The sequence below is a fragment of the Pseudomonas sp. 1928-m genome (assembly GCF_029269135.1).
Classification (GTDB): Bacteria; Pseudomonadota; Gammaproteobacteria; order Pseudomonadales; family Pseudomonadaceae; genus Aquipseudomonas.
On sequence record NZ_JARIXO010000001.1, the window covers coordinates 1,083,021 to 1,137,056 of the forward strand.

The window sequence follows — 54,036 nt, forward strand, 5'->3', positions numbered from 1 at the left end:
CGCTGCGCCGCCACCACTGGCGCATGTCTTTGAGCCACTTCTCGCCTTCCTTGTCCTTGAGCTTCTGGTCGTACCACACCGCCAGGTTGGCGACGTGCTGCTGGTCCGGTTGCTCCAGCCAGATGGCGACATAGGGGCGGTGGTACTCGGCCACCTGCAGGCGTGGAATTTCCACCTCAAGCTGCAACTCGGCAGCCAGAACGGGCGCGCTCAACAGGGCGCAGAGGGGCAGCAGCAAGCGTTTCGGCATCAGGATGTCCTTAGTGAATAAACAGCAGAGCCAGCAGAACGGGGAGCACCAGGCCAAGACCGAGCATCGGCCAGGTGCTGGGGCGGTTGCCGGCGTAGCGTTGCAGCAACAGCAGGCCGCTGAGGCAGAACACCACGCTCAGTACGGCGAATGCATCGATAAACCAGGACCAGGCCGTACCGGTGTTGCGGCCCTTGTGCAGGTCATTCAGGTAGGCGACCCAGCCCCGGTCGGTGGACTCGAACTCCAGCGCGCCGGACTCGATATCCAGGCTCAGCCAGGCATCGCCGCCAGGGCGCGGCAGACCGATATACAACTCGCCATCCGACCATTCGGCGTCGCGGCCATCCAGGCGAATCGCCAGCTCGGCCTCCAGCCACTGGCGCAGCTCTAGCGGTAAGCCCTGGCTTGGTTGTTTGTTTTGCAGTGCAGTCTGCAGCGCCTCGGGCAACTGCGCCTGATGGCTGACAACCTGCGGTTTGGCCTCGATCTGCGCGGCATGGTTGAGGGTGATGCCGGTCACGGCAAACAACAGCATGCCGGCCAGGCACAACGCCGAGCTGATCCAGTGCCATTGCCGCAGGGTGCCGAGCCAGGGGAAGCCGTTCATGGAATTCGCGTGATAAGAAAACAGGAGGGCGATTCTATATAAGGCCTTTATACAAATGCTAAACATTTACAAAGGCTATACATTCTCGAAAAGTGACCGCGCCTGCAGTGTTCGGCATTCGTCTCAACTGGCTCGGGCGAGTTTTCTGACGCTTTTGTCATGGGCGTTGGTGTCCGGCGGCGTGTTGCCGAGCACGGCTCGGCAGAGTCGCAATCAACACGCTGCGCGAAGAGGGTCCCTATCGCCGCGACGTTTACTGAACCGGGAGCTTGAGGGTTTTTACGCATTGCCAAATGTATTTCAAATTCATTTGGCAATGCGGTTGATTGGCAATTAGAGTCGCGCCTCATTTTCCGGGGGAGGTTCGTATGCAGCAGCAATGGCCGTTCAGTCTCAAGGCGCAGCCGCGTCTGTTGTCATTGCTGGCGCTGGCGACATTCTCCCCACTGGCCGCTCAGGCGGCCGATAGCGGCGTCACGGCACTGCCGACGATGCGCGTGGATGGCGTACGGATTGCCACGGAAGAGCGCCGCCAGTCGGTTGCCCCCAAGGTGGTGATCGATGGCGAGGAGCTGCGCCGTTCCGGCAACGGCAGCCTCGGCGATGCTCTGCGTCGCAAGACCGGCATGTATTTCGGCGGTGCTCCTGGCGATAACAAGGACCTGCGTCTGCGCGGCCTGGACAAGGAGTACACCCAGGTTCTGCTGGATGGTCGGCGCATGCCCGACAGCGGCGAGAAGCGCGAAGTGCAGCTCGACCAGATCCCCATGGCAATGATCGACCGTATCGAGATCCTCCGTTCGCCCACCGCACAGATGGACGCCCAGGGCATCGGTGGCACTCTCAATATCATCCTGAAGAAGCGCAGCACGGCGCAGCGCAAGGTGATTCTCGGTGCAGCCAGTGGCGATCAGCGGCCGATGGATGGCAGCGCGCAGTTCAGCTGGGGCGAGGCGGACTTGCGTCAGCAATGGCTGATCAGCGGCGGCCGGCAGACCCGCAGCCTGCCCAAGCTCAAGGACAAAGTGACCTACAACGCCGCAGGCGTTGCCGGCGCGCGTGAGCAGGAGCGTGAGAACAAGCGCTTCTTCGAGAACTTCCTGACCCCGCATTGGGGCTGGCAGAGCGAGGGCGGCGACATGCTCAATGTCGACCTGCTGCTGCTCGACAGCGAAATGCATCGCGACAAGGACAAGCTCAAGTTCAAAGCTGACGGCACCGGCAACGGCTCGGAGTACGAGAAAGAGCTGATGAACAGCCGTAACCTCGGCATCAGTCTGGGCTGGGAGCGGCCGCTGGCTGAGGATCTGCAGCTCGACAGCCATTTCAGCGTGCGCGACCTGGACGACCAGAAACGCAAATCCAAGCTGATCTACAAGGCCAATGGCGCGCTGGACAAGCGTGAGACCGAAGACGAAGACAAGAATGACCGCGAGTGGCAGTTCGGCCAGAGCCTGACCCACTGGCGTGGCGACCATGAGCTGCTGGCCGGTTACGACTACAGCGAAAAGAACCGTGACCGCGACAAGATCCGGGTCAGCAATGGCGTAACTCAGGCTGAAGCCAACGGCCAGTACGAGCTGGAAGAGAAGCGCTTCGACCTGTACGTCACCGACACCTGGCGCATCAACGACAAGCACCACCTGCAGCCTGGCCTGCGCTGGGAAAGCTCCGAGCTGGCAAGCTCGATCCCGGGCAGCGAAGCCGATGGCCGTGAAGAGCACTTTGCCCCGTCCCTGCATTACCGCTGGGACCTGGCCGAGGCCTGGGCACTGCGCAGCAGCGTGGCACGCACCGTGCGCCGGCCGAAGTTCGATGACATCACGCCGATGGTCGACAGCAAGAGCGGCACCATCTCGGACCCGAACAAGATCGGTAATCCGACGCTGGAACCGGAGGAGTCCCTGGGCTACGACCTGGGGCTGGAACACTACCTGAGTGACAATGCCGGGCTGATCGGCCTCAACCTGTTCCGCCGCGACATCAAGCACCTGATGGAGGAAGTGACCTACCTCGACAGTGGTGATGGCGAGTACTACAAGCAGACCCGCAACACCGGCGACGGCAAGCTGTGGGGCGCCGAGCTGGAGTTTTCCAGCGACCTCGCCTGGCTGGGCATCGACGGCCTGAGCAGCGCGGCCGGTTACAGCTGGCTGGATTCTGAAGTGAAAGACCAGGCCACGGGGGAGAAGCGCCGCTTCAAACAGCAGCCTGGCTACCTGGCCAACATCGGTCTGGAGTACCGCATTCCGGCCACGGTGCTGACGGTGGGCGGCAGCTGGAACAAGGCCGGTGATTTCGACGATGAAATCGGCAATAGCAACGAGAGCACCAGTACTACCGAGGTCGAGTTCTTCGACCTGTTCGTCAACGCCAACCTGACGGACAACATGACCTTGCGCCTGGCTGCCGAGAACATCGGCCAGGCACAAAAAGACCAGGAAAAGCGTGCATACAACGCTGACGGGTCGCTGAAAAACCGTGAAGTCACCCAAGAATATTCCGAGCCGCTGTACAGCATGAGCCTGGAAATCCGCTGGTAACCCTGAGGAGTCACCGCTATGTCGAGCCGTCAAATTCACCTGTGGAGCGGGGTGCTACTGGCCCTGCCGATGTTTATTGTCGGCGTCACGGCCATCTTCCTGGCGCATGAGAAGAGCCTGGGCATCAAGGATATGCCGATCAGCTGGCTGTCCATGCCCATGGAAAAGGAGCTTGAGCTGCGCAGCGTGGCCCAGGCCGCCGATGGCCGTTTGTGGCTGGGCAGCCAGCAGGGTTTGTTCGTGCAGCAGGCGGATGAGGCGCCGCAACGCCAGGCTGATGTCGAAGTGCGTCAGTTGCTGAGTGAAGGCGACAACCTGTGGGTTGCCAGCAAGATGGGTCTGTATCAGCTGCAGGGCGATGACCTTACCCTGCGTCTTGAAGGCGATGTGCACGGTATTACTCGCCTGGCCGACGGCCAGCTGATGGCCAGCGTTAAAGATATCGGTGCGCTGCAAAGCCGCGATGGTCTGAGCTGGAACGTCTGGGCGGGTAATGCAGCGCTGCTGGCCGCCCAGGGTGAAGTGGCCAAGCCCTACACCATCGGCAAGTTGGTGATGGATATGCACACCGGCAAGGCGTTTTTCGGCAAAAGCGGCGAGTGGGTGTGGATCGATGTGCTCGGCTTCACCCTGGCCCTGCTCGGTCTGACCGGCGTCTGGGTTTGGTGGCAATCGCGCCGCCGCGCCGCCATCTAACAGACCGTTGAAAAACTACCTGCGTTGCCGATACGGCGTTAAAAACAGGCTCAAAATGCTCATGTACAGCTCGTACACTCCGCTTTTTCGCCTGTTTTTGCCTTGTCTCGGCTGCCTCGCCTACGTTTTTCAACGGCCTGCTAAATGATCTACCTCGCCGCGCTGCTGATCGGCCTGAGCCTGCTCGGTGCGCTGGCGACTGTGGCGATCAGCCTGCACGGCCTCTGGCTCTGGTGGCAGGGTCGCCAGCAGCGCTTGGGCCGGCGTCTGCGCATTCGCCGCAGCCAATGGCTGAGCGAGGACCTGCTGCACCTGGAGCTGGTGCATCCCTGGCGCTTGCCGCTGCCGCGTTTCGCGCCGGGGCAGTTCCTCACCATTCTCGCCCAGCCGCCCGGTTCGCGGCCCATGCGCCGCTGCTATTCCCTGGCGGCCTGGCACTCACGGCCTTGGCAGTATCAGCTGTGTATCAAGCGCGAAGCGTTGGGGCGGATGAGCCAGTGGCTGGCCGAGCAGGCGCAGCCGGGGCGTTCGCTGCGCATTCTGCCGCCGGCCGGGCACTTCACCCTGGAGCCGCAACACGGCCCGCACCTGGTACTGATTGCTGGCGGCGTTGGCATCACGCCGATGCGCGCCATGCTGCATGCCTGGCTCAAGCGGCCGGGTGTTCGGCGCCTGACCTTGCTCTATGGCGGGCGTGACCAGGCGGCTCTGGCCTATCACCAGGAGCTGCTGGCGCTGGCCGCTGCACATCCTGAGTTCGATTACCGCCCTGCGCTTAGCCGCGACAGTCAGGCTCCCTTGGCTTGGCAGGGGCGGCTGGATCGGCAGCGCTTGAGCGAGATCGTCACGGCCGACAGTGAGGTGTTTATCTGCGCCGGTGACGCCTTGCTCAAGGCTTGTTTAGCGCATCTGAGCGACCTGGGTTTGCCTGATTCACGGGTGCATTGGGAGGCTTTCGGCGCGGGCGCCCTGGGTGCGGGTGCCGGGCAGTTCGCTCTGGATTGGCAAGGTGAGGCGCTGGACTACAACGGCCAGCCGAGCCTGTTGCATGCCCTGCACGAACAGGGCGTGGAGCTGGCGGCGGATTGCTGGGGCGGGCATTGCGGCAGCTGCCGGCTGGCTTGCAAGGGCGAAGTGGAGTGGCGCCAGCAGCCGGCTCTCGCGCTGCCGGCCGGGCAGATTCTGGCCTGCTGCTGCATTCCCAAGGAGCCGCTGCAACTGCTGCAGCTTTGACTATCAACTGTATCGCGACAGTCAATTTCCCAAACGCAGCGCTGTTCGCTAGAAAGCAGCCTGGTTACCCGCCGAGAAAGCCCCGTGAAGCTGAAATCATTCCTGTTTGTCGCCGTTCTGGCGGCCCCCTTGGCTCAGGCCGAGAGCGTCACCTATAGCCAACAGATCCAGCCGCTTTGGCAGGCACGCTGCGCCGCGTGTCATGGCAGCACCTCGGTGTATTGGGGGCAGTGGCAGCAGAATAAAGACGCCTACAAGAAGCAGAACAAAGGGCCGCGCATGGACAGCTATGCCGAGCTTCTGCACTTTATCGGCTGGCCGCAAACCGGCTCGCTGATGCGCCAGCTGGATGATGGTCAGCGCAACGGCAAGGGCAAGCCCGGCGGCATGTACCAGCACCTGGGTAATGATGAAGCCGAACGCCAGGCCAATCTGCAGCTGTTCAAAGCCTGGGTCGGTGAAGATGCCTGGAACGGCAAGCACTGGCAGCCGAAGAAGGATCAACCCGCGATCAGCAAGCAGGAGCTGGAGCGCCTCAAGCTGGCTTATTGATCCGGCCCAGGCTTCCCGCCACGGCAATGCGCCACTAAGCTTGTGGGCATGAAAACAATCCTGCTGAACTGCGACATGGGTGAAAGCTTCGGCGTATGGCGCATGGGCGATGACGTGCATGCCATGCCGCTGATTGATCAGGCCAACCTGGCGTGCGGCTTTCATGCGTCCGACCCGCTGACCATGCAACGCACCGTCGCCCTGGCGGTGCAGCATGGGGTGAGCATTGGTGCGCACCCGGCTTATCCGGATTTGCTCGGTTTCGGCCGTCGGCATATCGCCTGCTCGCCAGAGGAGGTCACCGCGCTGGTGTTGTATCAGCTCGGCGCTCTGGATGCCTTCTGTCGCGCGGTCGGCACTCAGTTGGCCTACGTCAAACCGCATGGCGCGCTGTACAACGACCTGGTGCGTGACGATGCGCTGTTCAACGCGGTGCTTGAGGCCTGCGCCAGTTACCGCAAGGGCTTGCCGCTGATGGTGCTGGCGCTGGCCGACAACAGCCGTGAGCTGCGCCTGGCCGATGCCGCCGATGTGCCGTTGATGTTCGAGGCCTTTGCTGACCGCGCTTACCTGGCCGACGGGCAGTTGGTTCCCCGGCGTTTGAGCGGTGCAGTGCACCATGATCCGCAGCGGATTTTTCAGCAGGCCCTGGCGATTGCTCAAGGCGAGCCGTTTGCCGATATCGATGGCAAGCCGTTGCAGCTGCGCGCCGACAGCCTCTGCGTGCATGGCGATAACGCCGATTCGTTGGCCGTGCTGCGGCGTTTGCGGGCCAGCCTGGACGCCCTATGATCCGCCTCGAACCGGCCGGTGCCGAAGCCCTGCTGCTGGTGCTGGCCGAGCAGCCGGATGCGCAGCTGCCGCAACGGATCGCCCTGTTGGCCGAGCGTATCCGTGGCGAGTTGGGTGAAGTGCTTACCGATCTGGTGCCGGGTTGGACCAGCCTGCTACTGCACTACGACCTGATGCGCACCGATCATCTCGAACTGGCCGAGCGGCTCAAACCCCTGCTGGAGCGCTGGCTGGCCGAGCCTTTTGTTGCGCAGGCCGGGCGGCTGCATGAAATCCCCATTTGGTATAGCGGTGAAGACCTCGCCGAGGTCGCGCGACTGTGCCAGCTGAGCGGCGCTCAGGTGATCGAACTGCATGCCGCGAGCGAGTACCGCGTTGGCGCGATTGGTTTTGCTCCGGGCTTTGCCTACCTCGGTGAGCTGGATGCGCGCCTGGCCTTGCCGCGCCGCGCCACCCCGCGCATTGCCGTACCGGCCGGGAGTCTGGCGATTGCCGAGCGGCAAACGGCGATCTATCCACACAGCTCGCCCGGCGGCTGGCACCTGATTGGCCGTTGCCCCTGGTCGTTGTTCGACGCGGCGCGCACGCCGCCATGCCCGCTGACGTTGGGTGACCGGGTGCGTTTTCGCAGCATTGATGAGCGTGACTTTATCCGCGAAGGCGGTCAGCTATGAGCGGCCTAAGGGTGCTCAAACCAGGGCCGCAGAGCCTGCTGCAGGATGCTGGGCGGCGCGGTTGGCAGCATCTGGGCGTATCGCCCGCCGGGCCTCTGGATTGGCACGGTGCGGACTGGGCCAATCATCTGCTGAACAATCCCTGGGGCACGCCGCTGCTGGAAATCGCCCTGGGCGGCGTCGAGCTGCAGGCCGAGGTCGACACCTGGGTGGCGGTGTGCGGCGCCCAGGTGCCGTTGAGCCTGGATGATCAGCCGCAGCCCTTGTGGACGCGCTTGCCGCTGCGCAAAGGCCAGCTGCTGCGTTTGGGCTTTGCCCGCAGTGGTCAGCGCGCCTATCTGGCGGTCGCCGGCGGCTTTATCGCCGCACCGATGTTGGGCAGCGTCAGCGTGCAGCTGCGCGAAGGCCTGGGTCAGGCGTTGCAGGCAGGGGATCTGCTGGCCTGTCGGCCTGCGCATTTCATCCGCGGCGTCAGCGTGCCCTGGCCCTATCTGCCGGATTACGCCTGCAAACCCTTGCTGCGGGTGATCACCGGCGGCGATGCGGCGAGTTTCGAGGAAGACCAGTTGCAGGGCTTTTTCGCTCAGACCTGGCAGCTCAGTCCGCACTCCGACCGCATGGGTGCGCGGCTGCTCGGTGAGGCTGTGCAACCGCCCGTGCGGCAGTGGTCATTGGGGGTTGGCCGTGGGGCGATTCAGGTGCCGCCGGATGGCCAGCCGATCATCCTCCAGGCCGATCACCAGAGCATGGGCGGTTACCCGCTGCTCGGTTGGCTGCACCCGCTCGATCAGGGCCGCCTGGCGCAATGCCCGGCGCACCATCCGCTGCGCTTCACCCCGGTCAGCATCGGCGACGCGCAGGCTGAGCTGCGCGAGTTTTACCGCTTTTTTCGTCGTTAAAGCGTCTTCGCCATGCGGGTGTAGGAGGTAGGGTGGATGACGCTTTTTTCATCCACCATCAGGCCGCAATGGTGGATGGGTGAAGCGTCATCCACCCTACGTGTTACCGCCTTAAGCGAGTTCGGTCAGGTTCTACAGCGTTTTGGCCATACGGCTGGCCAACAGCGCCCAGGCAAATAGCAGCAGGCAGATAATCAGCATGGGCCAACCACGCCACTGCAGATAAGGCGTGAGCCCCTGCATCGGTTGTACCTGACCATAGAGCACTGCCTGTTCGAATTGCGGCAGTTGCGTGGTGATCTGGCCTTGCGGGTCGATCAGCGCGGTGACGCCGTTGTTGGTCGCGCGGATCATCCAGCGACCGGCTTCCAGGGCGCGCATCTGCGCCATCTGCAGGTGCTGCAGCGGGCCGATGGAGCGGCCGAACCAGGTGTCGTTGCTGATGGTCAGCAGCAGGTCGCTCTGCGCTGCCAGGCCGGCGGAAAATTCCGGGTAGACCACTTCGTAGCAGATAAACGCGGCAATCGCATGGCCTTTAGCCTGCAGCAGGCTCTGCTCGGCGGAGCCACGGGCGAAGTCGGACATCGGCAGGTCGAAGAAGGCGATCAGCCCGCGCAGCACTTCCTGCAGCGGCACGTATTCACCAAACGGCACCAGTTTCTGCTTGAGGTAATCGCCGCTGCCCTGGCCGACCACGCTGATGCCGTTGTAGTAGCGCTGCTCGCCGCGCTCGTTGCTTTGGCGGATAGGCACGCCGGTAATCAGCGCGGCATTTCGCTCATTGGCGAAGCGATTGATCATACCCAGGTAGCCCTGAGCGCGGTCCTTGAGCACCGGGATGGCGGTTTCCGGCCAGACGATCAGATCGGTCTGCTTGGCGCTGAAGGTCATGTCGCGGTATAGCGCGAGCTGCGCGTTGAGCTGCTCGGGGTCCCACTTCATGTTCTGTTCGATATTGCCCTGCATGGCCGACACGCTCAGCGGTTCGCCTAGCGGTTGGGTCCAGGCGTGGTTCTTGAGGGCGAGGCCGGCAATCCACGGGGCGACTAACAGCACCACGCCGATGGCGAGAAACGCCTTGCGCGTGCGCAGTTGCGCCAGATTCACCAGCAGCGCGGCGCTTAGCGCCAAGGCAAAGGACAGCAGCCATACACCACCGACTGGGGCCAAGCCGGCCAGCGGACCGTCGAGCTGGCTGTAGCCGGCGTATAGCCAGGGGAAGCCGGTGAGAAACCAGCTGCGGAAGGCTTCCTGCGCCAGCCACAGGGCAGCGAAGGCCAAGGCATCGGCCAGCGGCGCTTCGACCCGGCGCAGCCAGCGCGTCCAGACCCAGGCGCTGAGGGCGAACAGCAGACCGAGGCCGCCGACAAACAGCAGGGTCAGAAACACCGCCAGGGGCGGCGAGGCCGCACCGTAATCGTGGATGCTGACGTACACCCAGCTGGTGCCGGCAGCGAACAGGCCAAAGCCATAACTCCAGCCGCGCAGCACCGCCTGACGCGGCGTGAGGTCACGCAGGCCGAGGTAGAACAGGGCGATGGAGAGGATGGCCAGCGGCCACAGGTCATAAGGCGCCAGCGCCAGGGGCGTGATAGCGCCAGCGAGCAGCGCGATCAGGTTGCCGGGCCAGCCAGGTCGGGTTATCCAGTGCATTGCATGCAGGTCCTTGGATTGAGGTGGCGCAAGGGTAAAGCGGCGGAGCAGGCGGGGGAAGTGTTGCGAGCTGGCCACCGTTTCAGGTGGCCAGCGTATGTCAGTTACTAACCGGGCTCAGGCGCAGCAGGTGGATGCGGCGGCTGTCGGCGTTGAGTACGCGGAAGCGGAACTCGCCGATCTGGGTGACTTCGTTGCGCTTGGGCAGATGGCCGAAGGCGCTCATCACCAGGCCGCCGACGGTGTCGAATTCGTCATCGGAGAATTCGGTGTCGAAGGCTTCGTTGAAGCTTTCAATCGGCGTCAGCGCCTTGACCAGGAAGTCGCCGGAAGGCAGTGGTTTGACGTAGCTGTCTTCCTCCACGTCGTGCTCGTCTTCGATATCGCCGACGATCTGCTCCAGCACGTCCTCAATGGTCACCAGGCCGGCAACGCCGCCGTACTCATCGATGACCACGGCCATATGGTTGTGGTTGGCGCGGAACTCTCGCAGCAGCACGTTGAGGCGCTTGGACTCGGGTACGAAGGTGGCCGGACGCAGCAGGTCCTTGATATTGAAGTTGGGCTGTTCGCCCGAGAGGATCAGCGGCAGCAGATCCTTGGCCAGGAGGATACCGACCACATCGTCGAGGCTCTCGCCCACCACGGGATAGCGCGAGTGCGCGGCTTCGATGATCGAGGGCAGGAATTCCTTGGGCGTCTGGTTGGCCTTGATGCTCATCATCTGTGAGCGCGGCACCATAATGTCGCGAACCTGCAGGTCGGCGACCTGAATTGCACCTTCAACGATGGCCAGTGCTTCGCTGTCGAGCAGCTTGTTCTGATGCGCTTCGCGCAGCACTTCCAGCAATTCCTTGCGGTTTTTCGGCTCATGAGCAAAAGCCTGGGTCAGTCTGTTAAACCAGGACTTCTGCTCGTTGCTCGATCGGTCTTCGCTCATGGTGGTTACTCAGGAACCTTTTGTAATTTCAGTTGGGTTTCTATTTAGAGGGTACTTACAAACGTAGCGAGCGATGGCCAGGCAAGGCGCGCTCAGTCGAAAAGCGGAGTGTACGAGTTGTACATGAGCATTTGAGACTGAGTGCAACGCAGTATGGCCGAGCGCAGTAGTTTGTAGGTGCCCTCTTATTCGTGGTCGGCGTAGGGGTCGGGGTGACCCAACTCAGCCAGCAATTCTCGTTCCAGCGCTTCCATCTCTTCGGCTTCCTCATCCTCGATGTGGTCGTAGCCGAGCAAATGTAGGCAGCCGTGGATCACCAGGTGCGCCCAATGCGCTTCGCTGGTTTTCGCTTGTTCCTGGGCTTCGCGCTCAACCACCGGCACGCAGATCACCAGATCGCCGAGCAGCGGGATATCCAGCATTTCGTCTGGTACATCGGCAGGGAAGGATAGTACGTTGGTGGCGTAATCCTTATGCCGCCAGGTGTGATTGAGTTCGCGGCCTTCGGCTTCGTCGACCAGGCGAATGGTCAGCTCGGAATCCGCTGTACGCTGGCGCAGGGCAATCTCGCACCAGGCGCGAAACTGCGCCTCGCTCGGCAGGGCGGCGGCGTCGCTGGCAATCTGCAGGTCAAGCTCAAGCATTGCGCTCATCCTGCTCGTCATCCAGCTTGCCGTGCATGCGGTTGTCGTAGCGCTCGTAGGCTTCGACGATGCGCTGCACCAGTGGGTGGCGCACCACGTCCTTGGGCTTGAAGTGGGTAAAGCTGATGCCCGGTACGTCACGCAGCACGTCGATGACGTGGGTCAGGCCGCTTTTGGTGCCGCGCGGCAGATCGACCTGGGTAATATCACCGGTAATCACTGCGGTAGAACCGAAGCCGATGCGGGTAAGGAACATCTTCATCTGTTCCAGCGTGGTGTTCTGGCTTTCGTCGAGGATGATAAAGCTGTTGTTCAGCGTGCGGCCGCGCATATAGGCCAGCGGTGCGACTTCAATCACCTGCTTTTCGATCAGCTTGGCCACCTGCTCGAAGCCGAGCATCTCATACAGTGCGTCGTACAGCGGGCGCAGGTAGGGGTCGATCTTCTGCGACAGGTCGCCGGGGAGGAAACCGAGCTTCTCGCCAGCTTCTACCGCCGGGCGTACCAGCAGGATACGGCGAATTTGCTCGCGCTCCAGGGCGTCCACGGCGCAGGCCACCGCCAGGTAGGTTTTACCCGTGCCGGCTGGGCCGATGCCGAAGTTAATGTCGTGGTCGAGGATGGCTTTGACGTAGCGCTGCTGATTGGCCCCGCGCGGGCGAATCATGCCCTTGCGGGTGCGCAGGGCGACGCTGGCTTCGACGGTCGGGTTGCTCATTTCCTCGATGCCGGATTCCTGCAGAAACAGGTGCACCAGGTCGGGCGACAGTTCGGTGTTTTCGGCTTCGCGGTAGAGGCGGCGCAGTAGCTGCTCGGCAGCGCGGGTCTGACCGGCGGTGCCGACCAGTTCGAACTGGTTGCCGCGGTTGCGCAATTCGATGCTCAGGCGCTGTTCGATCAGGCGCAAGTGCTCATCAAATTGGCCGCACAGGTTAGCGAAGCGGCGAGCCTCAAAGGGTTCAAGGATAAAGCGGAGTGGTTCTATGGGTGCGTTCAAGGTCGTGTGATGGCCGCCAGTCGGCTGGGGTAGTGAAACGAAGAATAGCGCTAGCGGCCGCGAGGGGGAAGCTCGGGCCGCTGCGGCTTTAGTCGGTTAACAGGGTGCCGCGCAGCGAGTTGGGCATGGCTTCGTCGATATGCACGTCGACAAACTGGCCGATCAGGCGCGGGTTGTCGCTGCGGAAGTTGACCACCCGATTGCTCTCGGTACGGCCCTGGAGCATGCCGGGGTCCTTCTTCGAGTAATCGTTGACCAGGATGCGCTGCACGGTGCCGGCCATGCGTCGGCTGTTCTCAAAACCCTGCTGGGTGATGCGGTGCTGCAGCAGCGCCAAGCGCTGTTTTTTCAGCTCCAGCGGGGTGTCATCGGGCAGGTCGGCCGCCGGGGTGCCGGGGCGCGCGCTGTAGACGAAGGAGTAGCAAAAGTCGAAACCGACATCCTCGACCAGCTTCATGGTCTGCTCGAAGTCCTTCTCGGTTTCCCCGGGGAAGCCGACGATAAAGTCCGAGCTGATCAGAATGTCCGGCACGGCGGCGCGCAGCTTGCGGATGCGCGACTTGTATTCCAGTGCGGTGTGGTTGCGCTTCATCGCCGCGAGAATGCGGTCGGAGCCCGATTGCACCGGCAGGTGCAGGTATTTCACCAGCTCGGGGATCTCGGCGTGGGCCTGGATCAGCGCGTCGGAGAACTCCAGCGGGTGGCTGGTGGTGTAGCGAATGCGGTCGATGCCATCGATGGCGGCCACGGCATACAGCAGCTCGGCAAAATCGGCGATCTGCCCGTTCTGGGTCGCGCCACGGTAGCCGTTGACGTTCTGCCCGAGCAGGGTGATCTCACGCACGCCGTGTTCGGCCAGGTGGATGATCTCGCCGAGCACATCGGCCATGGGCCTGCTGACTTCTTCGCCACGGGTGTAGGGCACCACGCAGAAGGTGCAGTACTTGCTGCAGCCTTCCATCACCGAAACGTAGGCGCTGGGGCCATCGACGCGCGGTTCGGGCAGGCGATCGAATTTCTCGATCTCGGGGAAGCTGATGTCGACCTGGGCGATCTTGGTGGTGCGCGCGGCGTCGATCATTTCCGGTAGACGGTGCAGGGTCTGCGGGCCGAAGACCACGTCGACGTAGGGCGCGCGATCACGAATCGCCGCGCCTTCCTGGCTGGCCACACAGCCGCCGACGCCGATCACCAGGTCGGGGTTGGCAATCTTCAGCTTTTGCCAGCGGCCGAGTTGCGAGAACACCTTGTCCTGGGCTTTTTCACGGATCGAGCAGGTGTTGAGCAGGATGATGTCAGCGTCTGCGGCCTTCTCGGTGACTTCCAGGGCTTGATGTTCGCCCAGCAGGTCGATCATGCGCGAGCTGTCGTACTCGTTCATCTGGCAACCGTGGGTTTCGATATAAAGCTTCTTGGTCATGCGCGCTCAAAAAGGGTGATTCGAAGAACCGCGCATTATAGGGAGCTAGTGCCAGGGTTCCTAGGGTCTGCTGTCGCTTCGTCGCGAGCCGCGTTGCCGCGAAAAATCTCGCCAGGCTAGGCGGAGGACGCAGGTAATGGTTGTTCCCTTGCCAAGTCCTCCAACACCGTGTGGCGAGATTTTGCGCGCAACCCGAAGGGCCGGGCCTGTTTTAGCGCGATGCTGCGTTTCTCGACACTCATTTGGAACAACCAAACTTCGTGTCTCGTGCCTTGCCTCGCGCTAAAACAGGCTCCGGCGCGGCCGCGAACGAAGCGGCAACAGACCCTGGCGTTGGCTGCTAGGCGGCTATGCTATGATCCGCGCCCTTTCAATTAACCCCTCGGTACGAACTGCATAGCCATGAGCAAGCGCGAACCCATCTACAAGGTGATTTTCCTCAACCAGGGTCAGGTGTACGAGATGTACGCCAAGCAGATCTTTCAAAGCGATCTGTGGGGCTTTCTGGAAGTGGAGGAGTTCGTCTTCGGCGAGCGCACCCAGGTGGTCGTCGACCCCAGCGAGGAAAAGCTCAAGGCGCAGTTCGATGGCGTGGTGCGCAGCTTTATCCCCATGCACGCGATCATCCGCATCGACGAAGTCGAGCGCCTGGGTACGCCGAAGATCAGCGAAGCCAAGGGTGGCGGTAATGTGATGCCGTTCCCCATGCCGATGCCTGACAAGTGAAGCTACTGCGCTCGATCATGCGGCGTTAAAAACTGGCTCGGCATGCTCATTTACACCAGTAAACTCCGCTGCCTCGCCAGTTTTTGCCTTGCCTGCTCTTCGCTCGCTACGCTTCACGCCAAAACGGTTTGACTACGGCAGCGGGGCGAACGGCGAGGTAAAGGTGTCGGCGTTCTGCAGTTCCAGCAGGTAGTTGCGGAATATCTGCCCGAGCACCTGGCTGGCGATTTCCAGTTCGTTGCGCGGCATCTGTGCGGCGATCAGGTCGGCGCTGTCCATGGCTTCGTCCGAGCCGTTCACCGCCGCCATTTTTAGCACGATATAGGCCTGCACCGCGTTCGCCGGTACGCCTTCGCCACGGAAGAACATCATGCCCAGGCGGTACTGCGATTGCGCATGGCCTTGCAGCGAGGCCTGCTCGAACCATTTCAGCGCCAGGCTGAGGTCGCGTTCGACGCGCTTGCCGTCGTAATAGAACTCGCCCAGCTCAAACTCCGCCTGTAAGTCGCCATTGCGGGCAGCTTGCTCGCACGCTTCGACAGCCGCGGGCAGTTCTTCAGGGGCGGTGTTGAGTGAGCAGCTGCCAAGCGCGGGGATCAGCAAGGAGTTGCCGCTCGCCGAGGCAAGCAGTGGCAGCAGGAGCAACAGGCAGCCCAGGGACAGGGTGCGGCCGGTGCGTTTCATGAAAATCCGTTTACCTCGGGATGCACAACAGGCGATGTGCCTGGCCGCCGGAACGCGGCAGCCATCACATTATGAAATAAGCAGCGACGTTCTTACAAAGTCTTTACCGGGTTTTCTTCCGTGCGGCCATTTTTTGCGCTGCCAGGCAGGCTCAACAGTAGCCAGGCCAGCAGTGGGTAGGCGGGTGTCAGTAGGGCGTGGAACAAGTCGACTCGGCGTAAAGAACCGATAAAGCCCTCGGTGCCAACCGCCAAACCGGCCAGCAGAAACAACCCGACCACCGCAATCGCCGCCGCCAGGGGCGCGCGCTTGGGCCACTGTACGGCGCCGGCGTAGAGAATCAGCAGCAGGGTCGCCAGGTTGAGCAGTAGGCGGTAATCCTCCAGCAGGTTCATCTGGCGGAACAGTTCGAAGAACGCGCACAGACCCAGCAGGATGCGTCCCCAGTTGGCACGGCTCCACTTCCAGCCGCGACCCAGGGCGAGTGCGGCGGCGCCGAGCAACGGCAGGCCGAGAAAGCTGCTGGCCTGGCTTAGCCACAGATGCGCGGCCTGCGCGCTGGGGTCGATGCCAAAGCGAATCACCCCAACGGCCGCTGCAGCCGCAGGCAGAAGAAACCCCAGCAAGGCGCAGAACAGCCCGGGCTGATCGGCCTCGCCGTAGTGCTTGCGGGCTTTGCCGATGGCGATTGCACAGGCCAGACAGGCCAGGGCCAGGATCGCGTCGCTAAAGGCGGTGCTGTACTGCATCAGGCTTTCTTCAGCTCGGCAAAGGCGCGCTCGGCGGCGTCCAGGGTGATCTTCAGCTCGGCATCGCCATGGGCAATGGAGGTAAAACCGGCCTCGAAGGCGCTTGGTGCCAGGTACACGCCGCCGGCCAGCATCAGGTGGAAGAAGCGCTTGAAGCGCTCGGCATCGCTGGCCATCACATCATCAAAGGTGACGATATCGTCGGCGCCGCTGAAATACAGGCCGAACATGCCGCCCGCTTGAGTGGTGACGAACGGGATGCCGGCCGCATCGGCGCGGTCCTGCAGGCCTTGCAGCATGCGGCTTGTGTAGTCGCTCAGTTCGGCATGAAAGCCCGGGCGCTTGATCAGGCGCAGGGTGGTCAGGCCAGCGGCCATGGCCAGCGGGTTACCCGACAGGGTGCCGGCCTGGTAGACCGGGCCGAGCGGGGCGATGCAATGCATGATTTCGCGTTTGCCGCCGAAGCAGCCGACTGGCATACCGCCGCCGATGATCTTGCCGAAAGTGGTCAGATCCGGGGTGACGCCGTAATACGCCTGAGCACCGCCGAGGGCGACGCGGAAGCCGGTCATCACTTCATCGAAGATCAGCACCACGCCGTGTTTGTCGCACTGTTCGCGCAGGCCTTGCAGGTAGCCCGGTGCCGGCGGCACGCAGTTCATATTGCCGGCCACCGGCTCGACGATGATGCAGGCCACCGTCGAGCCGACTTCGCTGAGCATCTGCTCGACCGCCGCCAGGTCGTTGAATGGCAGGGTCAGGGTGTGTTTGGCGAAGTCCGCCGGCACACCGGCGGAGCTCGGCACGCCCTGGGTCAGCAGCCCGGAGCCGGCTTTTACCAGCAGACTGTCGGAATGGCCGTGGTAGCAGCCTTCGAATTTGATGATGTTGTCGCGGCCGGTGTAGCCACGGGCCAGGCGGATGGCGCTCATGGTTGCTTCGGTGCCGGAGCTGACCATACGCACCATTTCCATTGACGGCACCAGGCTGCATACCAGGTCTGCCATCTCGGTTTCCATGGCGGTCGGCGCGCCGTATGACAGGCCGTGCTGCAGCTGATTGCGCACCGCGTCGAGGACTTCAGGGTGACTGTGGCCGAGGATCATCGGGCCCCAGGAACCGACGTAATCGACATAACGCTTGTCGTCTTCATCGGTGACGTAGGCGCCTTCGGCGTGTTTGAAGAACAGCGGCGTGCCGCCGACGCTTTTGAAGGCGCGCACGGGCGAGTTGACGCCGCCGGGGATGTGCTTTTGCGCGTTAGCGAAGAGGGTTTCGGAGCGGGACATGGCAGGGCCTCTCAAACTGGGAGTTGGGGCGAGCCGGGCTGCCCCTGACAAGGATTAATTATGGCCTGCCATCCCTGGCGGCCACCCTTCGGGTCGTCGCTGTGCGACGTTAATAATGGCTCCAGGCCGTTATTTCGGGGTAAACAGGGCGCTAAAGGCGCGGGCGCGGCGCTCGACTTCAGCCGCCGAGTCGGCGCCGAACAGGCCGTGTACCACCGCGACCATGCTGGCGCCGTGGGCGATCAGCTCAGGTGCGTTATCCAGGGTCACGCCGCCGATGGCGACAATTGGCAGATTGACCTTGGCTTTCGCTGCCGCCAGCAACGCGACGTCGGCTGCCGGTGCGCCGGGCTTGGTGTTGGAATTGAAGAAGCGGCCGAAGGCGACATAGCTGGCGCCTTCCTTGGCGGCGGCCTCGGCCAGCTCCAGTTGGGCATGGCAGGTGCCGCCGATAATCGCTTTGCGCCCGAGCAGCGCACGGGCGGCGGACAGTGAACCGTCGCCTTGGCCCAGGTGCAGGCCCACGCCGAGGCGCGCGGCCAATTCGGCGTCGTCATTGATGATCAGCGCGGCGCCGTAGCGGTTGCACAGCTCGCGCAGGGCTTCGGCTTCGCGCAGGCGGCGGGCGTCATCGCTGGATTTGTCGCGGTATTGCAGCAGCGTCGCGCCGCCTTTGAGCGCAGCTTCGACGTAAGGCAGCAGTTTGCCCTTGAGCAATTCGCTGTCGGTGATGGCATACAGGCCACGCAGTTTCATTGGAAGCGCTCCATCAGCTGCTTTCTATTAATAAGCATCCAGCGGCAGGCGACGCGGGATGTACTGGCCGTGGCCCGGTTGTTCGGCGTCGCGCAGGGTGCGCCAGGTGTAGTCGAGGGCAAATTGCACGGCGCTGACCAGTTCCTGACCCAGTGCCAGGCGACCGGCCAGGGTGCTGGCCAGGGTGCAGCCGGAACCATGGTAGCTGCCGGGCAGGCGCTGGCAGGTAAAGGTGTGGCGGCTGCCGTCGCGGCTATAGAGGCGGTTGTGCACTTCGTGCTCATCGCCATGGCCACCAGTGATCAGCAGGTGCTGGATATACGGCAGCAGCTTCTCTGCACATTCATCGGCCGTGCCATCCGGCAGTTCGGCGAGGATGCGCGCTTCTGGCAGGTTCGGCGTGGCGATGGTGGCGACGGGCAGTAGGCGCTCACGCATGGCGTAGCCGACTTCATCCTTGCCCAGCGCGCCACCGCCGCCGGCGCGCAGCACCGGGTCGCAGACCAGCGGGATGCCCGGCAGGCGTTGCATGATTTCCAGCACGGTTTCGACCATCTCGACCGAGCCGAGCATGCCGAGCTTGACTGCTTCGACTGGCAGGTCGTTGATCACCGCATTGGCCTGGGCCAATACCCACTCGCGGTCGAGTACGCGAAAATCATGGACGTTGACGGTGTCCTGCACGGTCAGCGCGGTCACGGTTGGAGCAGCGTGACAACCTTGGGCGAGCAGGGCTTCGATATCGGCTTGCAGGCCGGCACCACCACTGGGGTCATGACCGGACAGGCACAGCACTACGGGGCGAGAGGTAGGCGTTTTCATGGTGCGCGAGCTTACCACCAAACCACGGCTTGCAGACCCCGCCGTGGCAGGAAAGCCAGCCAAGCGGACGATCTGTCGCATGCCCGTAGCCCGGATATAATCCGGGACGTTTTTCGGAATTCAGAAGGTTCCCGGATTGCATCCGGGCTACACGTAAATGCCGTTAACGTGGTTTAAGTGAGCGGCATTATGCGCGTCCAGCTTTTTCCTGGGGCTCTGGCGCAAGGGCCTATGTTAGGGGCTGTTACCGTTTCATCGCGACCGCGCCGGAGCCAGTTTTAGCGCGAGGCCAGGCACGAGACACGAAGTTTGGTTGTTCCACATGAGTGTCGAGAAACGCAGCATCGCGCTAAAACTGGCCCGGCCCTGCGGGTTGCGCGAAAAATCTCGCCATGCGGTGTTGTGGAACTTGGCAAGGGAACATTACCTGCGTCCCACGCCTAGCCTGGCGAGATTTTGCGCAGCAACGCGGCTTGCGCTGAAACGGCAACAGCCCCTAGAGTGCCAGCATCCAACTACACCGCTTCCAGCGGCGCTACCTAAGGCGCTGCTGGCTTACTCTGGCTGAGCTGCATGCACTACATCCTTCTCTGTTTCTTCATGCTGGTGCCAGGGTTGGCCGGGGCATTGGTTTTTGACGAAAACACCCGCAGCCTGCCGCTCGGCAAGGCCATGTCGGTATTTGAGGATGTACGCGGTGATGCCAGCATCGAGGACATCACCTCGCCGGCCCTGCAGGCCAGTTTCCGCCAGCACGACAAGGGTGTGCTGAACGCCGGCTATTCGCGCTCGGTGTTCTGGCTGCGTCTGGATCTGGAATACCGCCCGCAGCAGGCGACAGGCGTGCAGCCCTGGTTGCTGGAGCTGGCCTATCCGCCGCTTGATCATGTGCAGCTGTACCTGCCCGATGCGCAGGGGCGTTATCAGCTGAGCCAGCACACCGGTGATGCCTTGCCGTTCTCCAGCCGTGAGATCAAACAGCACAACTATGTATTCGAACTGAAGTTGCCGCCGGGGCAACGGCAGAGTGTTTATCTGCGCCTGGAAAGCCAGGGCTCGATCCAGGCGCCGCTGACTCTCTGGGCACCGAATGCCTACTTGGAAGAACAGCCGGCGCGCATCTATGTGCTGGGCATCATCTACGGCGTGTTGCTGGTGATGCTGATCTACAACCTGTTTATCTTCCTCAGCGTGCGCGACACCAGCTACCTGTATTACATCCTCTATATCGCCTCGTTCGGCTTTTATCAGCTATCGGTCAACGGCGCGGCCATCGAATACTTCTGGCCCAACAGCCCCTGGTGGGCGAACGCCGCCACGCCCTTCCTGATTGGCGCGGCGGCGCTGTTCGGTTGTCAGTTTGCCCGCAGTTTTCTGCATACCGCCGAGCACAGCCCCTGGGTCGACCGCGCCCTGTTGCTGATGATGGCCTGCGGCGTATTGGTGATGACCCTGGCGCTGACGGCCAGCTACGCCCTGTCGCTGCGCCTGGCTACCTACCTGGCGCTGGGCTTTACCGTGGTGATCTTCAGTGCCGGCATCCTCGCCTGGATGCGCGGCATGCGTGTGGCGCGTTATTTCATCATCGCCTGGACGGCCTTTCTCGCCGGCGGAATGATCAACACTCTGATGGTGCTGGGCTACCTGCCGAATATGTTCCTCACCATGTACGCCAGCCAGATCGGCTCGGCGCTGGAAGTCGGCCTGCTCTCGCTGGCGCTGGCCGACCGCATCAACGCGATGAAGGAAGAGCGCACGCGCATCCTCCAGGAGGCCGGGCTCAAGCTCGAAGCCTTCAACCAGGAACTGGCCAACAGCAACCGCTTGAAGGATGAATTCCTCGCCACCGTCACCCACGAACTGCGCACGCCGATGAACGGGGTGATTGGTTCGCTGGAACTGATGCAGATGCTCGAACTCGACGGCGAGCTGGCGCACTACCAGCGTACGGCCGCCAGTTCCGCCCGCGACATGATGCGCATGGTCAATGACATCCTCGCTCTGACCGAACTGCAGGCCGGGCGGCTGTACCCACGGCGCGAGCCGTTCAGCCTGCGCGGGCTGTTTGACGGTTTGCGTGCGCAGTACGCGCCACGCGCCGAAGACAAGGGTCTGCGCTTTGTGCTGGAGCTGGATGACAGCCTGCCCGACACCCTTGAGGGTGACGCCAGCAAACTGGTGCAAAGCCTTAACTGCCTGCTGGATAACGCCATCAAGTTCACCTTGCATGGCGAGGTGCGTGTAAGGGTCAGCCGTGGCGGTTCGGCCAGCGATATTCTGCCGCTGCGCATCGAGGTGATTGATACCGGTGTGGGCTTTGCCGTACCGGCTGACGGCAAGCTGTATCAGCGCTTTCAGCAGTTGGATGGTTCGATGACCCGCGAGTACGGCGGTCTGGGCATTGGTCTGGCGATCTGCCGGCAGCTGGTCGATCTGCTCGGCGGTGATCTCAGTCATGAATCGCAGCCCGGTCAGGGTAGCTGTTTCCGCCTGGAGCTGCCGTTGGCCTTGCCGGTGCAAATGACCTCCCCAGCTGCCGTCGTGCTGCGCGCCACCGGCCCGGCGCTGCGCGCGCCTGAGCAGTGCACGGTATTAATCGTCGAAGACAACGCGATCAATCAGCTGGTAACCCGCGGCATGCTGCTCAAGCTGGGGTATCAGGTACGCACGGCCGACAATGGCGCTGAAGCCCTTGAGCTCTTGCGTAGCGAGACCATCGACGCCGTGCTGCTGGACTGCCAGATGCCGGTGATGGACGGTTTTGCCACCTGCCGGGCGCTGCGTAACCTGCCGGGCTGTCAGTTGCTGCCAGTGCTGGCGATCACCGCCCACAGCCACAGCGGCGACCGCGAGCGCTGTCTTGCTGCTGGCATGAGCGACTACCTGGCCAAGCCAGTTAAGTTCGAACAGCTGCGCAATCTATTGCACGACTGGGTGCTCTGCCGCGAGTCCTGATCGCATGAGTTGTACACGCCAACAGCTGGCCAATATGCCCGCTGTTGTGCCCGGAATCGCCCTTTAGCCAAACTCTGAATCCTGATTCACTTGAGCGATAGTGAATCAGGATTCAGATCATGGCCTATCGCACTACTGCCCTGCGTATCGACCGCGACCAGGCGCTGCGTGAGCGCATCATCAGCGCCGCGCTGGTGCGGGTTGCTGAGGGCGGTTTTGCTGCCTTGACCATGCAGGCGCTGGCTGAGGATGTCGGCATCGCCACCGGCAGCCTGTACCGCCATTTCAGCAGCAAAGGCAGCCTGGCGGCCGAGGTGTTTGCGGTGGCCAGCCAGCGTGAGGTGGATGCGTTGGCGGTCAGCGTGCGTGGCCCTGGCAGCCCGGTGCAGCGTCTGGCCGCAGGGCTTGAGCGTTTTGCCGCGCGTGCCTGGGACAGCCGCCGTTTGGCCTTCGCCCTGATCGCCGAACCGGTCGATCCGGAAGTTGACGAGCAGCGCCTGTTTTACCGCGAAGCCTATGCCGACCTGTTCGTCGAATTGCTGCAGGAAGGCGCTACACAAGGCGTGTTCCGTGTGCAGCAGATCAATCTGGTCGCCGCCTGCCTGGTCGGCGCCATCGCCGAAGCCCTGGTCGGCCCACTGTCGCCGCCCGCCCGTGCGGCCCGCGAAGCCGGTTATCCCGCCCCCAGCCTGGCTGAAGTCAGCCAGGCCTTGGTCACCTTTTGCCTGCGCGCCGTGGGCGCCAATTTGCCCGAAGAGGAGCCTCAGCCATGAATGCCAGCCAACACGCCGAAACCCATGAAGTGTTCAACCAGGTGCCGCCGCTGGATGGCGCCAACCTGTACCGCGTTGACCTGCCGCTGCAGGAGTGGAGCAAGCGCTTCGGCGGCGGCTGGGCCGAGCCGCGCCTGGATGTGTATGGCGCGCTGGCCGGTGGTGAGCTGATGGCCGCAGGCTTTCTCGCCAATGAAAATAAACCGGTGTTCAAGAGCCACGACCGCTACGGTCACCGCGCCGATCTGGTGGAGTTTCACCCGGCCTATCACCAGTTGATGAGCGCAGCCATCGAGCATGGTCTGCCGTCCATGCCCTGGACCGACCCGCGTGCCGGCGCTCAGGTGGCGCGCGCCGCCATGAGTTACCTGCACAGCCAGGCCGAAGCCGGCAGCGGTTGCCCGCTGACCATGACCTTCGCCAGCGTGCCGGCGCTCAAGCTGCAGGCCGATGTGGCCGAGAAGTGGCTGCCGAAAATCCTCTCGACTCAGTACGATCCGCGCAACCTGCCAATCGAGCAGAAAACCGGCGCGACCATCGGCATGGCCATGACCGAAAAGCAGGGCGGCACCGATGTGCGCGCCAACACCACGCGCGCCTACCCGGTGGGCCTCGGTGGCCCCGGGCAGGCTTATGAGCTGGTGGGGCACAAGTGGTTCTGCTCGGCGCCGATGTGCGACGCCTTCCTGACCCTGGCGTACACCACCAAGGGCCTGACCTGCTTTCTGCTGCCGCGCCATCGCCCAGACGGCACGCGCAACGAGTTGTATATCCAGCGCCTGAAAAACAAGCTGGGTAACTGGTCGAACGCCTCCAGCGAAGTGGAGTTTCGCGGCGCCCTGGCCTGGATGGTCGGCGAAGAAGGCCGTGGTGTGCCGACCATTATCGAGATGGTCGCGCTGACCCGCTTCGACTGCATGATCGGCTCCAGCGCGCTGATGCGTCAGGCCCTGACCCAGGCCGCACACCACTGCGCCCATCGCCAGGTTGGCGGCCGTGTACTGAGCGAGCAGCCGCTGATGCAGAACGTACTGGCCGATCTGGCTCTGGAAAGCGAAGCGGCGCTGGCGCTGACCATGCGCATGGGCAAAGCGCTGGACAATCCGCACATTGATCAGGAAGACAAGTTCGCCCGCTTGGTTACCGCCGTAGGCAAGTATTGGATCTGCAAACGCGCGCCGGCCATGATCAACGAGGCCGCCGAATGCATGGGTGGCGCCGGGTATGTCGAGGACACCATCCTCCCAAGGCTGTACCGCGAAGCACCGGTCAACTCGACCTGGGAAGGCTCGGGCAACGTGCAGTGCCTGGACGTGCTGCGCGCCCTGTCCAAGGAGCCGGGCGTGCTCGATGCGCTGTTCGCTGAGTTGGGCGATGGCCATGGTGATGCGCGGCTGAAATCCCATATCACGCAACTGCAGGCGGATTTTCGCGATACCGCAGATATTCAGTACCGCGCCCGTCAGCTGACTGAAGACGTAGCCCTAGCGCTGCAAGCCAAGCTGCTGTTGGAAGCCGGCAATGCGCCAGTGTCCGATGCCTTTATCGCCAGCCGTCTGGGCGGGCAGGGCGGTCGGGTCTACGGCACCTTGCCGCGTGGGCTGGATGTTGACGCGCTGGTGGCGCGCAGCACGCCGCATTTGATCTAAGGCGTCGAGCATGCACGCCAGTCTTTTTCAGCAGTTACAGGCCTGGCTGGCCGGTGATATCGGTGCGGACTACGGTATCTCTCAGCTGCAGGCCGCAGCCGGAGTGGCGAGCTTCAGCAGTCAGCCGCCGGCTGTGCACTTCAATCCGCTCGGCGGAGTGCACGGCGGCTACACCGCCACGCTGTTCGATGCGGCGCTGGGGCTGGCGGTGTATTCGCAGGCCAGCGCCGAAGAGGTCTATGTGACCGCCAGCCTGCAGGTAAATTACCTGCGCCCGATTGGTCTTGCGGCTTTGCCGCTCCGCACCGAAGCCCGTGTGCAGCAGCGCGAGGGGCGACAGGTCGCAGTGCAGGCCACGCTGCATGATGCTCAGGGGCAGCTGTGCGCCAATGCCAGTGGCGTCTTCACCTGCTTGCGTCATACGGCGTAAGGCGCCTGGCTCTGTCATTTCTCTTAGCCGCCGGGTAAGGTGGCCGCCGATGGTTCCGGTTCGCATTTATGCGACTGGATGAAAAGGGAACAGGGTGCGGCGCACGTCGCCAATGCCCTGGCTGCCCCCGCAACTGTAAACGGTGAATAACGCCCAGATGCCACTGACCGCAAGGTCGGGAAGGCGGGCGCAGTGTCAAGCCGTGAGCCAGGAGACCTGCCATCGAAGCCGGGCGCTTATGCCCAATCCCTCAATCCAGATCATCGCGCGGTGGGCGCGGTACAGGAATCTCTATGCACATCGAACCCGAAGTCGTTACTGGCGCCAAACTCTTTCTTAGTTATGCAACCGCCGCAGGTGCCTTTGGCCTCACGGCCAAGCTTGCCCTCGACAGCGTACGCAGCAACGGTGGCGCTGCCGCCCTGGCGCTGCGTAGCCTGCTGACCACTGCCCTGGTGTTCTGCTTCTTCGAGGTATTGCCGCATCACCCCGTGGGCGTCTCCGAGGTGCATCTGATTCTGGGCTCGACGCTGCTTCTGCTGTTCGGTGCCGGTGCCACGGCTATCGGTCTGGCGCTTGGCCTGTTGTTGCAGGGTTTGCTGTTTGCCCAGTTTGACCTGCCGCAGTACGGCATGAACGTCACCACGCTGCTGGTGCCGCTGTGGGCTATCAGCCTGCTGGCCAAGCGCATCATCGCGCCGGGCACCGCATACGTGGACCTCTCCTACAAGCAGGCGCTGGCGCTGTCGACGGCCTATCAGGGCGGTATCGTTGCCTGGGTCGGCTTCTGGGCGTTCTACGGCAACGGCTTTTCTGGCGAGAACCTGGCGGCGGTGGGCAGCTTCGGTTTGGCCTATATGAGCGTGATCCTGATTGAGCCACTGGTTGATCTGGGTGTGCTGGCCGCCGCCAAGGCGCTGTCGGCTTATAGCCGCGGGCCGTTGTTCAACGCGCGTCTGCACCAGCCGGCCTGATCACTTAGCGGCGACGCTGCCAGATCAGCTTGCCGGTATTGCTCTCAGTGACCAGGTACTGGTCACTGAAGCGATAGTAGGCGGCAGGCTGGTAGTCACTGCGGCCCTGCATCTGCACCTCCAGCAGGCCGTTGTTGCTCTGCCAGCGGCCGCTGTATTGCAGCTCGCCAGGGCTGTCGTAGTTCCAGTCGGCGCCACCTGCCACGCTGCGTGTCCATTGCGAAACGCTGCCGTCATCACTCAGTTGCAGAATCATCTGGGTGGTCATCGAGGCAAAGCTGGCGCCGCCGCTGTTGATGATCTTCTCGTGCACCCAGGTGCCGATCAGCGCCGGGTCGCGTGTTGCGTTGCTGCTCGGGTTGCTACTTGGCGTGGCCGCTGCAGCACTAAGGTTTTGCCGGTGGAACAGCGCCTTGCGCTCCAGGGTTGCCCCAGTCGTCGGATTGCGCGCGGCGATATGGGTGTTGAGCACGCCGTTGGCGTAGGTGGCATTCATATTGGCGATCAACTGCCCGGATTGCGCTTCGCTGATCTGCGCGCTGAGCAGCTGACCGTCAAAGCTGCCGCTGATCTGCAGGCGCAACCTGCCGCCCTCCACATATTCCCCCGTGACCTGCTGGCCCTGGCTGCGCAGGTGCATCTCGGCTGGCTGGCCGTCCAGCGTGGTCAGGTAATGGCCGTCCAGGCTATCGGCCAGCAGAACACTGGGTAACAGGCACAGCACAAGAGTGAGCAGGGCGCGCGGCATGCGTTTTCCTCTAGATAATTGGGTTGCTGAAGATTAGCTGTTGTTGCTTGACCTGGGTGCCGCCCCGCACTTGCAGACTGGCAACGCAGCTTAATAGAGAGGAGCGTTGCCATGACCCGCGAACAAGCCTTCTGGCAGGAATACCAATTGGCCCGCGCCCAGCGCGGCCTTGACCCCGCCGCCGAGCTGCGCCATCTGGAGCGGGCGCATATTCTCGGCCAGCGCTATTTCAGTGAACACCTGCGCAGCCACCTATGGATGCTGGCCTGGGCTTGGCGTCAGCGTGACTGGGCCGAGGGTCTGGCGCAACTGCTGCGCATCCCCGGCAGTCTTGGCTCATTGCTGGGGCTGTTTCCCTTGGGTAATCCGGGTACACGCCGGGTCGGTCCGCTGACCCCGCAGACGCTGCCCGAGGATCTGCAAGCGCTGCTCAAGTAGCCTGCGCGAGCAACGCCGCGCTATCGCAAGCGCGGCGGATCAGGGCAAGATAGAGCCATTGAGATCAGCCAGGAAGGTGCCTTGTGAACCCTTGTTCCGATGACTTTATTGTCGCCAATACCGCTGAAGAAGCGGTGGATCGTCTGGCCGCCTTGCACCTGCAGGCGACCACCGCCCTTAGCCAGGCGCTCAAGCGCTACCTGAAAGAGCGTGTCAAACCCGATGCCGCCCAGCAGTGCCAGTTTCGCTACCCCGAATTGCGTTTGATCTACCTGTGTCAGGGCGAAGTGCCGACCACCGTGCGCGCCTACGCCAAGGTGCAGGTGCCGGGCACCTACAGCATCACCGTCACCCATCCGGCGGCGTTCCGTAAATACCTGCTGGAGCAGCTGCGCCCGCTGATGAGCGACTTCACCGTGCGCGTGGAAGTGGGCATCAGCCAGCAGAATATTCCCTATCCTTATGTGGTCGAGCAGGGCGATGAGCTGGCCGGCTCCGGGGTGACCGCCGCCGAACTGGCGCGGGTGTTCCCCAGTACCGATCTGTCTGCCGCCACCGACGGCACCGCCGATGGCCTGTACGACTGGGAAAACACCGACCCGCTGCCCCTGGCGCTGTTCGATGCGGCACGGGTGGATTTCTCCCTGCGCCGTCTGGTGCATTACACCGGCAGCGACTGGCGGCATGTGCAGCCGTGGATTCTGCTGACCAACTACCACCGCTACGTCGACCAATTTATCCGCCATGGTCTGGACATGCTGGTCGGTGAGTCGCGCTTCAACCGCATGGTGCTGCCGGGCAACGTGGTGATCGAGCGCGGCATGGCCGAAGGCGAGATGCAGGCGATCATCGAGAACGTCATCTGGCACCGTTACCAGATGCCGGCTTACCACCTGCAGGCCGACGACGGCCACGGCATCACCCTGGTCAATATTGGCGTCGGCCCATCCAACGCGAAGAACATCACCGACCACCTGGCCGTGCTACGCCCGCATTGCTGGCTGATGATCGGCCACTGCGGTGGCCTGCGTCAGTCGCAGACTATCGGCGACTACGTGCTGGCCCACGCCTATATGCGCCGCGATGGCATCCTCGACCGGGTGCTGCCACCGCATATTCCGCTGCCGGCCTTGGCCGAAGTGCAGCAGGCGCTGCAGGAAGCGGCCAAGCTGGTGACCGGTGAAGAGGGCGATGAGCTGAAGAAGCGCCTGCGCACCGGCACCGTGCTGACCTACGACGACCGCAACTGGGAACTGCGCTGGGCCCAGGAGCGACCGCTGATCAACCTGTCCCGCGCCGTGGCCGTGGACATGGAAAGCGGCACCATCGCCGCCCAAGGTTATCGTCTGCGCGTGCCCTACGGCACGCTGCTGTGCGTCTCGGACAAGCCGCTGCACAGCGAGATCAAACTGCCCGGCGCAGCCGGCGCGTTCTACGAGCGCGCAGTCACCCAGCACCTGCATATCGGCATCACCGCGCTCGATCTGCTGCGCAACCAGCTCAACTCGCTGCATTCGCGCAAGCTGCGCAGCTTCGACGAGCCGCCGTTCCGCTAACGCATCAAGCGAGGCGCAGGTGCAGAATCGGAAAAGGCCGCCCGCCATCATCCAGCGGTGAGCGGCCTGCTACTGCGAAGCCCTGGCTCAGGTAGAAACCCAGTGCCTTGGGGTTCTGTTCATTGACATCGACCTGGTTCGCGCCGAGGCGTGTCACCGCATCGCTGAGCAGTGCTCGACCGATGCCCGTACCGTGCTTCTGTGGGTCAACGAAAAGCATTTCTACCTTGCCCTCGGCATAGCCGAGAAAGCCGCAGACATTGCCATCCGTGCCACGGATGCAACTGAGCTGAACCTGGGGAAAGTACTGCTCGATCAACAAGGGTTTGAGCAGCTGAATATCGTGCTCTTCGAGAAAGTCATGGGTGGCGCGTACTGCCGCCTCCCACACTTCAAGCATGCGCGGGAAGTCGGTGGCGCTGGGTGTTTCGATCTGGTGTGGCATGTGTGGCTCATGAGGCGGTGAAAAAGGGGCAAATCATGCGACTGATTTGCCCCTGTTGTCACTTGCTGGCATCCAGCACCACGCGGTAGCGCGCTTTACCGGCGCGCAGGTGGTCGATGGCCTCGTTGACCTTGCTCATGGGGAATTGCTCGACCTGCGGCAGGATTTGATGGCGCGCGCAGAACTCGAGCATTTTCGCCATGTTGGCCGGTGAACCAACGGGCGAGCCGGACAGGCTCTTCTGCTTGGGGATCAGGCTGAACACATGCACCGGGATCGCGCTGGGTACGATGCCGACAAAGTGCAGTCGACCTTTGCCGCGCAGGGTGCCGAGCATGGCGTTCCAGTCGAGGTCGGCGCTGGCGGTGACCAGCAGAAAATCCAGGCTGCCGGCAATCGCCTTGAGTGCCGCGCTGTCGGTCGAGGCCACCACCTTGTGTGCGCCCAGGCGCTTGGCTTCGTCCTGCTTGCTCAGCGATGAAGTGAAGGCGGTGACTTCGCAGCCCCAGGCATTGAGGAAGCCCAGCGCCAGGTGACCGAGGCCGCCGATGCCGACCACGCCGACTTTGTCGGTGGGTTTCACGTCGAAATCCAGTAGCGGGCTGAACACCGTGGAGCCGGCGCAGAACAGCGGGCCGACCAGGGCTGGATCGAGGCCGTCCGGCAGTGGCACGGCCCAGGCCCAGTGGCTGCGCAAACGGTCGGCGAAGCCACCGTTGCTGCCGACAATCGTTGGTTTTACCGTGCCACACAGCTGATGCGAGCCTTCCATACAGGAGCTGCAGTGCATGCAGCTGCCCTTGTACCAGCCGATGCCCACCCGCTGGCCGAGCTTGAGGCCGCGCGCCTGCGGGCCAAGGCGCACCACGCTGCCGACCACTTCATGGCCGGGGATAAAGGGGTAGCGCGCATTGCCCCATTCGTTGTCGATCATCGACTGATCGGAGTGGCAGATGCCGCAGTATTCCACCGCCACTTCCACCTCTTCGGCGCCGAGCGGGCCGGGGTCATAAGTGTGCGGTTCGAGGGGCGCGCCGGGGGCTTTGGCGGCCCAGCCGGTAAAGGTTTCGACGATGGATTCGGACGAACTCATAACAATGGCCTCGGGACGGGAAACACAACCTTGCCAGCATAGCCCGCTACGTCGGCGCAGGCTGCGCGGATCACTCAGCCTGATAGTCCAACCGTGGCCTCGGTTACACTGGCCGCTTCGTAACCTGTTGCTGGATCACCTATGTCGCGCCCACCTCGCCCTGCGTCCTCTCGTCCGCACAGCGGCAAAGCTGCCGTGCGCCGTGTGGCCAAGGCGCCACCCGCCGAGCCGCGCTTGCTGCTGCTGAACAAGCCCTTCGATGTGCTGACCCAGTTCAACGACGAGCAGGGCCGCGCCACCCTCAAGGATTTTGTCGATGTGCCCGGCGTTTACCCGGCCGGTCGGCTGGACCGTGATAGCGAAGGCCTGTTGCTGCTGACCAATGACGGCGGTCTGCAGGCGCGCATTGCCGACCCCAAGCACAAGCTGGCGAAAACCTACTGGGTGCAGGTGGAAGGCGAACCGAGCGAAGCGCAATTGCAGCAGCTGCGTGATGGCGTGCAATTGAATGACGGGCCGACCTTGCCAGCTGAAGCGCGGTTACTGGAAACGCCCGAGTTGTGGGAGCGCAACCCGCCGGTGCGCTTTCGCAAAAGCATCCCGACGGCCTGGCTGGAACTGGTGATTCGCGAGGGGCGCAACCGTCAGGTGCGGCGTATGACGGCGGCCGTGGGCCTGCCGACGCTGCGCTTGGTGCGCGTGCGTATCGGCCCGTTCAGCCTGGACGGCTTGCAGCCGGGGCAATGGCGCGAAGTGCCGGCCCGGCTGGATTGATCAGTAACCGGCTTTGATCACGGCGATGCCTTTATCCAGCACCTCATTCCAGGCGCTACGGGTTTCGCTGCAGTACTGCTGATCATGCTCGCCGATGGTCTGCAGCAGTGCTTGCTGCCACAGCACATACAGCTCTGGGCGAATGTCCATGGCGGCGCGGGAGTGGCTGCAGCCCAGGGCGCGCAGCTTGGTGTCAGGCATGCCGCGCGCATGCATCACCAGGTTGAGAATGCCCTGACGCAGCAGCAGCTTTTGCCCGTTCATCTCGGTGTTGGCGAACTTCTCGCGCACCTCGGGTGAGCTGGCAAGAAAGTGCTGGTAGAAACTGTCGAAGAAATCAGGGCTGGCGCAGCAGCGGCCATAGCTCTGCATCACCCGGTCGGTGGGGGACATGAATACTCCTGGGGAACGGCGGAAAGCCGCATTCTAGCGCGGTTGGCTGCGGCTGGACGTGCCGTAGTTGGCGTGCGGCGGTTTGCTAGCCGTGGATGTCGCGAGCGGTTTCGATGATGTAGGTGATGATCGGCTTGGCCAGGAAGGCAAACAGGCACAGGCCCAGGCCGAGGAACAGGATCGCTGTACCCAGGCGGCCGGCTTTGGAGGTTTTCGCCAGGTCCCAGATGATGAAGAACATAAACACCATCAGCCCGCCGACCAGTGCGTACATCATCAGCGATTCGAACTGTTCGGTTTCCATTCGGGCCTCGTGAACCTGCAGGTGCTCGGCTGGGTGCCGAAAATCGATGCGTAGGCGGGCGCGCTGCGCTCGCCAGAGGGGCGCGATTATACGCGCCGGGGACGGCCCTGCCAGCCGCACATAACGAGGGTGCGGCGATCAGCCGCGCAGGTGCTGCAGCGGCAGTTGGGTGCTGGAGAGAATCTGCTGCAGCACAAAGCTGGAACGCACGCTGGAAACCCCCTCGATACGGGTCAGGGTGCCCAGCAGCAGTTTCTGGTAGTGATCCATGTCCGGCACCACCACCTTGAGCTGGTAGTCGGCGTCCATCCCGGTGACCAGGCAGCATTCCAGTACTTGCGGGCATTTGCGGATTTCTTCCTGAAAATGCTCGAAACGCTCAGGGGTGTGCTTGTCCATGCCGATCAGCACGTAGGCAGTCAGCGTCAGGCCGAGCTGTTTACGGTCGAGTAGTGCGACCTGGCCGAGGATATAGCCATCATCTTCCAGCTGTTTGACCCGCCGCGAGCAGGGCGAGGGCGACAGGCCGATGCGTTCGGCCAGCTCCTGGTTGGACAGGGTGGCGTCGCGCTGCAATTCGGCGAGGATATTCAGGTCATAACGATCAAGTCTGTTCATATTTGCCGTGCTTTCGATATTAGGTTGTGCAGGATGATGCGCTTGTGGTGATTAATTGCGCAAGTGGTGGGTATTTGAGCAATGTTCGCAATCTTTCACTGCGTCGGCAGGCGTAAGCTTTACCTCAACTTCAAGGCCCGGACGATACGTCCAGCCGCTTCGCCCAATCAGGTGAGCGGTCGCCGCCGATCCCACCGGATCGTCACGGCACCCGGGTCCGCACTGCCCAACCAGGCAGGCGAAGAAAAGGCGTTACCATCGCCACAATGACGGACACGCAAAAAAGGGGAAGGCCTGCAGGCCTTCCCCTTTTTTGTCGCCTGTCAGTTGGCCCTTATGAGACCGCCGCGTGCTTTACCACGCTGCTCGGGTCGGCATGCACCAGTACCTCGGCACGGGGGAACTCGCTGCGGATCGCCGCTTCAACCTGCTCGCACAGGCCGTGCGCATGCAGCAGGCTCAGTTCACTTGGCAACTCCACATGCAACTGCACGAACCAGTGGGTGCCGGAGAGGCGCGTGCGCAAGTCATGCACGCCCAGCACGCCGGGCACGGCGCAGGCCAGGCTGTGCATCTGCGCGCTGATCTGCGGGTCGAGCTCCTGGTCCATCAACACGGTGGCTGCTTCGCGGACGATGCTGATGGCGCTCCAGAAGATATACAGCGCAATGCCGATGCCGAAGATGGCGTCCAGTTGCGGCCAGCCGTAACTGGCCAGCAGCAACGCCAGGAGGATGCTGCTGTTGAGCAGCAGGTCCGAACGGTAGTGCAGCGAGTCGGCGCGAATCGCCGTGGAGCCGGTCAGCTTGACCACATGGCTCTGGAATAACAGCAGGGCGATGGTCACCGCCAGCGACAGCAGCATCACCGCAATGCCCAGGGCCGGTGCGCCAATCGGTTCGGGATTGAGCAGGCGATCAATGGCGTGACTGCCGACTAAGACCGCGCTGGCGCCGATAAACAGCGCCTGGCCAAGGCCAGCCAGAGCCTCGGCCTTACCGTGACCGTAGCGGTGATCCTCATCGGCTGGGCGCAGGGCGTAGTGCACAGCGATCAGGTTGAGCAGCGAGGCGGCGCCGTCGAGCAGCGAGTCCGTCAGCCCTGCCAACAGACTGACCGAGCCACTGAGCCACCAGGCAATGGCTTTGGCCAGCGCCAGCGTAAGCGCAGCCGCCAGCGCAGCGAAGGTCGCCAGGCGCATCAGGCGGGCGTGTTGCGGTTGTATATTCACGGGCTATCCAGAATGGGGACGTTCTGCCAAGGCTAGCGCTAAATAACAAAAGCCCGTCGGAAAACGGGCTTTCAGTTCGAGCTTGCTGTTTCCGGGCTTAGGCTGCTGGGCGCAGACCATAGGCTGCCAGTTGCTCCGCACTGCCGCTGTGCTGAATCAGGCGTGGGTCATCGAGCGGCAGGCTGTGGCCCGTTTGCACTTCGATCAGTGCCTTGAGCTTGATCGGATCGACCTTGCCGTCAGCATCCACCACATTCTGCAGGTCTTGCGGGTCAACTTGCGAGGTCAGGCCGCCCGGTAGGTAGATCGCGCCGGTGGCGAAGTCGATACCAAAGGCGATCAGTCCTGGGATCACATAGAACAGGATGCCGATAGCGTTAAGCCCAGCCACCATGGGGTCGATGCGGCCTTCGATTTGGCCGCGGCGATCCGGGAAGAACAGGGTGCCGCAGGCGGTCAGTTGGGTGAGCAACGCGGCGACGATAAGGCCACCGATAACGCGGGTTTGGGTGCGCATTGAACATCTCCATGGAAAAAGTGGCGCAACTATACCAATGCCTGTATTGCAATGCCGCTGCGTCAGGCGCTGCCAGCGCTATTTCGCGCAGCCATACCTAACACTCAGACAGCGCCAATGCTCTACAGGTTCGCCGTTATAATCCCGCGCCTTGAATGGAGCCCGCATGAATTCCCTGCCAATCGATGTGCTGCTGCCTGAGCTGTGTCAGGCCCTTGCTCTGCGTGACGAAGCGGTGCTGGAAGCGCCGCCCGGTGCCGGCAAGACCACCCGCGTGCCACTGGCGCTGCTGGAGCAGCCTTGGCTGGCCGGGCAGACCATCATCATGCTTGAGCCTCGGCGGCTGGCGGCGCGCGCGGCGGCCGAGCGCTTGGCCAGTGAGCTGGGTGAGGCGGTGGGGGAAACCGTCGGTTATCGCATCCGCCTGGACAGCAAGGTCGGCCCGCGCACCCGTATCGAAGTGGTCACCGAAGGCATTCTGGCGCGGCGGCTGCAGGACGACCCGGCGCTGGAAGGCGTCGGCCTGGTGATCTTCGATGAATTTCATGAGCGCAGTCTGGATGCGGACCTGGCGCTGGCGCTGTGCCTGAATGGTCGAGCGATGTTTCGTGGTGCGGACTCCGGCGAACTGCCGCTCAAGGTGCTGCTGATGTCGGCAACCCTGGAAGGTGAGCGGTTGGCGAGCCTGCTCGGCGATGCGCCGGTGCTGCGCAGCGAAGGGCGGATGTTCCCTGTGGATATCCGCTGGGGCGCGCCCTGGCAGGCGGGCGAGTGGGTCGAGCCGAAAGTGCTGCAGACCATCCTGCAGGCGCTGGCCGATGAACCGGGCAGCCTGCTGGTGTTTCTACCGGGGCAGGCGGAGATTCGCCGGGTCAATGAACAACTGGCAGAGTCCCTGGCCGGACGTCGCGACATTCTGCTCTGCCCGCTGCATGGCGAACTGGATCTTAGCGCCCAGCGCGCTGCCATCGAGCCTTCACCACTTGGCCTGCGCAAGGTGGTGCTGGCGACCAATATCGCCGAAACCAGCCTGACCATCGATGGCGTGCGGGTGGTAATCGATGCCGGCCTGGCGCGGGTGCCGCGTTTTGACCCGAACAGCGGCATGACCCGTCTGGACACCCAGCGTATTTCCCGCGCCTCGGCCACTCAGCGCAGCGGGCGGGCTGGGCGCTTGCAACCGGGCGTCTGTTATCGGCTGTGGTCGCAGGCGCAGCATGAGCAATTGGCTGCATACGGCACGGCGGAGATGCTCCAGGCCGACCTCGCCGGCCTGGCCTTGCAGCTGGTGCGCTGGGGCGTGCAGCCGGCCGAACTGGTCTGGCTTGATCCGCCACCGGCGGCTGCCTATGCCCAGGCTTTGGAGCTGTTGGGGCGGCTGGGCGCCGTGGATACCCAGGGCAAACTGACCGCTCACGGTCAGGCCATGGCTGAGCTGCCGACTCATCCACGTATCGCCCATCTGCTGCTGCGCGGTCAGGAGTTGGGTCTTGGCCCATTGGCCTGCGATCTTGCTGCGTTGCTCGGCGAACGCGACATTCTGCGTGGCGCGGGCGCTGATCTGCACAGCCGATTGGCCTTGCTGGCGGGTGAGTCACGCGGCGCGCGCGGCAGTCAGGGCGGGGTGCAGCGCGCGCGGCAACTGGCCCGGCAGTTTCAGGGTTACCTCAAGCGCAGGCCCAGTCCGCAAACGGTCAGCGATCCTGAACATCCACGCTGGCTGGGCGCGTTGCTGGCGTTTGCCTACCCGGATCGCATCGCTCAGCAGCGGCGTGACGGCGGCGCGGAATACCGTTTGGCCAACGGCCGGGCGGCGCTGTTTACCGAAGTCGATGGCCTGATGAAACACAGTTGGCTGGTAGTCGCGGACCTGGGTAGCCGCCAGGGGCAGCGTGAAGAGCGTATCTACCTGGCCGCTGAGCTGGAGCCGCAGTTGTTCGAAGGCGTGCTGGCCGAGCAGGTCAGCAACCTGGACGTGCTGGATTGGGATGAACGCGAAGGCGCCCTGCGCGCCGAACGCCAGCGCAAGGTCGGTGAGCTGGTGCTGTCGCGTGAGCCGCTGACCGGGCTTGATGCGCAACAGCGCAGTCGCGCCATGCTCGGCCTTGTGCGGCGCAAGGGCCTGGCGCTGTTGCCCTGGACGCCGGAGCTGCGCCAATGGCAGGCGCGGGTGGCGTTGCTGCGCACGCTGGATCTGGCCAGCAAAGACGCCAGCGAATGGCCCGATGTCAGTGATGCCACCTTGCTGGCGACGCTGGCGAGTTGGCTGCAACCCTATCTGGATAACGTCACCCGGCTCAGTCACTTCGCCAATCTGGATTTGCCCAGCCTGTTGCTGAATCTGCTGCCCTGGCCGCTGCCGCAGCGTCTGGATGAGTTGGCGCCACGCAGCGTGCAGGTGCCGTCTGGTTCGCGCATCAGTCTGGATTACAGCGAGCAGCCGCCGGTGTTGGCGGTGCGCCTGCAGGAGTTGTTCGGTCTGGCCGATACGCCACGCATTGCCGGCGGTCGCCAGGTGGTTAAGTTGCACCTGCTGTCGCCGGCGAGGCGGCCAGTGCAGGTGACTCAGGACCTGGCCAACTTCTGGCGCAGCACCTATGCCGAGGTGAAGAAAGACCTCAAGGGCAGGTACCCGAAACACTACTGGCCGGATGATCCGCTGATCGCCGAGCCCACCGCGCGGGCCAAGCCGCGTAAGTAGGCCTCAGGGCAGGCGCAGGTCTTCGCCGGCCGCCTGAAGCTCGGCATAGGCACGATCCAGCGCATCGCGCAGGGCTTCGGCGCCGGGGGCTTTATTGGACACAATCAGCTTTAGCGGGATGCGCTGCAGCTCCACATACGGCAGCTCGGACATGCCCAGACGTTTGCGCGCCTGCTCCACCGGGGTTTGGTAATCGAGAAGGAAGTCGCCGCGGCGGCGCTGGAGCATTTCCAATGCGGCGGTGTGGGTGCCGGTGCGGTGTTGCTCTACGGCCAGTTGCGGGTCGTTGAGCATTTCGTTGACCGTCTGCCAGTAGGTGTAACCACTGATCATGATCACGCCGCGACCCTTGAGGTCGTCAGGCAGGCGCGGCATCAGAGTGTCCCGGCGGAAATACAGGTTGAGCACGATCTCGCCCAACAGGGTTTGGGTTTCCAGGGTGTGCTCGCGCAATTCCAGTTTGCCCGGTGCGCCCGGCCAGACCTGTACGCTGCCATCCTGAATAGCGTTGTACAGCCGTGCGCTGGGGTAGGAGCGCAGTGTGGTGCGATAGCCCGCATGTTCCAGCAGGCGTTTGCTCAACTGCAATATGGCGCCTTTGGCGCGCCCTTGGCTGTCCGTGTAGGAATAAGGTGGAAACTCGTAATACCCCACGTGCACCAATGGTCGCGAATCATCGGCGGCAGAAGCGGCGAGGCTGGCGCTGCAGTGCAAGGCTACAGCCAGCGCGAGGCAGAGAAATCGTGGCATCAAATGGGTACGTACTGCGGCTATCTGCCGTCTTTTCGTTATAAAAATGTCACACAACCCGAGCATGGCTAACTGCCAGCAGTTTTGTCCAGTGGCTTGCTGAAAAAGCTTAGTCCAGCGTCGGCAGCAGCAGGCGGGCGAGCACCGGCAGGTGGTCAGAAATGCCTAAGCTGTCGTGTTGGCGTACCTGGCTGTCGAGTAGCGTCAGCTGTGGGCTGTGGAACAGGTAGTCGAGGGTACGATCCGGGCCAGTCACTGCCGGATCGTTGGGGTAATGGGTGTACCAGCGCGTCTGTTCTGCGCCGCTGGCCTGCTCCAGGCTCGGCACCATCGGGTAGCGCTCAGCCAGTTGCTGCAGCTCACTGGTGGGGCTGTACCAGCTGCGCTGGTTTGCAGGCAGGCGCTGGTATTGGCCGGGCGGTAGCAGGTTGAAGTCACCGCCAATGACCCAGGGCGTGCCGTCGGCCTGGAGCTGGTCGAGCAGGCTGCTGGTCATGGCCACCTGGCGTTGCATGGTGTCATTGCCCTGGGCGAAGGCATCCAGGTGGGTGTTGATGGCGACCAACTCGCCGCCGCCACGGATGGGCAGATGGCTGACCAGTAGGGCGCGTTTGAGGTTGAACTGGCGGCTGATCGGGTTGGCGGGCATCAGCGGCAGTTGCAGGCGTTCGGCGCGGGATATCTGAAAACGGCTGAGGGTGCCCAGTTGCATGCCGACGCTGCCGAGAATCTGCGGGTGCGGCACGAAGGCGGCCTTCCAGTAATAGGCCTGACTGCTGCATGGGTAGAGGTCGCTCAGGCGCTCATGCAACAGCGCCAGCTGGTTCTGGTAGTCGGTGGCTTTGGCGCCGTTGTGCAGCTCCTGCAGCAGGACAATATCGGGCTGCTCGTCACGCAGAATGCGCGCCACTTCATCGAGGGTAAACGCCAGGTCTTGCGCGCTGGGGCGTTGGTCGGGGCCATTGCCGTCGGCCAGGTCGTACCAGAACACATAGCGCTTGCCGGCCAGGTATTGGATGTTCCAGGTCATCACTTTCAGGGCCTGGCCCGGTTGCAGTTGCGGCGCACTGGACTGGCAGCTCACGGGGGCGGTTTCGCGGGCGGCCGGGTGCCAGGTCAGGCTGTAGATCAGCGCCGCCAGCACGCAGCACAGGCTGGCCAGGCTGAGCAGGGCAAGGCGCAGGAGTCGGGGCAGGGGCATAAACAGGCTCGCCAGCGGTTGAACTATGCTGAGGGAGCATACCGGAGATGGGTGGCGCTGCCGATGTTGCAGCGCCTTGCCCGGGTGCTTCAGGAGGTCACATGAATAGCCCAACGATTGCCCAGCGCAGCCCTTATGCGGTTGCGGTCACCGCCGGCAACGACTACTTCTGGTGCCGCTGCGGGCTAAGCGCCGCACAGCCTTTCTGCGACGGCAAGCATAAAGGCAGCGATTTTACCCCGCTGAAATACCACGCGGACGAGGACGCCACTCTGTACTTTTGTGGCTGCAAGCACACCCAGACGCCGCCCTGTTGCGATGGCAGCCATAACAGGTTGTAGTAACGGCTTTTGCAGTAACTGGGTCGGAGACAGGTTATGTACCGCAAGGTGTTTGCCAACAAGGTATTCGACCGCAAGGTTGTGGTGATTACGGGCGGCTGTGCCGGCATCGGTCGGGCACTGGCCATGCGTTTGGCGCAGGCCGGCGCGCGCCTGGTGATCTTTGATCTGCAGCAGCAGGCGCTCGACAGCCTGGTGCAGCACCTGGCCGATCACCACAATGCCGAGGCCCTCGGCGTGCTTTGCGATGTGGCCGATGCTGCAGCGGTGGAGCGGGCGATAGCCCTGACCGTCGAGCGTTTCGGCGGCATCGATGTGCTGGTCAATAACGCCGGGATTACCCACCGCAGCAGTTTTGCCGACACCGAGCTGGCGGTGTTTCAGCGGATCATGGCGGTCAACTATTTTGGCGCGCTGCACTGCACCAAGGCCGCGCTGCCCAGCCTGATCGCCCGCAGTGGGCAGATCATTGTGCTCAGCTCGCTGTCGGGCTTCGCCCCGCTGCTTTATCGCAGCGCCTACAACTCCAGCAAGCATGCCTTGCATGGGCTATTTGAAACCCTGCGTTATGAACTGAAAGGCTCCGGGGTCAATGTGATGCTGGTGTGTCCCGGCTTTACCGCCACCGATTTGCGCAAGAATGCCCTGGTCGGCGATGGCTCGGTGGCCGCGCAGCCGCCGTTGGCAATGGGCAAGGTGGCCTCGCCGCAGGATGTTGCCGAGGCGATCTACCAAGGCGCCTTGAAGCGCCGTCGGCTGCTGGTGCTGTCCAATGTCGACTGGCGCGCGCGGGTGCTGGCGCGGTTCTTCCCGCGGCTGTTCGAGCGGGTGCTGTTGCCGCGCCTGTCCGGCTTGAAGCCGCAGCGTGCAGGACGTTCCTGATGCGCCGCGCATGGCCCGCTCTACTGCTGTTACTCGGCGCATCGCTGCAGGCCGAGGAGCCACCAGCGCTGCTGGTGATGACCGATATCTGGCCGCCTTTTCGTATGCAGGAGGGCGATGGCGCATTGAGCGGGCTGGACATTGACTTGCTCGATCAGCTCAGCCAGCGCACCGGACTGCGCTTCGAAGTGCAGCGCGCACCCTGGGCGCGCGGTCTGGCGGCGCTGCAGAACGGTAAGGCCGACTTGATGACCGGGCTGGCGAAAACCCCTGAGCGGGAAGGCTATATCCATTACCTGCCGCAGCCGTACTACGCCTGCGCGCCGCGCTTTTATGCCGCGCCCGCGCAGGCCAAGGCGCTGCAGAGCTATAGCCAGTTGGCCGGTCTGACGATTGGTCATGTGCTGGAATCGGCGTATTTCGACCCCTTTGATTCGGATCAGCAGCTGCGTAAAACCGCGGTCAACACGGAAAACCAGCTGCTGGAAATGCTCGTGCGCGGGCGCTTGCAAACGGTGATCGGCACCGATTGCCAGGTCGACTATGAGCTACGTGATGCGCGCTGGAATGGCCGTATCGCCAAGGCGGCGTTTCAGCCCGAGGCGCGTACCGATTTGTATATCGGCTTCTCTCGTCAGCGCGGCTTGCAGGCGCAATACCAGCAGGTGACTCAGGCCCTGGCGCAGATGCAGGCCGAGGGCTGGATCGCCAAGGCAGCGCAGCGCTACCAGTCCGCTGCGCCTTGAGCGTCGATGCTTTCAGCCATCAATGTTCGTGTGGCTCGATATACAGCTCGTAGACCATTTCCAGATCCCAGAACGCCGCCTCGATCTTGTGCCCGTCGAGATCGCGGACAAAGCAGCCGTAATAGGGCTCGCCATATTCTGCACGCGGGCCGGGGGCGCCTTCGTCGCTGGCGCCGGCCTCCAGGGCGGCCTGATAGAAGTCATGTACGGCAGCCCTGTTCGACGCCACAAAGCCAAAGTGGCTGCCGTTGCCGATACTCGCCGGCTTGCCGTTGATCGGCGTCTGCACCCAGAACTCCGGGTATTCGCGGCCATAGGCGACGGCGCCAGGGTGGGCGAGTACGCGTTTGCAACCGAGGGTGGCGAGGACCTGATCGTAGAAGGCGGTGGCCTTGTCGAACTGATTGGTGCCGATGGAAATATGCGAAAGGATGCTGGGGTTGGCGTCAGCCATGGGCCTGTCCTCCTTGGGTGGTCGCTGGCGTTCACTCGACTTCGGGCTGGGCGCTGCGCAGCATAAATAGACGAAACAGCACTACGCTTGAGAATAGTTGTAAAAAGCGACTTGCGCAGTCCAGCAGCAAGCTGGCTAGGGCGTTGTCGGCGAAGGTTTCGCTGGAGTGGCTCCAGCCGTCGAGCAGCCACAGCGGCAGCATGACGATCAGGATGCAACCGAGCATGGGCCAGAAGTAACCGTTACTCATCTCGAAGCTCTCGCGCAGCGCCTTCATCGGGCTCAGACCGCGCAACACCAGCAGGTATTCGGCAAACGCCAGTTTGACCATCAGCCAGATTCCCGGCAGCACGAACAGCGATGCGCCGAGGAGAATCGCCAACGTATTGAGCCCCGCCAGCAGAGCAAAACTTGGCCACAAGCGCAGGCTGGCGGCCAGCAGATCGCGAGCGCGCGGCTGCAGGCCCTGGCTGCGTGCGTCGAGAAACAGGATCAGCGCGGCGCTATACAACGGGTAGAACAGCAGGCCGGCGAGCAGGCGCCAGAGGGTGGCGGATTCGGCGGCCACCAGGCTGGTGACCTGCTGCAGCAACAAGCCTTCGAGCACGATCAGCGGCAGGCACAGGCGGGCAATCGCCGCCAGGTTGTGGCTGAAGAAATACCAGGAGTCGCGCAGGGCGGAGAGCATATTCATGGGGGCAGGTCGTACTCGAATTCAGGCTCGCACTCTAGCTGATCCTGCTTGTCGCACCCAGCAACGCGGCAAGCAGATCGGCGCTGGTAAGCACTTCGGCATATTCATCACGTAAGTTAGCCATGGCCATGACATGCACCTCATCGGCGCTGCGCAGCTGCCCGTAGTAGTCAGTCTTGTCGAAGGTGTAGCAGGCATCCGCCACCACTTGGGTGATAAAGCCCAGATTGCTGGCGCTGCGTGCGGTGGCTTCGACCGAATTCTCACTGGCCACCCCGACTATGACCAGGCGGCGGATAGCGCGGGCATGTAGCCAGCGCTCGAGGCCGCTATGGGTAAAGGCGTCGGTCACGTTCTTTTCGAACACCTGCTCGGTAGCCCGTGGCGCCAGCGCGGGCTGGAAGAGCGCACCGCTTTGCCCGGGCGCAAACACCGAGTCGGCCTGACGGGAAATATGGCGGATATGCACCAGCGGCAGGCCCGCGCTGCGCCAGTACTCAAGCAGCTGAGCGATGCAGGCTTCGGCGCCCGGGTTGTTACGCGGTGTGCTGACACGCTGGATGCCTTGCTGCATATCGATAATCAGCAGTGCTGGGATTTCTGGCGTATTGGCAGGGCTTGGATGCATTTCGACCGTCCATGGCTGTTGGCTGGCATACTGCGCGCTGACTTTAACCTGAGGGCTTTCTGCCCGTCAGCCGCATGATGAGGATTACCGGTGAAGAAGATCGCCGTATTCGCCGATGTACAGAACCTCTATTACACCGTGCGCCAGGCCTATGGTTGTCATTTCAACTACGCCGCGCTGTGGGCCGATATCAGCCAGCATGGGCAGATTGTCGAAGCCTACGCCTACGCCATCGACCGGGGTGATCAGAAGCAGCAGCAGTTTCAGCAGATCCTGCGCAACCTCGGCTTTACCGTAAAACTCAAACCCTTTATCCAGCGCAGCGACGGCTCGGCCAAGGGCGATTGGGATGTCGGCATTACCATCGACATCATGGACGCCGCGCCGCGTGTCGATGAAGTGGTGCTGGCCTCCGGCGATGGCGACTTCGACCTGCTGCTGGACAAGATTCGCGGCAGTTATGACGTTGAGGCTGTGGCCTATGGCGTGCCGGGGCTGACCGCGCAATCGCTGGTACGCGCCGCCAGCCGCTATGTGCCGATCGACGGTGCACTGCTGTTGAGAAACTGATCGATGCTTGCCGATTCCATCGCCGTACTCGACTTTGAAACCACCGGTATGTCACCGGCCCAGCAGGCGCGCGCCACCGAAATCGGTGTGGTGATCGTCGAGGATGGGCAGATCGTTGCGCGCTACCAGAGCCTGATGAACAGCGGCGCCTGGGTGCCGCCGTTTATCGAACAGCTCACTGGCATCAGCAACGCCATGCTGCGCACGGCGCCGCCGGCCGCGCAGGTGATGCAGGAAGTGGCAGAGTTTGTCGGCGATCGTCCGCTGCTGGCGCACAACGCCAGCTTCGATCAGAAGTTCTGGGATGCCGAGCTGGCGCTGATCCGCCGTCGCCGCGTGCAACCGTTTGCCTGCTCGCTGCTGTTGTCGCGCCGCCTGTTGCCGATGGCGCCCAGTCATAAGCTGGGTAACCTCAACCAGTGGATTGGCCTGCCCGATACCGGCAAGGCGCACCGCGCGCTGGCCGATGCGGAAATGGCGGCCAATCTGGCCTGCTTTATGGCGATGCTGCTGCGTGAGCGGCACGGCATTGCCGAGATTTCCCATGAGCTGCTGTGCAATCTGCAGCGGGTGCCAGCGGCGAAGATGTCGCAGGCGTTGCAGAAAATCCGCGATCACGCATTCAGCTAACGGGGCGCCAGGCGCAATAAAAAGGCTGCCATCAGGCAGCCTTTTTGCGTTTCAGCAGGGCTTAGTTTTGCGCCAGTTTCTGCTGGTGTTGGGCGAGCATTTTCTGCGCGTGGGCCACTTCCAATGCTTCCATGGCGTTGATCGGTTTGATCGCCACGGCGCGCTTGAGGTGTTGCAGGGCCTTGGCTTGTTCGTCGTCGCCGTACACGTAGGTCAGGGCGTTGGCGTATTCGTAATGGCCGATGGGCAGGTCATCCTGGGCCTGGAAGCTGCGGCTGAAATACTTCTCCATATTGTCGGCGCTGACGCCGTAGGTCATGCGCCCGACCATCTTGCCAACCTTGCGAATTACCCCAGCCTCGTAGCCGCCATACAGGGCCAGGGCGAACGGCTGCTGCGGGTGTTTGGCCAGCAAGGCCTTGAGTTCGTTGGGGATCTGCGAGGTGTAGCCGCGCTTGAGCACCACCGGCACTGACAGTTCCTCGCCCAGGCGTGCCTTGGCATAGACGCGGCCGAATTGTGCAGCCACGTCGGCTTGAACCAGCTCACCGGCCTGGTCGGTGTAGGTGATTACTTCTTCCAGCAGGCGGTGCTTCTCTTCCTGCTCTGGCACCAGAAACATGGCGTAGATGACCTGCGCGAACATCGCTGGGATCTGCCCGCCAACCCCCAGGGCTAGGCCCTGTTGCTTGGCCTCGGCGAAGTCGCCGCGAAACACCAGGCGCCAGACGTCCTGCAGTTTTGCGGCGTAGAGCTCGGCTTCCTCCGGTTTGCCGGTAAAGCCGGTATTGGCCAGTACGGTTTTTTCCAGTGCCTGAGGATGGGTGGTGGCCATGGTCACCACCCAGTCGGCGTCGGGGAAGGGGTAGTCAGTACCAAAGCCGCGCGTCAGTTGCGGCCAGGCCTGGCGCAGCTTGTCGCCCGAATAGTCATAGGCGCTTTGGTCGTAAGGGAAGGGCTTCCAGCTGTCGGCGGCGACAGCGCTGAAGCTGCAGGCGGCAAGTAAGGCAATAAGTGTGCGGCGCATGGTGATGACCTGATTGTTGTAGGTATGCGCCGATCATAGAGCGCTGCCGCCCGCGCCCCACCCATCCAAGGATGAGTTGCGCGGGTTTTCAGTGCGCCGGGTACGCGCCCGTGCCGACCTTAAGCATGGCTGTCCTTGTGCTGGAACTGCCGGCGGTACTGGTTGGGTGACAGTTCCGTGTGCTGACGAAACAGCCGGGCGAAGAAGCTGGCGTCGTCGTAACCCACTTCATAGCTGATGGTCTTGATGCTTTTGCGGGTGGCGCTGAGCAAGCCCTTGGCCGTTTCGATGCGCAGGCGTTGCAGGTAATGCAGCGGCTTGTCGCCAGTGGCGGTCTGGAAACGGCGCATAAAGTTGCGGATGCTCATGCCGTGTTCGCGGGCGACATCCTCGAAGCGGAACTTGTCGGCGAAGTGATCTTCCAGCCACTGCTGGATCTGCAGAATCGTCATGTCGTGGTGCAGCTTCTGCCCGCCAAAGCCGATGCGGCCGGGGGCGTAGTTGCGCTGCACTTCATACAGAATGTCGCGGGCCACACCCTGGGCCACGCTGGCGCCGCAGAAGCGTTCGATCAGGTAAATGTAGAGGTCGCAGGCCGAGGTAACACCGCCGGCGCAGTACAGGTTGTCTGCGTCCGACAGGTGTTTCTCCTGATTGAGCAGCACCTTGGGGAAACGCTCGGTAAACTCGTTGAAGAAGCGCCAGTAGGTAGTCGCCTCCTTGCCATCGAGCAGGCCCGCCTGGGCCATCCAGAACACCCCGGTGGCTTCGCCACAGATCGCGCTGCCGGCGGCGTGGCGCTGTTTCAGCCAGCGGAGCACCTGTGGGTGGCGCTGGCACAGCGCGTCGAAGTCATCCCAGAAGGCCGGCAGGATGATCACGTCGGCATCTTCCAGCGCACCATCGACCGGAATCAGCACGTCACTGAAGCTGCGCACCGGTTGGCCATCCGGGCTGACCAGGTGGATTTCGAAGGTCGGCGTCAGGCCCAGGCCCTGCTGTTTGCCGTAGCGCAGGCTGGCCATATGGAAGAAGTCCTTGGCCTGCATCAGGGTCGAGGCGAACACGCCTTCGGTGGCAAGAATGCTGACGCGGTGCAGCGGCGCTGGTGACTGAATAGGCATAGATATTGTTCTTATTAAGGCTAAGTGGTCATGAGCTGGCTGGATCGTCTTATTTTTTGGCGCTTGTGTCCAGTGTGACCAAGCGTTTGCTTGGCTAAAGTCGAGGCCAGTTTAAAACCGCCCATATTTGTAGGTATTGCCATGATCCCCAGAACGATTTTCAGCTCCGAACACGAACAATTTCGCGACAGCGTGCGCAAGTTCCTTGAGCAGGAAGCCGTACCTTTCCATCAGCAGTGGGAAAAGGACGGTCATATCGACCGCGCGCTGTGGAGCAAGGCGGGGGAGGCGGGGATGCTCTGCTCGCATATCCCGGAAGAGTACGGCGGCATGGCGGCGGATTTTCTCTACAGCACCGTAGTGATCGAGGAAGTCGGCCGCCTGGGTCTGACTGGCATCGGTTTCTCCCTGCACTCGGACATCGTCGCGCCCTACATCCTGCATTACGGCAGCGAAGCGCAGAAGCAGCATTACCTGCCCAAGCTGGTGTCCGGCGAGATGGTTACCGCCATCGCCATGACCGAGCCGGGCGCGGGCTCCGATCTGCAGGGCGTAAAAACCACAGCCGTGCTGGATGGTGATGAGTACGTGATCAATGGCTCGAAGACCTTTATCACTAACGGCTTTCTGGCTGACCTGGTAATCGTGGTGGCCAAGACCGATCCGAAAGCCGGCGCCAAGGGCACTAGCCTGTTTCTGGTTGAAGCCAATACGCCCGGCTTCTCCAAGGGCAAGCGTCTGGAAAAGGTCGGCATGAAAGCCCAGGACACCTCCGAGCTGTTCTTCCAGGACGTGCGCGTGCCCAAGGAAAACCTGCTGGGCCAGGCCGGCATGGGCTTTGCCTATCTGATGCAGGAGCTGCCGCAGGAGCGTTTGACCGTCGGTATCGGTGCCTTGTCCTCGGCCGAGGCGGCACTCAAGTGGACCCTGGAGTACACCCGCGAGCGCAAGGCATTCGGCAAGCCGATTGGTGACTTCCAGAACACCCGTTTCAAGCTGGCGGAAATGGCCACGGAAATTCAGATCGGTCGGGTATTTGTCGATCGCTGCCTGGAGCTGCATCTGCAGGGCAAGCTGGATGTGCCGACTGCGGCCATGCTCAAGTACTGGGGCACTGATCTGCAGTGCAAAGTGCTGGATGAGTGCGTGCAGCTGCACGGCGGCTACGGCTATATGTGGGAATACCCGGTGGCGCGCGCCTGGGCCGATGCGCGGGTGCAGCGCATTTATGCGGGCACCAACGAGATCATGAAAGAGATCATCGCCCGCTCGCTGTGATCGAGCGCTGAATAAAAAAAGCCCGGCTATTGCCGGGCTTTTTTATGTCTCATGTAGCGATCAGGGGGCTGGGTTGGGTTGGGCTTTGTGAATCGCCTCGATACCAGTCAGTACCTCGACAGAGAGTTTCAGTTCGCTGCTGGTTAGGTTGCTGTCCAGTTGCTCCAGACTGGTCGCGCCAATGATGTTGCTGGTGACGAAGGGTTGCGCGGTGACAAAGGCCAAGGCCATCTGCGCTGGATCCAGACCATGCTCGCGCGCCAGAGCGACATAGCGTGCGCAGGCGCTTTCCGACTCCGGGTTGGTGTAGCGGGTAAAGCGGCTGAACAGGCTGATCCGCGCATTGGCCGGGCGTGCGCCGTCAGCGTACTTGCCGGAGAGCATGCCGAAGGCCAGGGGCGAGTAAGCGAGCAGGCCACATTGTTCGCGGATGGAGATTTCCGCCAGGCCCACTTCGAAGCTGCGGTTGAGCAGGTTGTAGGGGTTCTGAATCGATACGCTGCGCGGCCAGCCACGCTGTTCGGCCAATTGCAGGAATTTCATGGTGCCCCAAGGCGTTTCATTGGACAGGCCGATATGGCGAATTTTGCCGGCCTTGACCTGTTCATTCAGGGCTTCGAGGGTTTCCTCCAGTGGTGTGTATTCGCTGTCCTGGTGGCGATAGCCGAGCTGGCCGAAGTAGTTGGTCGGGCGCTCTGGCCAGTGCAGCTGGTAGAGGTCGATCCAGTCGGTTTGCAGGCGTTTGAGGCTGGCATCCAGCGCTTGGGCGATATGCGCACGGTTGTGTTTGAGTTGGCCGTCGCGGATATAGCCGATGCCATTGCCAGGGCCGGCGATCTTGCTGGCTAGCACCCAGTCAGCACGATCACCACGCTGTTTGAAGTAGTCACCGATGATTTGTTCGGTCTTGCTGTAGGTCTCGGCGCGCGGCGGTACCGGGTACATCTCGGCGGTATCGATGAAATTTACCCCGTAGGCCTTGGCGCGTTCGATCTGGGCGAAGCCCTCGCTAGAGCTGTTCTGTTCGCCCCAGGTCATGGTGCCTAGGCACAGACTGCTGACCTTTAGATCAGTGCGGCCGAGTTGACGGTAATCCATTGCTAGCTCCTTGAAAAAGCGGATTGGCATAATCGTGTTGAAATTCTCCGCGCAATCTGCATAATTGCGCACCTCTTTCTGCAGTGGAAGTGATGCGCCGCCTGCCGAAGAATCTTGCCGTATTACGGACGCGCTGACCCGAGCCCCCGATAGCGCCTGTTTTCGGCTGCCTTTGACTTGTCAAAGTACGCACTATTCAGTAAGATCCGCCGTCTTATTTATCAGGGCGGCCCCTGAGGCTATAAAGAATGAAAACTTTTACTGCTAAACCGGAAACAGTTAAGCGCGACTGGTTTGTCGTCGACGCTGCAGGTCAGACCCTGGGTCGTCTGGCTACCGAAGTTGCAAGCCGTCTGCGTGGCAAGCACAAGCCTGAATACACTCCGCACGTTGATACCGGCGACTACATCGTCATCATCAACGCTGAGCAGATTCGCGTTACCGGTGCCAAGACCACTGACAAGATGTACTACTCCCACTCCGGTTTCCCGGGCGGCATCAAGTCGATCAACTTCGAAAAGCTGATCGCTAAAGCCCCTGAGCGCGTGATCGAGACCGCGGTTAAAGGCATGCTGCCGAAGAACCCGCTGGGTCGCGACATGTATCGTAAGCTGAAAGTGTATGCGGGCGCTGCTCACCCCCACACTGCTCAGCAGCCCCAAGAACTGAAGTTTTAACGGAATAGTTCATTATGTCGGCGACTCAAAATTACGGCACTGGCCGTCGCAAGACTGCAACCGCTCGCGTTTTCCTGCGTGCGGGCACTGGCAAAATCTCCATCAACAATCGCACTCTTGATGGTTTCTTCGGTCGCGAAACTGCCCGCATGGTAGTTCGTCAGCCGCTGGAACTGGTTGAGATGACCGAGAAGTTCGATATCTTCGTTACCGTTATTGGTGGCGGCGTAAGTGGTCAGGCTGGCGCAATCCGCCACGGTATCACTCGTGCCCTGATGGACTACGACGAAGCGCTGCGTCCTACTCTGCGTAAAGCTGGCTTCGTGACTCGCGATGCCCGTGAAGTTGAGCGTAAGAAGGTTGGTCTGCGTAAAGCGCGTAAGCGTCCGCAGTACTCCAAGCGTTAATTCGCTACCTGCGTTCCAAAAAACGCCCAGTTTCCTTTCGGAGCTGGGCGTTTTTTATGGGCGATGATTTAGTCTGCGGCATCATGCCGCAGCGGTGAGTGCCGTGATTTGCAAGGCGTTGCGTCCCTTATGACTGGGTAATTACCTTGTCAGTAAAGGGGCTTTTCTTTACCATTCGGCAACTTTTTGTGCGATCTGAAACTTACCGAGTATAGGCCTGCTTAAAAGGCCATAAAGCTGATGGGAGACGACTGAATGAGCAATGACGGCGTGAATGCAGGCCGGCGTCGCTTTCTGGTAGCGGCCACCTCTGTGGTGGGCGCTGCAGGAGCGGTGGGTGCCGCGGTCCCGTTCGTAGGGTCCTGGTTCCCAAGCGCCAAGGCTAAAGCTGCCGGAGCACCTGTAAAGGTGAACGTCAGTAAGATCGAGCCGGGCCAGCAAATGGTTGCCGAGTGGCGGGGGCAGCCGGTGTTTATCGTGCGCCGTACCGAGGAGATCCTCAGCAACCTGGTCAAGCTTGAGCCGCAACTGGCCGACTTTGACTCCAAGGCGTCTGAGCAGCCGAGCTATGTCGATCCGAAAACCCGTTCGATCAAGCCGGAAGTGCTGCTGCTGGTAGGTCTGTGCACCCACCTGGGTTGCGCGCCGTCCTTCCGTCCGGAAGTGGCGCCTGCTGACCTCGGTGCTGATTGGGTTGGTGGCTATTTCTGCCCATGCCACGGTTCGCGCTACGACCTCGCTGGTCGCGTGTACAAGGCTCAGCCTGCGCCCTTGAACCTGCCGGTGCCGCCGCACACGTATGAGTCGGATGATGTGATCATCATCGGTGTGGATCAGGAGAAAGCATGATGAGTAAATTCATGGAATGGGTTGATGCGCGCTTTCCCGCGACCAAGATGTGGGAAGACCATCTGTCCAAGTACTACGCGCCAAAGAACTTCAATTTCTTCTACTTCTTCGGCTCCCTGGCGCTGCTGGTATTGGTCAATCAGATCGTTACCGGTGTTTGGCTGACCATGAGCTACACCCCGTCGGCTGAGCAGGCCTTTGCTTCGGTCGAATACATCATGCGTGATGTGGAGTACGGCTGGATTCTGCGCTACCTGCACTCCACCGGTGCTTCGGCGTTCTTCGTGGTGGTCTACTTGCACATGTTCCGCGGTCTGCTCTACGGCTCCTACCAGAAGCCACGTGAGCTGGTATGGATCTTCGGCATGCTGATCTACCTGATGCTGATGGCCGAAGCCTTTATGGGTTACCTGCTGCCGTGGGGCCAGATGTCCTACTGGGGCGCCCAGGTGATCATCTCGCTGTTCGGTGCCATTCCGGTGATCGGTGCGGACCTGACTCAGTGGATCCGTGGTGACTACCTGATTTCCGGGATTACCCTGAACCGCTTCTTCGCCCTGCACGTTGTGGCCCTGCCGATCGTGATTCTCGGTCTGGTGGTGTTGCACATCCTGGCGCTGCATGAAGTCGGCTCGAACAACCCGGACGGCGTCGACATCAAGAAGAATAAGGATGAGAACGGCATTCCGCTCGACGGCATCGCCTTCCACCCGTACTACACCGTGAAAGATATCGTCGGTGTTGTGGTGTTCCTGTTTATCTTCTGCTTCGTGATCTTCTTCTTCCCGGAAATGGGTGGTTATTTCCTCGAGAAGCCGAACTTCGAAGCGGCTAACCCGTTCAAGACCCCTGAGCACATTGCCCCGGTTTGGTACTTCACCCCGTTCTACGCAATTCTGCGTGCGGTGCCGGACAAGCTGCTCGGTGTAATTGCCATGGGTGCGGCTATTGCAGTGCTGTTCGTGCTGCCGTGGCTGGACCGTAGTCCGGTCAAGTCGATGCGCTACAAGGGCTGGATGAGCAAGGTCTGGCTGCTGATCTTCTGCGTATCTTTCGTGATTCTCGGCGTGTTGGGCGTATTGTCGCCAACCCCAGGCCGTACGCTGCTGTCGCAGGTGTGTACCTTCCTGTACTTCGCGTACTTCATCCTGATGCCGTTCTATACCAAACTCGAGAAGACCAAACCGGTTCCGGAAAGGGTGACTGGCTGATGAAGAAGCTATTTGCTGCACTCGTAATTGCTGCAATGCCGGCGCTGGCTTTGGGCGCTGGCAGTGGCTACCCACTGGATAAAGTGGATATCGATCTGGCTGATAAAGCGGCTCTGCAGGATGGCGCGCGTACGTTCGCCAACTACTGCATGGGTTGCCACTCGGCGCAATATCAGCGCTATGAGCGTGTTGCTGATGACATTGGTGTTCCCCATGAAATCATGCTGGAGAACCTGGTGTTCACCGGTGCGAAGATTGGCGAGCATATGAATATCGGCATGCAGCCAGCTGATGCTAAAGCCTGGTTTGGTGCTGCGCCGCCCGATCTGACTCTGGTTGCCCGTGTGCGTGGTAACGATTGGCTGTACACCTACCTGCGCACCTTCTACGACGATCCAAGTCGTCCGCTAGGTGCCAACAACAAGGTCTTCCCGAACGTCGGCATGCCGAACGTGCTGGTGGGCCTGCAGGGTAAGCAGGTGATTGGTTGCAAGCAGGTGCAAGTGGTTGAGGATGGCAAGAAGCTGTTCGATCCACTGACCGGCACCCCGATCACTCACGAAGCCTGTGACCAGTTGACTGTTGAGCCGAAGACCGGCCAGCTGAGCACTGAAGAGTTCGACGAGAAGATCCAGAACCTGGTGACCTTCCTCGCCTACTCGGCCAACCCGGTCAAGTTGAAAAGTCAGCGCATCGGTACCTACGTTCTGCTGTATCTTGCCTTCTTCTTCGTATTCGCCTATCTGCTCAAGCGCGAGTACTGGAAGGACGTGCATTAATCCGTAGCATCTCCGCTGTTGACCTGCGCGCCCCTTTGGGCGCGCAGGTTTTGTACCCTGCCATCCCTGGCGGCTACCCCTGCGGGGCCGTCGCAAGCGACGTCAAAAATTGCTCCGGCAATTTTTTCTGCTTCACATAACTTTATAAGCGAGGAGGACCGCCATGGGCGTGACCAATCGGTTGGCCTGTTACTCCGACCCCGCCGACCACTATTCCCACCGCGTACGCATTGTGCTCGCCGAGAAGGGTGTCAGCGCCGAGATCATCAGTGTCGAAAAGGGCCGTTACCCGGCCAAGCTGCTGGAGGTTAATCCCTACGCCAGCCTGCCGACCCTGGTGGATCGCGATTTGGCTCTGTATGAGTCGACTGTGGTGATGGAATACCTGGATGAGCGTTACCCGCATCCGCCGTTGTTGCCGGTGTACCCGGTGGCTCGAGCCAATAGCCGTCTGCTGATTCATCGGATTCAGCGCGACTGGTGCGCACAGGTGGACCTGATTCTTGATCCGCGCAGCAAGGAGCCGGCCCGTGCGCTGGCGCGCAAGGAGCTGCGCGAGAGCCTGACGGGTGTGTCGCCGCTGTTTGCCGACAAGGCCTATTTCCTCAGTGAGGAATTGAGCCTGGTGGATTGCTGCCTGCTGCCGATTCTTTGGCGTTTGCCGATTCTGGGGATAGAGTTGCCAAAGCCGGCCAAGCCGTTGCTGGACTACATGGAGCGTCAGTTTGCTCGTGAAGCGTTCCAGGCCAGTCTGTCGCCTGTCGAACGTGATATGCGTTAACCCGAGGAGGTAGTGATGAAGTCGAGTCGTCCTTATCTGGTTCGTGCCCTCTATGAGTGGATCGTGGACAACGACTGCACCCCGCACCTGCTGGTCAATGCCGAATTTGCCGGTGTGCAGGTGCCTGCCGGTTTTGCCAGTGATGGGCAGATCGTGCTGAATGTCTCGCCTACAGCCGTGCGTCATTTGCATATGGATAACGAGGCAGTGAGCTTCGAGGGGCGTTTTGCCGGCGTGCCGCAAAGCCTGTATATCCCCGCAGCTGCCGTGCTGGCGATCTATGCGCGGGAGAATGGCCAGGGCATGGTGTTTGATGCGGAATCGTCGATGCTCGATGCTGAGGAGATCGAAGACCCGGATGAGCAAAGCCCGCCGGATGATGAGCCGCCGCGCCCCAGTGGCAGGCCTAGTCTGAAAGTGGTCAAGTAAAGATAAAAAAGGCGATCCGAAGATCGCCTTTTTTATTGCCGCCGCACAGGCGCTACCTGGATGGGGCTATCAGTTGACGTACTCGAACAGCTTCACCACTTTCTGCACGCCGGAGACGCTTTGCACCAGGTTGGTGGCGTGAGTGGCTTCGGCCTGCGAGACCACGCCGAGCATGTAGACGATGCCGTTCTCGGTGATCACCTTGATGCGCGAACCGGGCACGCTGCTGTCGGCGAGCATCTGGGTCTTGATGCGGCTGGTCAGTAGCGAGTCGTTGCTGCGCACCAGCAGTGAGGTGGGGTTCAGCACCTGCAGTTCGTTATGCACCTTCTTCACGTTGTTGACCTTGCGCGCGGCTTGCTCGGCCATGGTCTTGAGATCGCTGCGTGGGGTCTGGCCGGCCAGTAGTACCACGCCGTTGTAGCTGGTCACCACGATGCGCGAGGTCGGGCTGGTCAGGTCAATATGCGCACGGGCCACGCTGGAGCTGACCTCGGAAGGGATGAACTGGTCGTCGATCTTGTTGCCGACGCTGCGGTTGCCGCAGCCCGCGAGGGCGAGGGTTAGCGCCAGAGCGGCGAGGATCAGTGGTGAACGGGTCATTCTTCACTCCCAAACAGTTGGCTGTCGATCAGGTCGCACAGGCAGTGGATGGCCAGCAGGTGGACTTCCTGGATGCGTGCGGTAACTTTCGAAGGCACGCGGATTTCCACGTCTTCCGGTAGCAGCAGTGAAGCCATGCCGCCGCCATCGCGACCGGTAAGGGCGACCACCGTCATTTCGCGGTCATGGGCAGCCTGGATGGCCTGAATCACGTTGGCCGAGTTGCCGCTGGTGGAAATCGCCAGCAGTACGTCGCCCGGTTGCCCGAGTGCGCGAATTTGCTTGGAGAACACCTCGTTGTAGCTGTAATCGTTGGCAATCGAGGTGATGGTTGAGCTGTCGGTGGTCA

At 62.0% G+C, this 54,036-nt stretch carries 60 protein-coding genes and 1 riboswitch (2 of these 61 running past the window's edge); of the genes, 30 read left to right on the plus strand and 30 right to left on the minus strand.

All coding sequences use genetic code 11. The annotated features are described in order from the left end of the window. On the minus strand, positions 1-250 hold the 5' end (the start) of the coding sequence (locus P3C18_RS04780; RefSeq protein ID WP_275960716.1) for a DUF2271 domain-containing protein. Its footprint begins 263 nt before the window's first position; only the first 250 of its 513 coding nucleotides appear in the window; its start codon is at positions 248-250; its stop codon lies beyond the left edge, outside the window. 10 nt (positions 251-260) lie between these two features. Then, on the minus strand, positions 261-860 hold the full coding sequence (locus tag P3C18_RS04785) for a PepSY-associated TM helix domain-containing protein (RefSeq protein WP_275960717.1): 600 nt from the start codon (positions 858-860) through the stop codon (positions 261-263). A 368-nt stretch (positions 861-1,228) separates the two neighbouring features. Between P3C18_RS04785 and P3C18_RS04790 the strand changes: the two genes are divergently transcribed. The 7 genes from P3C18_RS04790 to P3C18_RS04820 all read left to right on the plus strand — a co-directional run bounded on the left by P3C18_RS04790 (position 1,229) and on the right by P3C18_RS04820 (position 8,249). After that, positions 1,229-3,403, plus strand: a complete 2,175-nt coding sequence (locus P3C18_RS04790) for a TonB-dependent receptor (RefSeq protein WP_275960718.1) — start codon at positions 1,229-1,231, stop codon at positions 3,401-3,403. An 18-nt stretch (positions 3,404-3,421) separates the two neighbouring features. After that, entirely contained in the window at positions 3,422-4,099 is a 678-nt protein-coding gene (locus P3C18_RS04795) for a PepSY domain-containing protein (protein WP_275960719.1), read from the plus strand. 144 nt (positions 4,100-4,243) lie between these two features. Further along, complete coding sequence (locus P3C18_RS04800) at positions 4,244-5,332, plus strand: 2Fe-2S iron-sulfur cluster-binding protein (RefSeq protein WP_275960721.1); 1,089 nt, start codon at positions 4,244-4,246, stop codon at positions 5,330-5,332. 84 nt (positions 5,333-5,416) lie between these two features. Further along, entirely contained in the window at positions 5,417-5,884 is a 468-nt protein-coding gene (locus P3C18_RS04805; RefSeq protein ID WP_275960722.1) for a hypothetical protein, read from the plus strand. Between the two features lie 48 nt (positions 5,885-5,932). After that, complete coding sequence (locus P3C18_RS04810; protein WP_275960723.1) at positions 5,933-6,676, plus strand: 5-oxoprolinase subunit PxpA; 744 nt, start codon at positions 5,933-5,935, stop codon at positions 6,674-6,676. Continuing rightward, on the plus strand, positions 6,673-7,350 hold the full coding sequence (gene pxpB / locus P3C18_RS04815; RefSeq protein WP_275960724.1) for a 5-oxoprolinase subunit PxpB: 678 nt from the start codon (positions 6,673-6,675) through the stop codon (positions 7,348-7,350). The genes P3C18_RS04810 and pxpB overlap by 4 nt, the downstream gene beginning before the upstream one ends. Further along, positions 7,347-8,249, plus strand: coding sequence for a biotin-dependent carboxyltransferase family protein (locus P3C18_RS04820; RefSeq protein WP_275960725.1), 903 nt, complete (start codon positions 7,347-7,349; stop codon positions 8,247-8,249). The genes pxpB and P3C18_RS04820 overlap by 4 nt, the downstream gene beginning before the upstream one ends. A gap of 132 nt (positions 8,250-8,381) precedes the next feature. On the opposite strand, the gene lnt is transcribed toward P3C18_RS04820, so the two are convergent. From lnt to miaB, 5 genes are all read right to left on the minus strand, one after another. Further along, entirely contained in the window at positions 8,382-9,902 is a 1,521-nt protein-coding gene (lnt, locus tag P3C18_RS04825) for an apolipoprotein N-acyltransferase (RefSeq protein WP_275960726.1), read from the minus strand. Between the two features lie 100 nt (positions 9,903-10,002). Then, positions 10,003-10,842 (minus strand): HlyC/CorC family transporter, encoded by an 840-nt coding sequence (locus tag P3C18_RS04830; protein ID WP_090249233.1) that lies wholly within the window; start codon positions 10,840-10,842, stop codon positions 10,003-10,005. 185 nt (positions 10,843-11,027) lie between these two features. After that, complete coding sequence (ybeY, locus tag P3C18_RS04835; RefSeq protein WP_275960727.1) at positions 11,028-11,486, minus strand: rRNA maturation RNase YbeY; 459 nt, start codon at positions 11,484-11,486, stop codon at positions 11,028-11,030. Then, the gene (locus P3C18_RS04840) at positions 11,479-12,483 is read right to left on the minus strand and encodes a PhoH family protein (RefSeq protein WP_275960728.1); all 1,005 of its coding nucleotides are present in this window, start codon (positions 12,481-12,483) and stop codon (positions 11,479-11,481) included. Before P3C18_RS04840 ends, ybeY begins: the two co-directional genes overlap by 8 nt. Positions 12,484-12,571: 88 nt before the next feature. Next, complete coding sequence (gene miaB / locus P3C18_RS04845; RefSeq protein ID WP_275960729.1) at positions 12,572-13,903, minus strand: tRNA (N6-isopentenyl adenosine(37)-C2)-methylthiotransferase MiaB; 1,332 nt, start codon at positions 13,901-13,903, stop codon at positions 12,572-12,574. 402 nt (positions 13,904-14,305) lie between these two features. Between miaB and P3C18_RS04850 the strand changes: the two genes are divergently transcribed. Next, entirely contained in the window at positions 14,306-14,629 is a 324-nt protein-coding gene (locus P3C18_RS04850; protein WP_090249225.1) for a DUF1820 family protein, read from the plus strand. Between the two features lie 132 nt (positions 14,630-14,761). Here P3C18_RS04850 and P3C18_RS04855 read toward each other — a convergent pair whose 3' ends face one another. The 5 genes from P3C18_RS04855 to P3C18_RS04875 all read right to left on the minus strand — a co-directional run bounded on the left by P3C18_RS04855 (position 14,762) and on the right by P3C18_RS04875 (position 18,929). Further along, on the minus strand, positions 14,762-15,313 hold the full coding sequence (locus P3C18_RS04855; protein WP_275960730.1) for a tetratricopeptide repeat protein: 552 nt from the start codon (positions 15,311-15,313) through the stop codon (positions 14,762-14,764). 92 nt (positions 15,314-15,405) lie between these two features. After that, positions 15,406-16,062 carry a hypothetical protein gene (locus P3C18_RS04860; protein ID WP_275960732.1) on the minus strand — a complete coding sequence of 219 codons (657 nt, stop codon included), beginning with the start codon at positions 16,060-16,062 and terminating at the stop codon, positions 15,406-15,408. Continuing rightward, positions 16,062-17,351 (minus strand): glutamate-1-semialdehyde 2,1-aminomutase, encoded by a 1,290-nt coding sequence (hemL, locus tag P3C18_RS04865; protein WP_275960733.1) that lies wholly within the window; start codon positions 17,349-17,351, stop codon positions 16,062-16,064. Before hemL ends, P3C18_RS04860 begins: the two co-directional genes overlap by 1 nt. Positions 17,352-17,480: 129 nt before the next feature. Further along, positions 17,481-18,107, minus strand: a complete 627-nt coding sequence (gene thiE, locus P3C18_RS04870) for a thiamine phosphate synthase (protein ID WP_275960734.1) — start codon at positions 18,105-18,107, stop codon at positions 17,481-17,483. A gap of 27 nt (positions 18,108-18,134) precedes the next feature. Beyond that, the gene (locus P3C18_RS04875) at positions 18,135-18,929 is read right to left on the minus strand and encodes a hydroxymethylpyrimidine/phosphomethylpyrimidine kinase (RefSeq protein WP_275960735.1); all 795 of its coding nucleotides are present in this window, start codon (positions 18,927-18,929) and stop codon (positions 18,135-18,137) included. A 573-nt stretch (positions 18,930-19,502) separates the two neighbouring features. Between P3C18_RS04875 and P3C18_RS04880 the strand changes: the two genes are divergently transcribed. From P3C18_RS04880 to P3C18_RS04900, 5 genes are all read left to right on the plus strand, one after another. Continuing rightward, complete coding sequence (locus P3C18_RS04880; protein WP_275960736.1) at positions 19,503-21,884, plus strand: hybrid sensor histidine kinase/response regulator; 2,382 nt, start codon at positions 19,503-19,505, stop codon at positions 21,882-21,884. Between the two features lie 119 nt (positions 21,885-22,003). After that, positions 22,004-22,657 (plus strand): TetR/AcrR family transcriptional regulator, encoded by a 654-nt coding sequence (locus P3C18_RS04885; protein WP_275960737.1) that lies wholly within the window; start codon positions 22,004-22,006, stop codon positions 22,655-22,657. Next, entirely contained in the window at positions 22,654-24,306 is a 1,653-nt protein-coding gene (locus tag P3C18_RS04890; protein ID WP_275960738.1) for an acyl-CoA dehydrogenase family protein, read from the plus strand. The genes P3C18_RS04885 and P3C18_RS04890 overlap by 4 nt, the downstream gene beginning before the upstream one ends. A gap of 10 nt (positions 24,307-24,316) precedes the next feature. Continuing rightward, complete coding sequence (locus tag P3C18_RS04895) at positions 24,317-24,736, plus strand: PaaI family thioesterase (protein WP_275960739.1); 420 nt, start codon at positions 24,317-24,319, stop codon at positions 24,734-24,736. A gap of 33 nt (positions 24,737-24,769) precedes the next feature. After that, positions 24,770-24,975, plus strand: a riboswitch (cobalamin riboswitch). 54 nt (positions 24,976-25,029) lie between these two features. Beyond that, positions 25,030-25,710 carry an energy-coupling factor ABC transporter permease gene (locus tag P3C18_RS04900; RefSeq protein ID WP_275960740.1) on the plus strand — a complete coding sequence of 227 codons (681 nt, stop codon included), beginning with the start codon at positions 25,030-25,032 and terminating at the stop codon, positions 25,708-25,710. A 4-nt stretch (positions 25,711-25,714) separates the two neighbouring features. Here the strand turns inward: P3C18_RS04900 and P3C18_RS04905 are convergent, their stop codons facing one another. Beyond that, positions 25,715-26,458, minus strand: a complete 744-nt coding sequence (locus tag P3C18_RS04905; protein WP_275960741.1) for a hypothetical protein — start codon at positions 26,456-26,458, stop codon at positions 25,715-25,717. Between the two features lie 111 nt (positions 26,459-26,569). Between P3C18_RS04905 and P3C18_RS04910 the strand changes: the two genes are divergently transcribed. Together P3C18_RS04910 and amn are read left to right on the plus strand one after the other, a co-directional pair. Beyond that, complete coding sequence (locus P3C18_RS04910) at positions 26,570-26,896, plus strand: DUF3703 domain-containing protein (protein ID WP_275960742.1); 327 nt, start codon at positions 26,570-26,572, stop codon at positions 26,894-26,896. A gap of 83 nt (positions 26,897-26,979) precedes the next feature. Beyond that, positions 26,980-28,452, plus strand: a complete 1,473-nt coding sequence (amn, locus tag P3C18_RS04915; protein ID WP_275960743.1) for an AMP nucleosidase — start codon at positions 26,980-26,982, stop codon at positions 28,450-28,452. A 4-nt stretch (positions 28,453-28,456) separates the two neighbouring features. Here the strand turns inward: amn and P3C18_RS04920 are convergent, their stop codons facing one another. Both P3C18_RS04920 and P3C18_RS04925 read right to left on the minus strand, forming a co-directional pair. Next, complete coding sequence (locus P3C18_RS04920) at positions 28,457-28,897, minus strand: GNAT family N-acetyltransferase (RefSeq protein ID WP_275960744.1); 441 nt, start codon at positions 28,895-28,897, stop codon at positions 28,457-28,459. Positions 28,898-28,955: 58 nt separating this feature from the next. After that, complete coding sequence (locus tag P3C18_RS04925) at positions 28,956-29,990, minus strand: NAD(P)-dependent alcohol dehydrogenase (RefSeq protein WP_275960745.1); 1,035 nt, start codon at positions 29,988-29,990, stop codon at positions 28,956-28,958. 204 nt (positions 29,991-30,194) lie between these two features. On the opposite strand from P3C18_RS04925, the gene P3C18_RS04930 reads away from it, so the two are divergent. Then, positions 30,195-30,764, plus strand: a complete 570-nt coding sequence (locus P3C18_RS04930; protein WP_275961583.1) for a pseudouridine synthase — start codon at positions 30,195-30,197, stop codon at positions 30,762-30,764. Here the strand turns inward: P3C18_RS04930 and P3C18_RS04935 are convergent, their stop codons facing one another. The 5 genes from P3C18_RS04935 to P3C18_RS04955 form a co-directional block, all read right to left on the minus strand. Next, the gene (locus P3C18_RS04935) at positions 30,765-31,157 is read right to left on the minus strand and encodes a globin (RefSeq protein WP_275960746.1); all 393 of its coding nucleotides are present in this window, start codon (positions 31,155-31,157) and stop codon (positions 30,765-30,767) included. It abuts the gene before it with no gap. A gap of 85 nt (positions 31,158-31,242) precedes the next feature. Then, the gene (locus P3C18_RS04940) at positions 31,243-31,461 is read right to left on the minus strand and encodes a DUF2788 domain-containing protein (protein WP_275960747.1); all 219 of its coding nucleotides are present in this window, start codon (positions 31,459-31,461) and stop codon (positions 31,243-31,245) included. Positions 31,462-31,599: 138 nt separating this feature from the next. Continuing rightward, positions 31,600-32,079: an Lrp/AsnC family transcriptional regulator gene (locus P3C18_RS04945; protein WP_090381951.1), complete on the minus strand. Its 480-nt coding sequence runs from the start codon at positions 32,077-32,079 to the stop codon at positions 31,600-31,602. Positions 32,080-32,413: 334 nt separating this feature from the next. Beyond that, on the minus strand, positions 32,414-33,310 hold the full coding sequence (locus P3C18_RS04950; protein WP_275960748.1) for a cation diffusion facilitator family transporter: 897 nt from the start codon (positions 33,308-33,310) through the stop codon (positions 32,414-32,416). A 97-nt stretch (positions 33,311-33,407) separates the two neighbouring features. Next, positions 33,408-33,827, minus strand: coding sequence for a polyribonucleotide nucleotidyltransferase (locus P3C18_RS04955; RefSeq protein WP_090249184.1), 420 nt, complete (start codon positions 33,825-33,827; stop codon positions 33,408-33,410). Between the two features lie 166 nt (positions 33,828-33,993). Between P3C18_RS04955 and hrpB the strand changes: the two genes are divergently transcribed. Beyond that, a complete protein-coding gene (hrpB, locus tag P3C18_RS04960) occupies positions 33,994-36,528 on the plus strand; it encodes an ATP-dependent helicase HrpB (protein ID WP_275960749.1) in 2,535 nt (844 codons plus the stop codon). Positions 36,529-36,531: 3 nt separating this feature from the next. Here hrpB and P3C18_RS04965 read toward each other — a convergent pair whose 3' ends face one another. Both P3C18_RS04965 and P3C18_RS04970 read right to left on the minus strand, forming a co-directional pair. After that, positions 36,532-37,278 carry a transporter substrate-binding domain-containing protein gene (locus P3C18_RS04965; RefSeq protein WP_090249180.1) on the minus strand — a complete coding sequence of 249 codons (747 nt, stop codon included), beginning with the start codon at positions 37,276-37,278 and terminating at the stop codon, positions 36,532-36,534. 109 nt (positions 37,279-37,387) lie between these two features. Then, positions 37,388-38,479 carry an endonuclease/exonuclease/phosphatase family protein gene (locus tag P3C18_RS04970; protein ID WP_275960750.1) on the minus strand — a complete coding sequence of 364 codons (1,092 nt, stop codon included), beginning with the start codon at positions 38,477-38,479 and terminating at the stop codon, positions 37,388-37,390. A gap of 101 nt (positions 38,480-38,580) precedes the next feature. On the opposite strand from P3C18_RS04970, the gene P3C18_RS04975 reads away from it, so the two are divergent. The 3 genes from P3C18_RS04975 to P3C18_RS04985 are packed head-to-tail and all read left to right on the plus strand — an operon-like array spanning position 38,581 to position 40,448. Further along, positions 38,581-38,820 (plus strand): CDGSH iron-sulfur domain-containing protein, encoded by a 240-nt coding sequence (locus P3C18_RS04975; RefSeq protein WP_275960751.1) that lies wholly within the window; start codon positions 38,581-38,583, stop codon positions 38,818-38,820. Positions 38,821-38,856: 36 nt separating this feature from the next. After that, complete coding sequence (locus tag P3C18_RS04980; protein WP_275960752.1) at positions 38,857-39,702, plus strand: SDR family oxidoreductase; 846 nt, start codon at positions 38,857-38,859, stop codon at positions 39,700-39,702. Further along, the gene (locus P3C18_RS04985; protein ID WP_275960753.1) at positions 39,702-40,448 is read left to right on the plus strand and encodes a transporter substrate-binding domain-containing protein; all 747 of its coding nucleotides are present in this window, start codon (positions 39,702-39,704) and stop codon (positions 40,446-40,448) included. The genes P3C18_RS04980 and P3C18_RS04985 overlap by 1 nt, the downstream gene beginning before the upstream one ends. Positions 40,449-40,467: 19 nt before the next feature. Here the strand turns inward: P3C18_RS04985 and P3C18_RS04990 are convergent, their stop codons facing one another. From P3C18_RS04990 to P3C18_RS05000, 3 genes are read right to left on the minus strand one after another with little or no spacing between them, the layout of a single operon-like run. Further along, on the minus strand, positions 40,468-40,902 hold the full coding sequence (locus tag P3C18_RS04990; protein WP_275960754.1) for a VOC family protein: 435 nt from the start codon (positions 40,900-40,902) through the stop codon (positions 40,468-40,470). 31 nt (positions 40,903-40,933) lie between these two features. After that, positions 40,934-41,596 carry a YciC family protein gene (locus P3C18_RS04995; RefSeq protein WP_275960755.1) on the minus strand — a complete coding sequence of 221 codons (663 nt, stop codon included), beginning with the start codon at positions 41,594-41,596 and terminating at the stop codon, positions 40,934-40,936. Positions 41,597-41,630: 34 nt separating this feature from the next. After that, the gene (locus tag P3C18_RS05000; protein WP_275960756.1) at positions 41,631-42,224 is read right to left on the minus strand and encodes a cysteine hydrolase family protein; all 594 of its coding nucleotides are present in this window, start codon (positions 42,222-42,224) and stop codon (positions 41,631-41,633) included. 90 nt (positions 42,225-42,314) lie between these two features. Between P3C18_RS05000 and P3C18_RS05005 the strand changes: the two genes are divergently transcribed. Both P3C18_RS05005 and P3C18_RS05010 read left to right on the plus strand, forming a co-directional pair. Then, complete coding sequence (locus tag P3C18_RS05005; RefSeq protein WP_275960757.1) at positions 42,315-42,794, plus strand: NYN domain-containing protein; 480 nt, start codon at positions 42,315-42,317, stop codon at positions 42,792-42,794. Between the two features lie 3 nt (positions 42,795-42,797). Beyond that, complete coding sequence (locus P3C18_RS05010; RefSeq protein ID WP_275960758.1) at positions 42,798-43,424, plus strand: 3'-5' exonuclease; 627 nt, start codon at positions 42,798-42,800, stop codon at positions 43,422-43,424. Positions 43,425-43,485: 61 nt separating this feature from the next. Here the strand turns inward: P3C18_RS05010 and P3C18_RS05015 are convergent, their stop codons facing one another. Further along, positions 43,486-44,451, minus strand: a complete 966-nt coding sequence (locus P3C18_RS05015; RefSeq protein WP_275960759.1) for a hypothetical protein — start codon at positions 44,449-44,451, stop codon at positions 43,486-43,488. A 119-nt stretch (positions 44,452-44,570) separates the two neighbouring features. Next, a complete protein-coding gene (locus tag P3C18_RS05020; RefSeq protein WP_275961584.1) occupies positions 44,571-45,476 on the minus strand; it encodes a GlxA family transcriptional regulator in 906 nt (301 codons plus the stop codon). 240 nt (positions 45,477-45,716) lie between these two features. On the opposite strand from P3C18_RS05020, the gene P3C18_RS05025 reads away from it, so the two are divergent. Next, positions 45,717-46,853 (plus strand): acyl-CoA dehydrogenase family protein, encoded by a 1,137-nt coding sequence (locus tag P3C18_RS05025; RefSeq protein WP_275960760.1) that lies wholly within the window; start codon positions 45,717-45,719, stop codon positions 46,851-46,853. A gap of 60 nt (positions 46,854-46,913) precedes the next feature. Here the strand turns inward: P3C18_RS05025 and P3C18_RS05030 are convergent, their stop codons facing one another. Further along, complete coding sequence (locus tag P3C18_RS05030; protein ID WP_275960761.1) at positions 46,914-47,951, minus strand: NADP(H)-dependent aldo-keto reductase; 1,038 nt, start codon at positions 47,949-47,951, stop codon at positions 46,914-46,916. A gap of 248 nt (positions 47,952-48,199) precedes the next feature. Between P3C18_RS05030 and rplM the strand changes: the two genes are divergently transcribed. The 7 genes from rplM to P3C18_RS05065 all read left to right on the plus strand — a co-directional run bounded on the left by rplM (position 48,200) and on the right by P3C18_RS05065 (position 53,084). Then, positions 48,200-48,628: a 50S ribosomal protein L13 gene (gene rplM / locus P3C18_RS05035; protein ID WP_090249152.1), complete on the plus strand. Its 429-nt coding sequence runs from the start codon at positions 48,200-48,202 to the stop codon at positions 48,626-48,628. Between the two features lie 14 nt (positions 48,629-48,642). After that, positions 48,643-49,035: a 30S ribosomal protein S9 gene (gene rpsI, locus P3C18_RS05040; RefSeq protein ID WP_275960763.1), complete on the plus strand. Its 393-nt coding sequence runs from the start codon at positions 48,643-48,645 to the stop codon at positions 49,033-49,035. 255 nt (positions 49,036-49,290) lie between these two features. Further along, positions 49,291-49,884, plus strand: a complete 594-nt coding sequence (gene petA / locus P3C18_RS05045) for a ubiquinol-cytochrome c reductase iron-sulfur subunit (protein WP_275960764.1) — start codon at positions 49,291-49,293, stop codon at positions 49,882-49,884. Beyond that, on the plus strand, positions 49,884-51,095 hold the full coding sequence (locus P3C18_RS05050; RefSeq protein WP_275960765.1) for a cytochrome bc complex cytochrome b subunit: 1,212 nt from the start codon (positions 49,884-49,886) through the stop codon (positions 51,093-51,095). Before petA ends, P3C18_RS05050 begins: the two co-directional genes overlap by 1 nt. Then, positions 51,095-51,874, plus strand: a complete 780-nt coding sequence (locus P3C18_RS05055; protein ID WP_275960766.1) for a cytochrome c1 — start codon at positions 51,095-51,097, stop codon at positions 51,872-51,874. Before P3C18_RS05050 ends, P3C18_RS05055 begins: the two co-directional genes overlap by 1 nt. Before the next feature lie 163 nt (positions 51,875-52,037). Continuing rightward, the gene (locus P3C18_RS05060) at positions 52,038-52,655 is read left to right on the plus strand and encodes a glutathione S-transferase N-terminal domain-containing protein (RefSeq protein WP_275960767.1); all 618 of its coding nucleotides are present in this window, start codon (positions 52,038-52,040) and stop codon (positions 52,653-52,655) included. A 15-nt stretch (positions 52,656-52,670) separates the two neighbouring features. After that, positions 52,671-53,084, plus strand: coding sequence for a ClpXP protease specificity-enhancing factor (locus P3C18_RS05065; RefSeq protein ID WP_275960768.1), 414 nt, complete (start codon positions 52,671-52,673; stop codon positions 53,082-53,084). Positions 53,085-53,153: 69 nt separating this feature from the next. Here P3C18_RS05065 and P3C18_RS05070 read toward each other — a convergent pair whose 3' ends face one another. Then, the gene (locus P3C18_RS05070; RefSeq protein WP_275960769.1) at positions 53,154-53,687 is read right to left on the minus strand and encodes a BON domain-containing protein; all 534 of its coding nucleotides are present in this window, start codon (positions 53,685-53,687) and stop codon (positions 53,154-53,156) included. Next, on the minus strand, positions 53,684-54,036 hold the 3' portion of the coding sequence (locus tag P3C18_RS05075; RefSeq protein WP_275960770.1) for a phosphoheptose isomerase. It continues 241 nt past the right edge of the window; 353 of the gene's 594 nt are visible here — the last part of the coding sequence; its start codon lies off the right edge, out of view; the stop codon is at positions 53,684-53,686. Before P3C18_RS05075 ends, P3C18_RS05070 begins: the two co-directional genes overlap by 4 nt.

Bases quoted from the DNA above. Each gene is read 5' to 3' on its own strand.
- P3C18_RS04955 (WP_090249184.1), bottom strand. From the start codon at position 33,827: ATGCGCACCCAAACCCGCGTTATCGGTGGCCTTATCGTCGCCGCGTTG.
- rplM (WP_090249152.1), top strand. From the start codon at position 48,200: ATGAAAACTTTTACTGCTAAACCGGAAACAGTTAAGCGCGACTGGTTT.
- P3C18_RS04860 (WP_275960732.1), bottom strand. From the start codon at position 16,062: ATGCAGTACAGCACCGCCTTTAGCGACGCGATCCTGGCCCTGGCCTGT.
- P3C18_RS05015 (WP_275960759.1), bottom strand. From the start codon at position 44,451: ATGCGCCGCACACTTATTGCCTTACTTGCCGCCTGCAGCTTCAGCGCT.
- P3C18_RS05025 (WP_275960760.1), top strand. From the start codon at position 45,717: ATGATCCCCAGAACGATTTTCAGCTCCGAACACGAACAATTTCGCGAC.
- hemL (WP_275960733.1), bottom strand. From the start codon at position 17,351: ATGTCCCGCTCCGAAACCCTCTTCGCTAACGCGCAAAAGCACATCCCC.
- P3C18_RS04975 (WP_275960751.1), top strand. From the start codon at position 38,581: ATGAATAGCCCAACGATTGCCCAGCGCAGCCCTTATGCGGTTGCGGTC.
- P3C18_RS04830 (WP_090249233.1), bottom strand. From the start codon at position 10,842: ATGAGCGAAGACCGATCGAGCAACGAGCAGAAGTCCTGGTTTAACAGA.
- P3C18_RS04905 (WP_275960741.1), bottom strand. From the start codon at position 26,458: ATGCCGCGCGCCCTGCTCACTCTTGTGCTGTGCCTGTTACCCAGTGTT.
- P3C18_RS04880 (WP_275960736.1), top strand. From the start codon at position 19,503: ATGCACTACATCCTTCTCTGTTTCTTCATGCTGGTGCCAGGGTTGGCC.
- P3C18_RS04875 (WP_275960735.1), bottom strand. From the start codon at position 18,929: ATGAAAACGCCTACCTCTCGCCCCGTAGTGCTGTGCCTGTCCGGTCAT.
- P3C18_RS04920 (WP_275960744.1), bottom strand. From the start codon at position 28,897: ATGCCACACCAGATCGAAACACCCAGCGCCACCGACTTCCCGCGCATG.
- P3C18_RS04990 (WP_275960754.1), bottom strand. From the start codon at position 40,902: ATGGCTGACGCCAACCCCAGCATCCTTTCGCATATTTCCATCGGCACC.
- hrpB (WP_275960749.1), top strand. From the start codon at position 33,994: ATGAATTCCCTGCCAATCGATGTGCTGCTGCCTGAGCTGTGTCAGGCC.
- P3C18_RS04965 (WP_090249180.1), bottom strand. From the start codon at position 37,278: ATGCCACGATTTCTCTGCCTCGCGCTGGCTGTAGCCTTGCACTGCAGC.
- lnt (WP_275960726.1), bottom strand. From the start codon at position 9,902: ATGCACTGGATAACCCGACCTGGCTGGCCCGGCAACCTGATCGCGCTG.
- P3C18_RS05010 (WP_275960758.1), top strand. From the start codon at position 42,798: ATGCTTGCCGATTCCATCGCCGTACTCGACTTTGAAACCACCGGTATG.
- P3C18_RS05050 (WP_275960765.1), top strand. From the start codon at position 49,884: ATGAGTAAATTCATGGAATGGGTTGATGCGCGCTTTCCCGCGACCAAG.
- P3C18_RS04895 (WP_275960739.1), top strand. From the start codon at position 24,317: ATGCACGCCAGTCTTTTTCAGCAGTTACAGGCCTGGCTGGCCGGTGAT.
- thiE (WP_275960734.1), bottom strand. From the start codon at position 18,107: ATGAAACTGCGTGGCCTGTATGCCATCACCGACAGCGAATTGCTCAAG.
- miaB (WP_275960729.1), bottom strand. From the start codon at position 13,903: ATGACCAAGAAGCTTTATATCGAAACCCACGGTTGCCAGATGAACGAG.
- P3C18_RS04850 (WP_090249225.1), top strand. From the start codon at position 14,306: ATGAGCAAGCGCGAACCCATCTACAAGGTGATTTTCCTCAACCAGGGT.
- P3C18_RS04980 (WP_275960752.1), top strand. From the start codon at position 38,857: ATGTACCGCAAGGTGTTTGCCAACAAGGTATTCGACCGCAAGGTTGTG.
- P3C18_RS04900 (WP_275960740.1), top strand. From the start codon at position 25,030: ATGCACATCGAACCCGAAGTCGTTACTGGCGCCAAACTCTTTCTTAGT.
- P3C18_RS05055 (WP_275960766.1), top strand. From the start codon at position 51,095: ATGAAGAAGCTATTTGCTGCACTCGTAATTGCTGCAATGCCGGCGCTG.
- P3C18_RS05000 (WP_275960756.1), bottom strand. From the start codon at position 42,224: ATGCATCCAAGCCCTGCCAATACGCCAGAAATCCCAGCACTGCTGATT.
- P3C18_RS04970 (WP_275960750.1), bottom strand. From the start codon at position 38,479: ATGCCCCTGCCCCGACTCCTGCGCCTTGCCCTGCTCAGCCTGGCCAGC.
- P3C18_RS04935 (WP_275960746.1), bottom strand. From the start codon at position 31,157: ATGTCCCCCACCGACCGGGTGATGCAGAGCTATGGCCGCTGCTGCGCC.
- P3C18_RS04785 (WP_275960717.1), bottom strand. From the start codon at position 860: ATGAACGGCTTCCCCTGGCTCGGCACCCTGCGGCAATGGCACTGGATC.
- P3C18_RS05065 (WP_275960768.1), top strand. From the start codon at position 52,671: ATGAAGTCGAGTCGTCCTTATCTGGTTCGTGCCCTCTATGAGTGGATC.
- P3C18_RS04795 (WP_275960719.1), top strand. From the start codon at position 3,422: ATGTCGAGCCGTCAAATTCACCTGTGGAGCGGGGTGCTACTGGCCCTG.
- P3C18_RS04790 (WP_275960718.1), top strand. From the start codon at position 1,229: ATGCAGCAGCAATGGCCGTTCAGTCTCAAGGCGCAGCCGCGTCTGTTG.
- rpsI (WP_275960763.1), top strand. From the start codon at position 48,643: ATGTCGGCGACTCAAAATTACGGCACTGGCCGTCGCAAGACTGCAACC.
- P3C18_RS04985 (WP_275960753.1), top strand. From the start codon at position 39,702: ATGCGCCGCGCATGGCCCGCTCTACTGCTGTTACTCGGCGCATCGCTG.
- P3C18_RS05070 (WP_275960769.1), bottom strand. From the start codon at position 53,687: ATGACCCGTTCACCACTGATCCTCGCCGCTCTGGCGCTAACCCTCGCC.
- P3C18_RS04940 (WP_275960747.1), bottom strand. From the start codon at position 31,461: ATGGAAACCGAACAGTTCGAATCGCTGATGATGTACGCACTGGTCGGC.
- P3C18_RS05060 (WP_275960767.1), top strand. From the start codon at position 52,038: ATGGGCGTGACCAATCGGTTGGCCTGTTACTCCGACCCCGCCGACCAC.
- petA (WP_275960764.1), top strand. From the start codon at position 49,291: ATGAGCAATGACGGCGTGAATGCAGGCCGGCGTCGCTTTCTGGTAGCG.
- pxpB (WP_275960724.1), top strand. From the start codon at position 6,673: ATGATCCGCCTCGAACCGGCCGGTGCCGAAGCCCTGCTGCTGGTGCTG.
- P3C18_RS04800 (WP_275960721.1), top strand. From the start codon at position 4,244: ATGATCTACCTCGCCGCGCTGCTGATCGGCCTGAGCCTGCTCGGTGCG.
- P3C18_RS04855 (WP_275960730.1), bottom strand. From the start codon at position 15,313: ATGAAACGCACCGGCCGCACCCTGTCCCTGGGCTGCCTGTTGCTCCTG.
- P3C18_RS04820 (WP_275960725.1), top strand. From the start codon at position 7,347: ATGAGCGGCCTAAGGGTGCTCAAACCAGGGCCGCAGAGCCTGCTGCAG.
- P3C18_RS05030 (WP_275960761.1), bottom strand. From the start codon at position 47,951: ATGGATTACCGTCAACTCGGCCGCACTGATCTAAAGGTCAGCAGTCTG.
- P3C18_RS04890 (WP_275960738.1), top strand. From the start codon at position 22,654: ATGAATGCCAGCCAACACGCCGAAACCCATGAAGTGTTCAACCAGGTG.
- P3C18_RS04945 (WP_090381951.1), bottom strand. From the start codon at position 32,079: ATGAACAGACTTGATCGTTATGACCTGAATATCCTCGCCGAATTGCAG.
- P3C18_RS04995 (WP_275960755.1), bottom strand. From the start codon at position 41,596: ATGAATATGCTCTCCGCCCTGCGCGACTCCTGGTATTTCTTCAGCCAC.
- ybeY (WP_275960727.1), bottom strand. From the start codon at position 11,486: ATGCTTGAGCTTGACCTGCAGATTGCCAGCGACGCCGCCGCCCTGCCG.
- P3C18_RS05020 (WP_275961584.1), bottom strand. From the start codon at position 45,476: ATGGCCAGCCTGCGCTACGGCAAACAGCAGGGCCTGGGCCTGACGCCG.
- P3C18_RS04810 (WP_275960723.1), top strand. From the start codon at position 5,933: ATGAAAACAATCCTGCTGAACTGCGACATGGGTGAAAGCTTCGGCGTA.
- P3C18_RS04925 (WP_275960745.1), bottom strand. From the start codon at position 29,990: ATGAGTTCGTCCGAATCCATCGTCGAAACCTTTACCGGCTGGGCCGCC.
- P3C18_RS04885 (WP_275960737.1), top strand. From the start codon at position 22,004: ATGGCCTATCGCACTACTGCCCTGCGTATCGACCGCGACCAGGCGCTG.
- P3C18_RS04910 (WP_275960742.1), top strand. From the start codon at position 26,570: ATGACCCGCGAACAAGCCTTCTGGCAGGAATACCAATTGGCCCGCGCC.